The organism is Silvimonas sp., from assembly GCF_031291215.1.
Classification (GTDB): Bacteria; Pseudomonadota; Gammaproteobacteria; order Burkholderiales; family Chitinibacteraceae; genus Silvimonas; species Silvimonas soli.
In genome coordinates this window covers 57672-115342 of record NZ_JARLJK010000063.1, presented here as the reverse complement: position 1 = coordinate 115342, position 57671 = coordinate 57672, and the positions used below count along the sequence as shown (strand labels likewise).

51 protein-coding genes (2 of these 51 cut by a window edge) are annotated in these 57671 nt (G+C 56.8%); 26 read left to right on the top strand and 25 right to left on the bottom strand.

The window, feature by feature from the left end:
• Nucleotides 1-1593, top strand: the 3' portion of a protein-coding gene (locus P4L78_RS06105) for an AarF/UbiB family protein (RefSeq protein WP_309327284.1). The gene continues 93 nt to the left of window position 1, outside the view; the window shows 1593 of its 1686 coding nt (coding positions 94-1686); its start codon lies beyond the left edge, outside the window; the stop codon is at nt 1591-1593.
• Nucleotides 1594-1628: 35 nt separating this feature from the next.
• Here the strand turns inward: P4L78_RS06105 and P4L78_RS06100 are convergent, their stop codons facing one another.
• The 5 genes from P4L78_RS06100 to P4L78_RS06080 form a co-directional block, all read right to left on the bottom strand.
• Nucleotides 1629-2810, bottom strand: coding sequence for a DUF2863 family protein (locus P4L78_RS06100; protein WP_283149505.1), 1182 nt, complete (start codon nt 2808-2810; stop codon nt 1629-1631).
• Nucleotides 2811-2875: 65 nt separating this feature from the next.
• Nucleotides 2876-3259, bottom strand: a complete 384-nt coding sequence (rnk, locus tag P4L78_RS06095; RefSeq protein ID WP_283149504.1) for a nucleoside diphosphate kinase regulator — start codon at nt 3257-3259, stop codon at nt 2876-2878.
• A gap of 130 nt (nt 3260-3389) precedes the next feature.
• Nucleotides 3390-3905, bottom strand: a complete 516-nt coding sequence (locus P4L78_RS06090) for a GNAT family N-acetyltransferase (RefSeq protein WP_309327283.1) — start codon at nt 3903-3905, stop codon at nt 3390-3392.
• 231 nt (nt 3906-4136) lie between these two features.
• A complete protein-coding gene (locus P4L78_RS06085) occupies nt 4137-5885 on the bottom strand; it encodes a DEAD/DEAH box helicase (RefSeq protein ID WP_309327282.1) in 1749 nt (582 codons plus the stop codon).
• A gap of 262 nt (nt 5886-6147) precedes the next feature.
• Complete coding sequence (locus P4L78_RS06080) at nt 6148-7047, bottom strand: mechanosensitive ion channel domain-containing protein (protein ID WP_309327281.1); 900 nt, start codon at nt 7045-7047, stop codon at nt 6148-6150.
• Nucleotides 7048-7229: 182 nt separating this feature from the next.
• On the opposite strand from P4L78_RS06080, the gene P4L78_RS06075 reads away from it, so the two are divergent.
• From P4L78_RS06075 to P4L78_RS06065, 3 genes are all read left to right on the top strand, one after another.
• On the top strand, nt 7230-7559 hold the full coding sequence (locus tag P4L78_RS06075; protein WP_309327280.1) for a multidrug efflux SMR transporter: 330 nt from the start codon (nt 7230-7232) through the stop codon (nt 7557-7559).
• Between the two features lie 196 nt (nt 7560-7755).
• Complete coding sequence (locus P4L78_RS06070; RefSeq protein WP_309327279.1) at nt 7756-8742, top strand: FecR domain-containing protein; 987 nt, start codon at nt 7756-7758, stop codon at nt 8740-8742.
• A 93-nt stretch (nt 8743-8835) separates the two neighbouring features.
• Complete coding sequence (locus tag P4L78_RS06065) at nt 8836-9309, top strand: WbuC family cupin fold metalloprotein (protein ID WP_309327278.1); 474 nt, start codon at nt 8836-8838, stop codon at nt 9307-9309.
• Nucleotides 9310-9334: 25 nt separating this feature from the next.
• On the opposite strand, the gene P4L78_RS06060 is transcribed toward P4L78_RS06065, so the two are convergent.
• On the bottom strand, nt 9335-9706 hold the full coding sequence (locus P4L78_RS06060; protein WP_283149497.1) for a hypothetical protein: 372 nt from the start codon (nt 9704-9706) through the stop codon (nt 9335-9337).
• A gap of 185 nt (nt 9707-9891) precedes the next feature.
• Nucleotides 9892-10350, bottom strand: coding sequence for a VOC family protein (locus tag P4L78_RS06055; RefSeq protein ID WP_309327277.1), 459 nt, complete (start codon nt 10348-10350; stop codon nt 9892-9894).
• Nucleotides 10351-10875: 525 nt separating this feature from the next.
• Between P4L78_RS06055 and P4L78_RS06050 the strand changes: the two genes are divergently transcribed.
• The 6 genes from P4L78_RS06050 (at nt 10876) to uca (ending at nt 18902) form a co-directional block, all read left to right on the top strand.
• A complete protein-coding gene (locus P4L78_RS06050) occupies nt 10876-11865 on the top strand; it encodes an ABC transporter substrate-binding protein (RefSeq protein ID WP_309327276.1) in 990 nt (329 codons plus the stop codon).
• Between the two features lie 95 nt (nt 11866-11960).
• Complete coding sequence (locus tag P4L78_RS06045; protein WP_283149494.1) at nt 11961-12803, top strand: ABC transporter permease; 843 nt, start codon at nt 11961-11963, stop codon at nt 12801-12803.
• 6 nt (nt 12804-12809) lie between these two features.
• Entirely contained in the window at nt 12810-13643 is an 834-nt protein-coding gene (locus P4L78_RS06040; protein ID WP_309327275.1) for an ABC transporter ATP-binding protein, read from the top strand.
• A 46-nt stretch (nt 13644-13689) separates the two neighbouring features.
• Nucleotides 13690-14496 (top strand): urea amidolyase associated protein UAAP1, encoded by an 807-nt coding sequence (locus tag P4L78_RS06035; protein ID WP_309327274.1) that lies wholly within the window; start codon nt 13690-13692, stop codon nt 14494-14496.
• Nucleotides 14497-14511: 15 nt separating this feature from the next.
• Complete coding sequence (locus tag P4L78_RS06030; protein WP_283149491.1) at nt 14512-15165, top strand: urea amidolyase associated protein UAAP2; 654 nt, start codon at nt 14512-14514, stop codon at nt 15163-15165.
• Nucleotides 15166-15293: 128 nt separating this feature from the next.
• Entirely contained in the window at nt 15294-18902 is a 3609-nt protein-coding gene (gene uca, locus P4L78_RS06025; protein ID WP_309327273.1) for an urea carboxylase, read from the top strand.
• Between the two features lie 10 nt (nt 18903-18912).
• Here the strand turns inward: uca and maiA are convergent, their stop codons facing one another.
• The 4 genes from maiA to hppD form a co-directional block, all read right to left on the bottom strand.
• Nucleotides 18913-19578, bottom strand: a complete 666-nt coding sequence (gene maiA / locus P4L78_RS06020; protein ID WP_309327272.1) for a maleylacetoacetate isomerase — start codon at nt 19576-19578, stop codon at nt 18913-18915.
• A 49-nt stretch (nt 19579-19627) separates the two neighbouring features.
• On the bottom strand, nt 19628-20959 hold the full coding sequence (gene fahA, locus P4L78_RS06015) for a fumarylacetoacetase (protein ID WP_309327271.1): 1332 nt from the start codon (nt 20957-20959) through the stop codon (nt 19628-19630).
• A gap of 31 nt (nt 20960-20990) precedes the next feature.
• Entirely contained in the window at nt 20991-22292 is a 1302-nt protein-coding gene (gene hmgA, locus P4L78_RS06010; RefSeq protein ID WP_309327270.1) for a homogentisate 1,2-dioxygenase, read from the bottom strand.
• Between the two features lie 143 nt (nt 22293-22435).
• Nucleotides 22436-23491 (bottom strand): 4-hydroxyphenylpyruvate dioxygenase, encoded by a 1056-nt coding sequence (gene hppD / locus P4L78_RS06005; RefSeq protein WP_309327269.1) that lies wholly within the window; start codon nt 23489-23491, stop codon nt 22436-22438.
• Between the two features lie 168 nt (nt 23492-23659).
• Between hppD and P4L78_RS06000 the strand changes: the two genes are divergently transcribed.
• Complete coding sequence (locus P4L78_RS06000; RefSeq protein ID WP_309327268.1) at nt 23660-24547, top strand: LysR substrate-binding domain-containing protein; 888 nt, start codon at nt 23660-23662, stop codon at nt 24545-24547.
• Between the two features lie 120 nt (nt 24548-24667).
• The gene (locus P4L78_RS05995; RefSeq protein ID WP_309327267.1) at nt 24668-25894 is read left to right on the top strand and encodes a cellulase family glycosylhydrolase; all 1227 of its coding nucleotides are present in this window, start codon (nt 24668-24670) and stop codon (nt 25892-25894) included.
• Nucleotides 25895-25998: 104 nt separating this feature from the next.
• Here the strand turns inward: P4L78_RS05995 and P4L78_RS05990 are convergent, their stop codons facing one another.
• From P4L78_RS05990 to P4L78_RS05970, 6 genes are all read right to left on the bottom strand, one after another.
• A complete protein-coding gene (locus P4L78_RS05990; RefSeq protein ID WP_309327266.1) occupies nt 25999-27435 on the bottom strand; it encodes a glycoside hydrolase family 1 protein in 1437 nt (478 codons plus the stop codon).
• Nucleotides 27436-27539: 104 nt separating this feature from the next.
• Complete coding sequence (locus P4L78_RS05985) at nt 27540-28019, bottom strand: GFA family protein (RefSeq protein ID WP_309327265.1); 480 nt, start codon at nt 28017-28019, stop codon at nt 27540-27542.
• Nucleotides 28020-28242: 223 nt separating this feature from the next.
• Nucleotides 28243-31050: an aconitate hydratase AcnA gene (gene acnA, locus P4L78_RS05980; RefSeq protein ID WP_405051503.1), complete on the bottom strand. Its 2808-nt coding sequence runs from the start codon at nt 31048-31050 to the stop codon at nt 28243-28245.
• A 194-nt stretch (nt 31051-31244) separates the two neighbouring features.
• A complete protein-coding gene (locus P4L78_RS22890) occupies nt 31245-31547 on the bottom strand; it encodes an NAD(P)H-dependent oxidoreductase (protein WP_405051502.1) in 303 nt (100 codons plus the stop codon).
• A complete protein-coding gene (locus P4L78_RS22885; RefSeq protein WP_405051501.1) occupies nt 31525-31914 on the bottom strand; it encodes an NAD(P)H-dependent oxidoreductase in 390 nt (129 codons plus the stop codon). The genes P4L78_RS22890 and P4L78_RS22885 overlap by 23 nt, the downstream gene beginning before the upstream one ends.
• Before the next feature lie 29 nt (nt 31915-31943).
• Nucleotides 31944-32660, bottom strand: coding sequence for an SDR family oxidoreductase (locus P4L78_RS05970; protein ID WP_309327263.1), 717 nt, complete (start codon nt 32658-32660; stop codon nt 31944-31946).
• A gap of 109 nt (nt 32661-32769) precedes the next feature.
• Here P4L78_RS05970 and P4L78_RS05965 point away from each other — a divergent pair, with 109 nt between their 5' ends.
• Complete coding sequence (locus P4L78_RS05965) at nt 32770-33681, top strand: LysR family transcriptional regulator (RefSeq protein WP_309327262.1); 912 nt, start codon at nt 32770-32772, stop codon at nt 33679-33681.
• Nucleotides 33682-33715: 34 nt separating this feature from the next.
• Here P4L78_RS05965 and P4L78_RS05960 read toward each other — a convergent pair whose 3' ends face one another.
• Together P4L78_RS05960 and gcvA are read right to left on the bottom strand one after the other, a co-directional pair.
• The gene (locus P4L78_RS05960; RefSeq protein WP_309327261.1) at nt 33716-34531 is read right to left on the bottom strand and encodes an alpha/beta hydrolase; all 816 of its coding nucleotides are present in this window, start codon (nt 34529-34531) and stop codon (nt 33716-33718) included.
• A gap of 46 nt (nt 34532-34577) precedes the next feature.
• Complete coding sequence (gene gcvA, locus P4L78_RS05955; protein WP_283149476.1) at nt 34578-35456, bottom strand: transcriptional regulator GcvA; 879 nt, start codon at nt 35454-35456, stop codon at nt 34578-34580.
• Nucleotides 35457-35643: 187 nt separating this feature from the next.
• On the opposite strand from gcvA, the gene acnB reads away from it, so the two are divergent.
• A complete protein-coding gene (gene acnB / locus P4L78_RS05950) occupies nt 35644-38229 on the top strand; it encodes a bifunctional aconitate hydratase 2/2-methylisocitrate dehydratase (RefSeq protein WP_283149475.1) in 2586 nt (861 codons plus the stop codon).
• 83 nt (nt 38230-38312) lie between these two features.
• On the opposite strand, the gene P4L78_RS05945 is transcribed toward acnB, so the two are convergent.
• Entirely contained in the window at nt 38313-39107 is a 795-nt protein-coding gene (locus P4L78_RS05945) for a DUF2145 domain-containing protein (RefSeq protein WP_309327260.1), read from the bottom strand.
• Between the two features lie 47 nt (nt 39108-39154).
• A complete protein-coding gene (locus tag P4L78_RS05940; RefSeq protein WP_283149473.1) occupies nt 39155-39631 on the bottom strand; it encodes a hypothetical protein in 477 nt (158 codons plus the stop codon).
• Between the two features lie 242 nt (nt 39632-39873).
• On the opposite strand from P4L78_RS05940, the gene P4L78_RS05935 reads away from it, so the two are divergent.
• Nucleotides 39874-40821: a rhodanese-related sulfurtransferase gene (locus P4L78_RS05935; protein WP_309327259.1), complete on the top strand. Its 948-nt coding sequence runs from the start codon at nt 39874-39876 to the stop codon at nt 40819-40821.
• Nucleotides 40822-40937: 116 nt separating this feature from the next.
• Here the strand turns inward: P4L78_RS05935 and P4L78_RS05930 are convergent, their stop codons facing one another.
• The gene (locus tag P4L78_RS05930) at nt 40938-41405 is read right to left on the bottom strand and encodes a DUF1456 family protein (RefSeq protein ID WP_283149471.1); all 468 of its coding nucleotides are present in this window, start codon (nt 41403-41405) and stop codon (nt 40938-40940) included.
• Nucleotides 41406-41917: 512 nt separating this feature from the next.
• On the opposite strand from P4L78_RS05930, the gene P4L78_RS05925 reads away from it, so the two are divergent.
• The 4 genes from P4L78_RS05925 to P4L78_RS05910 all read left to right on the top strand — a co-directional run bounded on the left by P4L78_RS05925 (nt 41918) and on the right by P4L78_RS05910 (nt 48104).
• Nucleotides 41918-43021 (top strand): aromatic ring-hydroxylating dioxygenase subunit alpha, encoded by a 1104-nt coding sequence (locus P4L78_RS05925; RefSeq protein WP_283149470.1) that lies wholly within the window; start codon nt 41918-41920, stop codon nt 43019-43021.
• 213 nt (nt 43022-43234) lie between these two features.
• Nucleotides 43235-43510: a hypothetical protein gene (locus P4L78_RS05920; RefSeq protein WP_309327258.1), complete on the top strand. Its 276-nt coding sequence runs from the start codon at nt 43235-43237 to the stop codon at nt 43508-43510.
• Between the two features lie 379 nt (nt 43511-43889).
• Complete coding sequence (locus P4L78_RS05915) at nt 43890-46091, top strand: TonB-dependent receptor (protein WP_309327257.1); 2202 nt, start codon at nt 43890-43892, stop codon at nt 46089-46091.
• Nucleotides 46092-46298: 207 nt separating this feature from the next.
• Nucleotides 46299-48104 (top strand): ABC transporter ATP-binding protein/permease, encoded by a 1806-nt coding sequence (locus P4L78_RS05910; protein WP_309327256.1) that lies wholly within the window; start codon nt 46299-46301, stop codon nt 48102-48104.
• Nucleotides 48105-48119: 15 nt separating this feature from the next.
• Here the strand turns inward: P4L78_RS05910 and P4L78_RS05905 are convergent, their stop codons facing one another.
• Nucleotides 48120-49010: a helix-turn-helix transcriptional regulator gene (locus P4L78_RS05905; RefSeq protein WP_309327255.1), complete on the bottom strand. Its 891-nt coding sequence runs from the start codon at nt 49008-49010 to the stop codon at nt 48120-48122.
• Between the two features lie 137 nt (nt 49011-49147).
• Here P4L78_RS05905 and P4L78_RS05900 point away from each other — a divergent pair, with 137 nt between their 5' ends.
• Nucleotides 49148-50572 carry an MFS transporter gene (locus P4L78_RS05900; RefSeq protein WP_309327254.1) on the top strand — a complete coding sequence of 475 codons (1425 nt, stop codon included), beginning with the start codon at nt 49148-49150 and terminating at the stop codon, nt 50570-50572.
• 155 nt (nt 50573-50727) lie between these two features.
• Here the strand turns inward: P4L78_RS05900 and P4L78_RS05895 are convergent, their stop codons facing one another.
• Complete coding sequence (locus P4L78_RS05895) at nt 50728-50925, bottom strand: hypothetical protein (protein WP_309327253.1); 198 nt, start codon at nt 50923-50925, stop codon at nt 50728-50730.
• Nucleotides 50926-51071: 146 nt separating this feature from the next.
• Between P4L78_RS05895 and P4L78_RS05890 the strand changes: the two genes are divergently transcribed.
• From P4L78_RS05890 to P4L78_RS05875, 4 genes are all read left to right on the top strand, one after another.
• Nucleotides 51072-52049 (top strand): ABC transporter substrate-binding protein, encoded by a 978-nt coding sequence (locus P4L78_RS05890; RefSeq protein WP_309327252.1) that lies wholly within the window; start codon nt 51072-51074, stop codon nt 52047-52049.
• Between the two features lie 124 nt (nt 52050-52173).
• Nucleotides 52174-53133 (top strand): ABC transporter permease subunit, encoded by a 960-nt coding sequence (locus P4L78_RS05885; protein ID WP_283149462.1) that lies wholly within the window; start codon nt 52174-52176, stop codon nt 53131-53133.
• A complete protein-coding gene (locus P4L78_RS05880; protein ID WP_309327251.1) occupies nt 53133-53900 on the top strand; it encodes an ATP-binding cassette domain-containing protein in 768 nt (255 codons plus the stop codon). Before P4L78_RS05885 ends, P4L78_RS05880 begins: the two co-directional genes overlap by 1 nt.
• A gap of 156 nt (nt 53901-54056) precedes the next feature.
• A complete protein-coding gene (locus P4L78_RS05875) occupies nt 54057-54653 on the top strand; it encodes a TetR/AcrR family transcriptional regulator (protein WP_283151459.1) in 597 nt (198 codons plus the stop codon).
• An 83-nt stretch (nt 54654-54736) separates the two neighbouring features.
• Here P4L78_RS05875 and phbB read toward each other — a convergent pair whose 3' ends face one another.
• Entirely contained in the window at nt 54737-55471 is a 735-nt protein-coding gene (gene phbB, locus P4L78_RS05870; protein ID WP_283149460.1) for an acetoacetyl-CoA reductase, read from the bottom strand.
• 137 nt (nt 55472-55608) lie between these two features.
• Here phbB and P4L78_RS05865 point away from each other — a divergent pair, with 137 nt between their 5' ends.
• Both P4L78_RS05865 and P4L78_RS05860 read left to right on the top strand, forming a co-directional pair.
• On the top strand, nt 55609-56502 hold the full coding sequence (locus P4L78_RS05865; RefSeq protein ID WP_309327250.1) for an SDR family NAD(P)-dependent oxidoreductase: 894 nt from the start codon (nt 55609-55611) through the stop codon (nt 56500-56502).
• A 113-nt stretch (nt 56503-56615) separates the two neighbouring features.
• On the top strand, nt 56616-57671 hold the 5' portion of the coding sequence (locus tag P4L78_RS05860) for a CTP synthase (protein ID WP_283149458.1). 597 nt of this gene lie beyond the right edge of the window; 1056 of the gene's 1653 nt are visible here — the first part of the coding sequence; the start codon lies at nt 56616-56618; the stop codon falls past the right edge of the window.

Below are 57671 nucleotides of genomic sequence, written 5' to 3'. Positions count from 1 at the left end.
CAGCGGCTCGGCTTAGCCAAGGGGCTGGAGAGGGCTAGTGATTTGCTGCGCCTGCCGGGCGATCACGGCATTGAGCAACTCGATCCACCGGTACGGGTGCGGCGTGCGCTGGAAGAATTGGGGCCAACGTTTATCAAGCTCGGCCAGGTGCTGGCGACGCGGGTAGACGTATTTCCGCCGGAGTGGATTACCGAGTTTGAAAAGCTGCAGTCGCACGTGCCACCTGTGCCGTTCGAAGACTTGCTGCCTGAACTCACTTTGATTCTAGGGCGTGATCCGCACGAGGTGTTCCTTGAGCTTGATCCGATGCCTGTGGGTTCGGCATCGATTGCTCAGGTCCATCGCGCCAGGTTGGTGACGGGCGAAGAAGTGGTGCTGAAAATTCGCCGCCCCGGGATTGCGGCCAAAATTGACTCTGATCTGCGCATCTTGCGGCAGATTGGCGTGCTGATGGAGTTTGAGTTTCCGGAATCGCGCCGCTATCAGCCCGTCAAAATTGTTGAAGAATTTTCCAAATCATTGCGCCGCGAACTGAATTTATCGGCGGAAGCGCGCAACCTGGAACGTTTTACCCAGAACTTTGTTGATCACGCCGAAATTGAAATTCCGAAGATTCATTGGGAACACACCAACGAATTCATCAACGTGCAGAGCTGGGTTGGGGGCATTGCTGGCAATGATCTGAACGCGTTAAGTGAAGGCGGTTACGACCGGAAAATCCTGGCGGCGCGTGGTGCGGATGCAGTGCTGAAGATGGTGTTGATTGATGGCTATTTTCATGCAGACCCACATCCGGGCAACGTTAAATATCTGCCAGGTAACCGCATAGCCTTTCTCGACTTCGGCATGGTCGGCCGCCTGCCGCATCAGCGCCGTGACCAGATTGTGGATTTGCTGGCCGCGCTGGCTCGCCGTGATGAACACGGCATCATGGATGTGCTAATGGAGTGGACCGGCGAAACGGTAGTGGATGAAGAAGCGCTATCCAGTGACATTGCCGGATTCATCTTCAACTACGAAAACCTGCCGCTCAAAGACATTCAGTTCGGCACTTTGCTCAGCGAGGTGGCGGTGATCATGCGCGAGCACGAAATTACGCTACCTGCCGATCTGACCCTGCTATTCAAGGCATTGATCACACTGGAAGGCTTGGGGCGGCAGTTGAATCCGGATTTTCAGATGATCGAGCAGCTGACGCCGTTTGTGCGTGAGGTGCTGGTGCAGCGCTACAAGCCGCAGGCGGTGTTCAAGCGCGGCAAAGAAGGGCTGGCCGACGCGTTTGACCTGATCTCCGGCTTGCCGCGGGACATTGCCAAACTGGTGCGCCAGGCGCGGCGTGGCAATTTCCGGGTGGATCTGGATCTCAAGCGGCTGGATCGCTTTGGCACACAACTGGCCCGCAGCGCCAATCGGCTTACGATGGGCATCGTCACCGGCTGTTTGATTATTGGTTCGTCGATTGTGATGACCGTAAAGGCTGGACCGATGTTGTTCGGCTTACCGGCATTTGGTTTTCTGGGTTTTCTGATCGCGTTTTTCAACACTTTGTGGCTGATTTTCTCGATCTGGGTTTCGGGCAAAGAAGAGCAGTAAGCGGCACGACTCTGAGAGCGGTGCCGCGCCGCTGCTTAGTGCAGATGTCGTGGCACTTCAGCTTGGGTTTCTTCTTCGGGTGGCTCGGCGTGCAATAGCTCGCTATCTGGCGTTGGATAGAGCGGGGCGCCGCAGTCGTCACAGTAGTCGAGCGGGAAGTCATGCTCATGCACCAGGATGTCGACGATCCCGATATCTTTAAGCACGGCTTCCATTTCTGCCACGCTGTCGGCGTGCTCATCCTCGCCATCCAGTAGCGGCCAGACGACACCTTGAATGATTTTGTCGCCGCCGCGACGCAAAAAGCCAACCCGGTATTCTTCGAGTCGTTTGCCCTGGAAAGGGCCAATCACTGCTTGCAGGTCACGCGCGGTGATATTGAGGGTGAGGAGAAGGAAAGAGACAGTGGCTCGCAATGCGTAGGCGCGCGAGGCACGATCCGCCTCACGCCAAGTGGCGTGATATGCGCCAGGCAGCAGTGCCTCGGACGCAGCGCCTGGTAGCAGCGGATGCAATGCCGCGCCGCCTTGTCGTTGCCACTGCGTAGTCGCCTCTTCGCGATCGCCATCATCTTCTTGCCAGCGAAAGACGGCGTGTCCGGTCGGAATGGCAACCGCCCCAATGACGTAGCGTGTGTCGGATAAAAATGCGCGGGTTTCCGGCAAGGCTTGCGCATCCACTTTCAACACGCCGTTGCCGAAAGCTGCCTGGGTTAACTCTTGCAGCAATTCGAGTGTCGGCACAAAACCACGCGGCAACTGGTCCGGACTGAACAGAAAGTCAGCCAGGCCCATCTTGGCGTGCTTGGCAAAGACATGCGCTTTGAGTTGCGTTTGAGTGTTGCGCAAGGTTTCGGCCGGGATGTTGCCGGAGGCAATGTGCCAGCGTGACCATGTGAGTAGCGGCGCAATGAACAACAGGGTGTCCCAGCGCTTGCCATCCACTTCCAGGGTGAATGACTCACAGTTGCTCTCGATACTGTCGGCGAGAGCGTTGTAGGCTTCTACGTCGCTCTCGCTGAGCTGATCGAGTGCGCTATTGACGGTGTCTTCGTCGCGATCCTGCAACAGCTTTTCGACCAGCGTGAACAGCCGCTGCTGCCAGAACAGGTCTTCCAGCCGACTGGTAGATGCGGCCATGCCCTCAGCCAGACGTATCAGTTCAACTTCATCGGCCGGGCTGCGGCCACGGCGGGAGGGGCGATTGCGCTTCATCATTCAGAAAAGACTCCGGGAGGGCGTATCGGCCATTCTAGCGCTTTGTCTCAAACCCGGTGATGCCCTTACGCCAGGGGTTGCTGAATCACCTCAAGTACTCGCAGTCTTAATTGGCGACCACCTGGCCCGGGCCAGTCGATGGCTTGCCCGGGCGTTAACCCCAACAGCGCCGAGCCGACTGGCGCCAGGATCGAAACTTTACCGGCGCCAATGTCAGCATCCTGCGGATAAACCAGCGTGTACTGGTGCTCCGTGCCGCTGGCTTCGTCTACAAACCGCGCTGTGCTATTCATGGTGATCACATTGGCTGGCACCTGAGCGGCGTCAACTACGTCGGCGCGGGCCAGTTCGCCCTCTAGCGCGGACAGATCGGCATCGCTGCGTTCGATCAATTTTTCCAGGCGAGCCAGATCAAGATGAGACAAAACAATGTTCGGCGAATTGGACATGGTGAGCTCCGGGCAAAAGCAAAAGTAGCAAAGCCAGATTTGCACCTGGCTTTGCTTGAATATATGTGAAGTCGGTTGTTTGCTAACCGTCGCCTCAGTATAGGTGGCCGACATGAACCAGCCTTGGGCATTATTTGGCTGGAAAATTGTGCAAGACCATTATTGCTGCGCTATCGCCATAACCAGGCGCGGTGGCCACTGGATGAAAACCCCAGCGCTGCCAGAAGGGCGCGGCACCAGAGATCGCCACCAGTCGGCTGCACTTGAGTCCATGTCGACGACCCCAGTTCAGGGCGGTTTCGATGAGTCGGGGCGCTACACCTGCGCCGCGAGCTTGAGGGTGCACCGCCAGGTCATGCAAAAAGTGGGTATCTGCCACATCAGGGATCTGTTGCAATGGCTCGCCCAACGGTGGTGGTTCATCGCCTGCCCACGGATGCGTGAAGAAATAGCCGACCACCTCATTTTCATGCTCGGCCAGCCAGCTCGAGTCCGGTGAAAGGTGCAATTTGGCGGCAAAGGCTTCGAGTGACTCGTGCAAATCCGGCGCATAGCAAGCGCGCTGGATGCGATCAATTGCGGGCAAGTCGGAGTGCCGAATCGGGCGAATATGCAGCTGGGCCGCAGTCGTCGGATGCTTGAACATGGGTGATTGTTATTGGGTTGTTGAGTGCGGGTCTGGTGCGAGCGGTTTGATGCGAGGCCTGGTCTGGCGACAACGGGCGGCCATCCGGTCAATCAGGCTGACAGTTTGGCAGCAGGCAAACAAGCCGCAATATTGCCGCTTGCTCTAGCTGTTTGAATTGTTTGCCGAGGTTTACCCATAAAAAATGCCTCCCGAGGGAGGCATTTTTACGAGACGTAAACCAGTGTTGGTTTATTCGCCCGAACGATCACCACGCGGAGCGAAGTTGCTACGCGGACGACGTGGTTCGCTACCGAAACGGTCGTCACGACGTTGGCCACCGAAGCCGCCTTCCTTGCGAGCGCCATCACGTGGAGCAGCGCCAGCTGGGCGTGGTGCATTGTTGAACTCACGCTTTTCGCCAGAGAAACCGCCTTCACGTTTCTGACCAGCATAACCACCACGATTGTTGTCGCGGTTGTAGCCACCCTCACGCGGAGCGGAGTCACGGTTGAAACCGCCTTCGCGCGGTGCGGAATCACGGTTGAAACCACCTTCACGCGGGGCATTCGAGTTGCCACGATAGCCGCCTTCAGCACTGCGTGGACGACCTTCGTAACCGCCACGATCCGGGCGTGGAGCAAAGCTGTTGTCACGCGGAGCATGTTCGCGAGCATCACCGAAACGGGCGCCGGCTTCGCGTGGCTTGTTGCCAGCGTAACCTGGGCGATCACCGCCGCCGTGGCGTGGACGATCACCGTGCGGACGACCAGCACCACCACCAGCAGGACGACGCTCATCAGTGCGACGAGCGCCCGGCTGGAAGCGAGCTTCCAGGCCTTCCATGACCATGGTGCCGAAATCGATCTGATAACGCTTTTTGATGCGAGTCAGCAGAACGAAGTCGTTACGGGTAACCAGCGACACAGCGCGGCCACTACGACCGGCACGACCGGTACGGCCAATGCGGTGGATGTAGTCTTCCGAGAAACGTGGCAGATCAAAGTTGATCACCTGGCCGATACCGGCAACGTCAATACCGCGAGCGGCAACGTCGGTGGCAACCAGCAGGTCAATTTCGCCGCGGTGCAGACGATCCAGCACTTTACGACGGCTGCGTTGCGGCAGATCGCCGTGCATTGCATCAGCGCGCAGACCAGCAACGCGCAACCAGTCAGCGATGCCATCGGCGTCTGCTTTGGTAGCAGTAAAGACAATGGATTGCGAACCAGCCAGCGATTCAGCCAGTGCAGCGGTCAGCTTGAGCTTGTGCTCGTAGCCGTCAGCGTAATGCACGGATTGTTCGACGTTGGCAGTCGGCAGACCTTGCGGTGCCAGTTCAATCTTGCGTGGGTCACGCAGCATTGGACGAGCGAAGTCTTGCACTGTTTCCGACAAAGTAGCGGAGAACAGGGCGGTCTGACGTTCTGGAGGCAGTTCAGCAACGATGGTTTCGATATCGTCAATGAAGCCCATGTCCAGCATACGGTCGGCTTCGTCCAGTACCAGCATTTCCAGGCGACGGAAGTCGATACGACCACTGCGCATCAGATCCATCAGGCGACCTGGGGTGGCCACGACGATTTCAACCGGCTGAGCCAGTTGTTTGTGTTGCAGCGGGTAAGGAACACCACCCACCAGGCTAACCACTTTGCAACGCGGAATGCGGCGAGCAAAAGCGGTAGCAACTTTGGAAACTTGTTCTGCCAGTTCACGAGTAGGGGTCAGCACCAGAACGCGTGGGCCTTTACCGTGATGTTTTGGCGGACGTGCCAGACGATTCAATGCTGGCAGCAAGAAAGCTGCGGTCTTGCCGGTACCAGTCTGGGCGGATGCCATCAGATCGTGGCCTTCCAGCAAAACAGGAATGGCGGAAGCTTGAACTGGAGTCGGTGCGGTCAGGCCTTGAGCGGTCAGTTCCTGAACGATTTCAGTGGCGAGTCCGAGCGACGAGAAAGAGAGGTCCTGATCCTGAGCCGGATCATGGGCTGCGTGCGACATGATTATTTCCTGGTTACGGTTGGCCAGCTACAAAACTGTGCTGGCGGGCATCGACCTAACCAAAGAGACAACCGCAATCAAAATCGAACGCAGGGCGGCAAACAGGTCAGGGGGCGATGAAATATTTCAAAGGGCTGGCCGTGCCATCCCTGGGCGAAGGGCCGGAATATACCTATAAACGACTGATGATGCAAGGTAAATTGGGAAAAATCTTATAAATGGGTGAAATGTGCACCAGACATGTCAATACGCCCGTTGTTCTTCAGGCCTTGTTGACTCTGGGTTTGTCTGCGCTTTTGCGGGTTGGCAGACTTTCATCGGGAGTGATGGGTAAAGGCGACATATGCCGTAAAAAGTCTCGCAAAATTGCTTGTTCAATACGGGCGCGCTGCCCCAATGGCACCGGCAATTGCAATTGCAGGTTGATTGCCTCGCGGTCATCCAGCGACACGCGCACGCGTGGTTCAGTAGGCGGCGTGTCGACGGCGTAGTTGCGTTCCAGTTCGCGGACATGGTTAGCCAGATCGGGCGCGTAGTCGGCAATGGCGTGCGCGCCAGCTTGCAACAAGGCCGCCTCCGCCTGCGCCCAGTCTTGTTCGCGGTTGATGGCGACATGCACGGTTTGCAGCACATAGGCGCCCAGCATGGTTTCGTTGTAAACGGCCTGCGACAAAAACAGCGAATTGGGAATGACCACGCCACGACCAACTGTGCCTTTGTGCGGAACAGCGGCGCTAGACTCAATCACCGTGGTGTTCAGCAGATTCATATCTATTACCCGGCCGCGAATGCCGCCGATCTCGATGCGGTCACCCACTTCGAAGGCGCGGCTGGTGGTGCGGTAGATCGAGCCCAGGATACACATGATGATTTCTTTGGTGCCGATCACAATGGCTGCCGCAATGGCGACCAGCGAAACGGCAAAGGCTTCGATCTCGTGCCCCCAGATCACCACCGTACCCAACACAAACAGCACCAGCGCCGCATTGCGGGAGTAAACCATCAATCGGCGCTTGTCTTCGGGGCGCAGTTTGTCGCGGCCCAGAATGGCGCGGCGGATCATGGAGTGTGCCAGGAACAGCGCGGCAATCAATACTAGCGAGATGATCAAATCACGCAAGAAAGCGACGTCGGTGGTGGCGTTGAGTAAATCTTTGATCATATTCAGTCAGAGGCAAGGCAATCAGGCCATTGTAGCAGGCCATCCAGATGACCTTGTTGCGCACCTTGGCGGTGCTTGTATTTGATATACGTCAAGCCAAAAGCTGACAACCACAAAACTTGACGGACAGGAGCCGGCTTGCTGGAATGGCCGGTCGCACCGCATGACAAGGAAATAACGCGATGAATTGGGGCTGGCTTGCCATTGCCATTGCGGCCGAAGTGATTGCCACCTCCGCGCTGAAGGCGGCAGAGGGATTCACCCGGCTATGGCCGTCCATCATTGTGGTGATCGGCTACGTGATCGCGTTTTATTGCCTGTCGCTCACTTTGCGCAGTATTCCGGTCGGTCTGGTCTACGCCATCTGGTCAGGCGTGGGCATCGTGCTGATCTCGGTGGTTGGGTATTTCGCTTATCGGCAAAGTCTGGATTGGCCTGCAATATTGGGCCTGACTTTGATTATTGCGGGTGTGGTGGTCATTAACGTGTTTTCAAAATCGATCGCTCATTGACGCCTGGTTGATGATGTGCGGTACCGCAAGTAGTCGCCAAACCCGGTATTAGCGCCGATTTAGAGCACACCAACAACCCGCACGTTGCGCAGCGAACTGCAACGATACGCATTTGCTTGTTACATACGGCTGGCACGACCTCTGCCAGACTATCCAGAATAAGGAGTTCCGGTGCCCGCGCCGGAGGAGGCCATTTATGTCTATCGCTAAACTGTTATTCACCACCATTCTGCTCACCTGCCTGCCACTGGCTGCGTTTGCAGCATCGGGTCAAGTTGCCGCCATGGGCGGGCTGGTTACAGCCGCCGGCAGTAGCGGCCAGACCGTTGTTTTACACAAGGGGGACTCGGTCAATAAAGGGGATGTCATTACCACTGACGCCAACAGCTGGGTGGTCTTGAGTATGGAAGACGGCGCGAGCCTGACTTTGCGCCCCAAGGCCAAGCTGCGCATCGTTGATTATGTGTATGACCCGGACAATCCTCAAAACGGTCGCAGCTGGCTCACCTTGTTGCAAGGCGCATTGCGCTCAGTGACCGGGGCGATCGGCAAGCTCAATCACGCCAGCTACCAACTCACCACCCCTACGGCCACTATCGGAATACGGGGCACCGATTACGATGTTGACGTCGTTCCGGCCGGCAATAGCGAAGGCTTTGCGCCCGGCACCTATCACACGGTACATGCCGGCGGCACGGTGTTCAAAGGCCAGGATGGCCAGTCCATCAACGTCAAGCCGAGTCAGGATGTATTTACCGGTAGCGGCTCTCCCCACCCGCGCCGCATGCAGGCCCGCCAGCGCAGCGTCTGGACCGACATTGGCAACTTCGATTTTAAAGAGAAGATTTCCGGTGTGCTCGATGACCTGCATCAGCGCATCAACGGCGGCTACACGCTGAATCTGCAAAAACTCAATCGTGGTCGTGACCAGGTCCAACGTTATCTTGATCGCCATCCGGATGAGGCCGCGCGTCGTGGCCTGCTGCAATCCGCCGGGCGCCAGGCAGCGCCCGAGTCCGCCATGCAGTCACGGCTCCAGCATGGAAAATGGCATCCAGGCGAGCCGTATTTTGCGCCAGGCTCACCCGAAAGCGGCAACCCCAACAAGCATCACGGGACGAGCCAGCAGCAACACTATAAAGAGCCGCGTGAAAGCGGAAAGCACGGGTCCGGCAATAAGTAAACCAAACCATAAAGGCCAGAGCCTGGTGGAGATGCGCAGTCACGCTCCGCCAGCGGAAGGCCACAAAACAGCCAGAAGGGCAGCAGCCACAACATGAAGCAAATTGATCGGAAAAAACTCAGCGAACTGGCATCCACCGCCGCGGCCTCACCGCGCCTGCGTGCCAATTTCAATCTGCACCCAGAACTTGCTGATCCGATTCAGCGTCTGGCCATTGCCATGGAACCGGGCACCTACGTGCGCCCGCATCGCCATCCGCACACCTGGGAATTATTGTTTCCGCTGCAAGGGCGTTTTCTGGTGCTGCATTTTGATGAAGCGGGAAAGGTGATTGATCGCGCCATCCTGGGCGAAGGCGCTGCCATTCTGGAAACGCCAGCCGGGCAGTGGCATGCGGTGTTGTCGCTGGATGAGGGCGGGGTGATCTTTGAGGTCAAGCACGGCCCGTATCAAGCCATTGCTGAGCAGGACTATACGTCTTGGTCGCCAGCCGAAGGCGAGCCTGGCGTAGTGGCGCTGATGGCCTGGTATGCCACGGCCCAGATTGGCGACCGTTACGGCAACTAATCGCGCGCCTTAATCGGGCGGCGGATTAGCCAAGCTCGCGAAAGCCTTCGCTGTTGGCTGGCGTCGAGTGCGCCACTTGCCCGTAAACGCTGGACGGAGAGGCAACAGGTGAACCCTGTGCGCCACCGCCAGAACGATTGGCAATGCGGTTTTCCACCTTCATTTGCCGCAGCCAGTCTTGGGTGGAGCGCTCGGGCAGCGCCAGCAGCAAAGGTTCAGGCGCTGCTGCAGGCAGACCATTGGCTGGATCCTCTGCATTGGCCGCGTCACTACTGCGGGCATAGTTTGCTTTAGAGCCCGACGAATTCAGTCGCGCTTGCGGTGTGTTGGTTTTGGCGTGAACAGCTGCCGAGCCCACGATGGCAGCCGCGATACCGCTGCCACGTAGTTCGATCATGGGAGCGCTCCGGTTGTGTAACGTCAATTATCGGAGCTTTCTCCTTGATTTTTCTGTAAATTCTTGCGCGTCATCAATAGTAAATATTGATGATGTTGCGGGATTTCTGCACGCAACTCACCGCTCCCGACGCAGGGGGCACCAAAATAGCCTTCCACCCCAAAGTGTGCCGCCAGCCCTGCTAATCAGCACATCTCGGCGGAGCGGCGAGCCAGTTCTTCCGGCGAAACATCTTCCACATGCGTGGATATATGCCAGGAATAGCCATCCGGATCTTCCACCGAGCCAGAGCGGTCGCCGTAAAACTGGTTGGCCACCGCGCGCTGTAATTTGGCCCCGGCCTGCGTCGCCTGAGCCACCCTGGCATCCACATCCGTCACATACAGCACCATGCTCACCGGTGAGCCGCCGATGGTTTTCGGGCTGCGCGCATTCCATTGCGGGTTTTCACTGGTCAACATGAACACCGCACCGTCGATTTCTATTTCCGCATGCATGATCTTGCCGTCTTTGCCATGCACGCGCAGGCGTTCAACTGCGCCAAATGCATTTTTATAAAACTCGATTGCCGCAGAGGCATCACCGCTGATGAGGTAAGGCGTAATGGCTTGATAGCCATCGGGGATGGGTTTGACCGCAGACATATTGAATCTCCTGATTGGAAAGGACTGGAAAGATATCCGTCATTCGGGATTGGCACGTGCACCAATAAATGACATGGACATGATCTACCGCACCAAAATAACGCTAGTCAAATTTGTGGCTTGCATGAGGTTTTCTTCGTGAACGGCAGGTCGGATCATTAAAAAATAGAAACAAAAACAGCAGGTTGGATGGTTATTTTTAGAGTCCGACATCTGGCAGGCTCGGTCAGGCATGCCCTTTGCATAGATAACAGCACGAGAGGTGCGACACGTTCGCATCGTCTTACAGGAAAGCTAGGGTTCCGGTCCCGTTTACGGGATGAACAAGAATTGCCAACCCATACTGCGGCGCATATGTCGCAAGGCTGTTGGTAGTTCCAACTGGTCCGAGAGCGTTCCGGCTTCCATCGTTTGGGGGCTCCACGGCGGGACAAAAGCCCGGGAGGTCGCGACAGATACAGCTGTTCTGTTGAACGGTGTCTGCCCGCCTCTCGTGCGCAAAATTTGTCCACCAGGAGCCTTGCCATGTCAGTACGTCACGTATCTCGTCGCATCCTCTGTAGCATCGCTGCTGTTTCGTTCACGCTGTTTTCTGCGTGGTCACCGCTGGCACGCGCCGAAGTCAAAGTCGGTGTTTCCGACTGGCCGGGCTGGGTGGCATGGTATGTGGCCGAGCAAAACGGCTACTTCAAGAAATATGGCGCCGACGTCAAGCTAGTCTGGTTTGCCAACTACACCGATTCCATCTCTGCGTTGTCGAGCGGGCAGCTCGATGCCAACTCGCAAACCTGGTCCGACACCATGGCGCCACTAGCCAAGGGCGTGCCAGTCAAAGCCGTGCTGGTTAACGACAACTCGTTTGGCAACGACGCCTTGATGGTCAACGCCAAGATCAAGACGTTTGCTGATCTGAAGGGCAAAACCATCGCGCTGGAACAGTTCAGCATCTCGCACTTTGTGCTGGTGACTGCACTGGAAAAACACGGCATGTCGCTCAAAGATGTGAAGATCACCAACCTGGCTGCCGGTGATGCCGCCGCCGCCTTTATGGCAGGCCGCGTTGACGCCGCCGTGGTGTGGAATCCGTGGGTTAACAGCATCGAAACCTCCGGCACCGGCCATGCACTGTTCACTTCCAGAGACATGCCTGGTTTGATCCCCGATTTGCTGGTGGCGCAAGACAAAGCCATTGCCAGCAAGCGCAAAGACCTGGTGGGCATGATCAAGGCCTGGTACGACGCGCAGGCCTATATCGCGGCACATCCGGATGAGTCGGCCAAGATCATGTCCAAAGTCGTCAGCATGAAACCGGCTGAATACAAATCCTTCCTGCCTGGTACGCGTTTCTTTAACGCCAAAGACAATGCCGATGCGTTCAACCCGGCCAGCCCGACTTCCCTGATGGCCGTTGCACCAACCATCAACAAGTTCTTGCTGGAAAACAAGCTGGTTGATGGCAAGCCAGACTTTGCCAAAGGTCTGGATGGCTCGCTGGTGAAAGAGGCAACTCGCTAAGCCGGTGCCATCTTGTGCCGACTGGCTAAGGCTGGTCGGCGGTGACGCCCGAACCCGAGCGAGTCGAACTGCACTTCAGCAAACAAGGAAATTTCATGTCTGCCCCTGAAACCATACCGCCCGGCAAACTTGCCACACCATTGCGCCGCCGCAGTCGCTTCTGGGTCATTCGCGGCCAGCTAAACCGCCATGAATACGCCGCCATTGCCTTGATTGGCCTGCTGTTGCCGCTGCTGGTCTGGTGGGGAATGTCGGCCGCAGAGCTGGTCTCTCCCGTGTTTTTGCCGACGCCGCTCAAGGTATTGCAACGGCTGGTGCAATGGTGGACAGAAGACGATCTGGCCGCAGACATGAGCATCAGCGCGTGGCGGGTCATCGGCGGCTGGGCGCTGTCGCTGGTGTTTGCGCTGCCAATTGGCTTGCTGATTGGCACGTTCCGCCCGGTACAAGCCTTGCTGGAGCCGCTTACCGACTTTATCCGCTACATGCCTGCCGTGGCGTTTGTGCCGCTGGTGATGCTGTGGGTGGGGATTGATGAAGGCGCCAAAGTGGCGGTGATCTTTATCGGTACGTTTTTCCAGATGGTACTGATGGTGGCCGAAGACGTCCGCCGCGTGCCAGATACCCAGATCGAGGCCGCCCAAACCATGGGCGCCACTCGTGGCGAGATCATCAAACTGGTGATCGTGCCTTCGGCCAAACCGGCTTTGCTGGATACCCTGCGCATCACCATGGGCTGGGCGTGGACGTATCTGGTAGTGGCTGAACTGGTTGCGGCCAACTCCGGCGTGGGTTTCTCCATTCTGAAAGCGCAGCGCTTTTTGCAAACCGACAAGATTTTTGCCGGGATTTTGTTGATTGGCGCGATGGGGCTGGTGATTGACCAAGCCTTTCGCCTGTTACACCGCAAAGCCTTTCCGTGGCTGGCCAAGAGGTAATTTGCCATGACTGAAAAAATCGCAATTCGCGGAGTGAGCAAGGTGTTTGGCGAGGGCACCCACGCGGTGCAAGCCTTGCAAAATGCCAATCTGGATATCGCCAGTAACGAGTTCATCACCTTTGTGGGGGCGTCGGGCTGTGGCAAATCCACGCTATTGCGCATGCTGGGTGGACTGGAAACGCAAACCAGCGGTGACATCCTGGTCGATGGCGCCAGTATTGACGGCCCCGGAGCGGATCGGGCCATGGTGTTTCAGCACTACAGCCTGTATCCGTGGCTGAACGTGGTCGACAACATCAAGTTTAGCCGCCAGCTCAGCATCAACCACCGGGATCGCACCTCGGCGGATGTGGAACAAGCCAGTGGCCGCGCCGATGCCTTGTTGAGCCTGATGGGCCTGACCGCCGCTGCGAAGAAATATCCGGCGCAATTGTCCGGCGGCATGCAGCAACGTGTGGCCATCGCCCGCGCCTTGATGAGCAAACCACGCATTCTGCTGATGGATGAACCGTTTGGCGCGCTGGATGCACAGACCCGTGAAGTGATGCATGACCTGATCTGCCACGTCCGGCGACTGGAAGACGTCACCATCGTGTTTGTGACGCACGACGTGGAAGAAGCCATTTATCTGGGTGACCGCGTAGTGCTGATGGCGCCGCGCCCCGGCCGTATCGACACCGTTTACGACGTGCCGTTGCCCGCTGCGCGCAATCAGGACATGAAACTCGCGCCGGAATTCACGCAGCTCAAGCGCGAAATCCTCAACCGGATTCGTGATACCTCCGGCATGAAAACCGACCTGGAACAGCTGCAAAAGCTGTCGGGTCTGGTTGCCTGAGCTTCTGATTTTTGATGATTGATTTGCAGTAAGAAGGAGCGCCTGCATGGAACACTTTCTGGATACGCCAGCCAACCCGCCCGCGACTGATCCGGTCGATGCCCCTGCTTTCTGGGCGCGTTTCGCACCGGATTTGCCCGCCGATCAAGTGTTGTGGTCAGAGATCATGCCCGGTGGTGCGCATTGGTCTTGCATCATGCCGCGCGGCAGCAGCCTGCGCATTGTGGATCTGGAAGGCGGCGCCAATCTGTCGCTGGTGTTGTACAGCGCCCGCGAGAAACTGGAACGCTACAGCATGCCCGATTCGCTCAAAGCCCAGCACACCGCGCATTACAGTCGTGGCCATGTACTGATGAGCGATATGGGCCGTTCGCTGGCGTCTTTCACCGCAGATTCGGTCGGCTGGCATGACCCGATGGGTGCATTACTGGATGCCGCCACTTGCGCGCGCAAATATGGTCAGCGCAATTTTGAAGCGGCCCGCAACGCCATGTACCGCAACGGCAAAGACGGCTTGTTGATTGAGATTGGTAAATACGGCCTGACCAAACGCGACCTGATCGCGCCGGTCAATTTGTTCAGCAAAGTCGCCGTGGATGAAGAAGGGCGCTTTGCCTTCGCCGCTAACCATAGTGCTGCCGGGGATTTCGTCGAGTTGCGCTTTGATATGGACACGCTGATTGCGTACTCCAGCGCGCCGCATCCGCTAGACCCGAATCCCGAATATGCGCCCAGGAAAATTGGTCTGGCTGCATGGCGCTCCGGCGTCGCCGCCAAAGACGATTTCTGCCGCCAGTTCCGCCCGGAAAACGCCCGTGCGCTGCATAACGCCGACATGCAATACCTGGCTTGATCGAGGAAACCCAAGATGACCGCTGCCGCCATCCGCATTTTTGAAAGCTCGCTACAACCCGCTGCCGCCACGCTGGATCACTACCAGCCCGCTGGCGAGCCGTGGCTGCATGAAGTCAAAAAAGGCCAGACCCTGCGCATTGTTGATCTGGAAGGCAACCAGGCCGCCGATGTTATCTTCTACAACAGCCAGGATGTGAGCGAGCACTACAGCGCCAGCAACACTATGCTGCAACAGGGCGGCATCTACCTGACCACTGGCACGGTGCTGTACTCCAACGATGGCAATGCCATGCTGACCATCGTCGCCGATACCTGCGGTCGCCATGACACTTTGGGCGGTGCTTGCGCGGCGGAAAGCAACACCGTGCGTTATGCGCTGCAAAAGAAGTTCATGCACTCCTGCCGCGATAATTATTTGCTGGCCATTCAGCATGCCGATGTCGGCATCACCAAGCGTGATCTGGTGCCCAACATCAACTTCTTCATGAACGTGCCGGTCACCGCCGACGGCGGCCTGAGCTTTGCCGATGGCGTGTCCGCTCCGGGCAAATACGTAGAACTGCGCGCCGAAATGGATGTTTGGGTGCTGATCTCCAATTGCCCGCAACTGAACAATCCCTGCAACGCCTACAACCCGACGCCGGTGCGATTGCTGGTGTGGAACTGATCTGAACGCGTTCGCACGCGATGCGTGCAAACCCTACGCTCTGCAAAATTGTGCATAGCACGTCAGGACGACCTGACGCTGCCCAGAACAAAAGCGGGACGACCCGCACGCCGTAAAAGGCCACCCATATGTTCAAGAAAGTCTTGATCGCCAATCGCGGAGAAATCGCCTGCCGCGTAATCCGCACCCTAAAAAAACTCGGTATCGCCTCCGTCGCGGTGTATTCCGAAGCCGATCGCCATGCGCAACATGTGCAAATGGCCGACGAAGCGATTTGTGTCGGCCCGGCCCCGGCCGCGCAGAGTTATTTGCTGGTCGATACCATTCTGGCTGCCGCCAAACAATGCGGCGCCGAGGCCATCCATCCTGGCTATGGTTTCTTGTCTGAAAACGCCGCATTTGCTGAAGCCTGCGCCGTCGCTGGCATCGTCTTCATTGGCCCCAAGCCCGAACACATGCGCGCCTTCGGGCTGAAGCACACCGCCCGCGAACTGGCCGAACAAAATGGCGTGCCACTGCTACCGGGTACTGGCCTGTTGTCTGGTGCAGATGAAGCAATCCGGCGCGCGCTAGAGATTGGTTATCCAGTCATGCTCAAAAGTACAGCCGGTGGCGGCGGCATTGGCATGCAGTTGTGTCGCGACGAAACGCAACTGGCGGATGCCTGGCAAACGGTGGAACGGCTTTCTAAAAACAACTTCAAAGATGGCGGCATTTATCTGGAGAAGTTTGTTGAACATGCTCGCCATATTGAAGTGCAAATCTTTGGCGACAGCGCTGGCAATGTCATCCACTTGGGTGAGCGCGATTGCTCCACCCAGCGCCGCAATCAGAAAGTCATCGAAGAAACGCCCGCGCCGCATCTGAGCGATGCGCAACGGCAAAACCTGTGCGACACCGCCGTGCAACTGGTGGGTGCAGTGGGCTATCAATCTGCGGGAACAGTCGAGTTTGTTTACGACACGCAATCGGGCCAGTTTTATTTTCTGGAGGTCAACACCCGGCTGCAGGTAGAGCACGGCGTTACCGAACTGGTTACTGGCGTCGATCTGGTCGAGTGGATGCTGCTCGCCGCCGCTGGCGAAGGCCCGGATCTGGCCGCGTATCGCCATCAGCCACAAGGCGCGGCGATGCAGGTACGCGTGTACGCCGAGGATGCCAACAAGCAATTCCAGCCTTCATCCGGCTTGCTGACTGAGGTGGTTTTCCCCACCCAGGCCCGCGTTGACAGCTGGGTGGAGCGGGGCACAGATGTCCCGGCGTTTTATGATCCACTGGTCGCCAAGATACTCACCCACGGCGCGGATCGCGCTGCGGCTTTGGGCCAAATGCAAAGCGCGCTGGCCGCCACGCGGCTGGACGGCATTGAAACCAATCTGGATTATTTGCGGCAGATTCTGGCTGACGACGTTTTTGCCCAAGGTCGGCAAATCACCCGTTATCTGGCTAGCTTTGTTTACGCACCTGCCACGGTGGATGTGCTGGAAGCAGGCGTGCAAAGCAGCATTCAGGACTTCCCTGGCCGCACCGGCTACTGGGGCATCGGCGTACCGCCGTCTGGGCCGATGGATAGCCTGGCGATGCGTCTGGCCAATCAACTGGTCGGTAACGTAGCCTCTGCCGCTGCGCTGGAATTGACCATCGCCGGGCCGACGCTCAAGTTCAATTGCGCCACAACGATCGCGCTGACCGGCGCGGCCATGCGGGCGACGCTGGATGGTGAAAAGCTGCCACTGTGGCAAGCGGTGGAAGTAGCTGCAGGCAGCATCCTGCAAATCGGCGTGATTGATGGCGCGGGCTGCCGCAGTTATCTGGCCATCGCTGGCGGTTTCGATGTGCCCGATTACCTGGGCAGCAAAGCCACGTTTACCTTGGGCCAATTCGGCGGTCATGGCGGGCGTACCTTGCGGGCAGGCGATGTGCTGCATCTCGGGGCAACCCATGGCGCGCCCTTGCGGCTGGCAGCCGAAGCCATTCCCCAATATCCGCAGCAATGGGAAATCGCCGTGCTATACGGCCCGCACGGCGCACCTGATTTCTTTACCGACGCGGATGTCGAAATGTTCTTCGCCACCGATTGGGAGGTGCATTACAACTCCAGCCGCACCGGTGTGCGCTTGATCGGCCCCAAACCAGAGTGGGCCCGTACCGATGGCGGCGAGGCGGGCCTGCACCCATCCAACATCCACGACAACGCCTACGCCATTGGCGCGATTGATTTTACTGGCGACATGCCGGTGATTCTTGGCCCAGATGGTCCAAGTCTTGGCGGTTTCGTTTGCCCGGCGGTGATCGTCAATGCCGAGTTATGGAAAATGGGCCAGCTGCGCCCCGGCAATACCGTGCGCTTCAAACGCGTAAGCCAGGCCGATGCTGCTGCACTGGAAGTTGCCACCGAACAGTTGATCGCCACCATGGCCGCACCGTTGCCGGTAGCACTGTCGGGAACCTTTGATACATCGCCGGTGGTGCATCGCATTGCCGCTCGCGCCGATTGCCCGCCGATTGTGTGCCGCCAGGCTGGCGACAAATATCTGCTGGCCGAATACGGCCCGCTGGAACTGGATTTGAATCTGCGCTTCCGGGTGCAGGCGCTGTACAACTGGTTCGAAGCCGCGCAAGTGCCGGGGATGATTGATCTGACGCCGGGCATTCGCTCGCTACAGTTCCACTACGAAAGCCGCGTGTTGCCGCTGGCGCGGTTGCTGGCGCTACTGGAACAAGCCGAAACCGAATTGCCGCCGATTGACGAGATGGAAGTGCCATCACGCATCGTGCATTTGCCCTTGAGCTGGGACGATGCCGCCACGCGGCTGGCGATTGAAAAGTATATGCAGTCGGTACGACCGGATGCACCGTGGTGCCCAAGTAATATCGAATTCATCCGCCGTATCAATGGCTTGGAAGACATTGATGAAGTAAAACGTATCGTGTTCGACGCCAGCTATCTGGTCATGGGTCTGGGCGACGTTTACCTCGGTGCGCCGGTGGCGACGCCGCTGGACCCACGGCATCGGCTGGTGACCACTAAATACAACCCCGCCCGCACCTGGACACCGGAAAACGCCGTCGGCATCGGCGGCGCTTATATGTGCGTTTATGGCATGGAAGGTCCGGGCGGCTATCAATTTGTTGGCCGCACCATCCAGATGTGGAATCGCCACAAAACCACGCAGGATTTTGTCGCGGGCAGACCGTGGTTACTGCGCTTTTTCGACCAGATCCGTTTTTATCCGGTTGGCGAAGCCGAGCTGCTGCAAATGCGCGAAGACTTTTTGCAAGGGCGCTTTGCCCTCAAGGTGGAACACACCACATTCAAGCTCGGTGACTACAACCGCTTTTTGCAAGAACACGCTGAATCCATTGCGCAATTCAAGGGTGTCCAGCAAGCCGCGTTTGATGCAGAGCGGGCGCATTGGGAGGCAACCGGCGCCAATGTCTACAGCCTTGAGCAAAGCGCAGCGCATGACGCAGCCGACGAGCCAGCAGAACTGCCGGAAGGCGCGCGCCATGTTCCCAGCCAGGTGGCCGGGAACGTCTGGCAGGTGCCGGTGGCGGAGGGCGATCTGGTGCAAGCGGGCGATGTGATTGTGGTCGTCGAATCCATGAAAATGGAGATCAGCGTCACAGCCCCAGCCAGTGGCCGGATACTGAAGGTGCTATGCCAGTCCGGCACCGCAGTGGCGGCAGGGCAAAACCTGCTGGTGCTGCAGGCAGAAGAAGCGTTGGTGGTCTGATATCACCAGTTCAAGCCGCATCTGGCTGCGCTGCGGGCGCAGCCAGCCGGAAGGCTTCAAGTTCTGTGCAATGCTCGTAAATGGCCTGAATGCGCGGCAGATTGGCCAGTGAACCACCAAAACGCAGGGCGTTGAATACTTGCGGGATCAAAAAGCAGTCGGCCAGAGTTGGTGTTTCGCCATGACAAAACAGGTCACTGGATGAATCCGCCAACATGGCTTCGACGGCTGTTAATCCCGCGTCAACCCAATGCCGATACCACTCCTGCCGCGCTTGTTCGCTGAGCCCAAGTGGCCCGGTTAGATACTGCAATACGCGCAGATTGTTGAGTGGATGAATCTCACAGCCGATAGTCAGTGCCAGCGCCCTGATTTTGGCTCTATCCATCGCAGTGCCGGGCAGTAGCGTAGGTTTGGGGGCGGTTTCTTCCAGATATTCGATAATCGCCAGCGACTGGGTCAGCACCACATGGTCGGCCACCAGCGCCGGCACCAGTCCGGTCGGATTTACGGCCAGGTATCCGGGGGAATGCTGTTCACCACCGTTATTGACCAGGTGGATCGGAACTGTGCGGTAATCCAGCCCTTTCAAATTGAGCGCAATGCGCACGCGATACGCCGCCGAGCTGCGAAAGTAGCTGTAAAGCACCAAGGGCTGTGGTGTGGCTCGGGACATGGTTTTCTCCTTGTTGATCCTTGCTGGCTGGATCAGTACTAACCACACATCAGCCCAGAGGCAGCGCAGGCAGGATTTGTCCGCTGCATTCACCAAAGCCGATGCGAACCGTGCCGGGTTTGGCGCACCAGGCGCGCAGAATGATTTCATCGCCGTCTTGCAGAAAAGTACGCGTTTCGCCGTTAGCCAGCGTAATTGGCGCTTTGCCACCCTGGGTCATTTCCAGTAGCGATCCGGCTTCATGCGATGATGGCCCGGACTGCGTGCCCGTACCCAGCAAATCGCCCGACTGCAGATTGCAACCATTAACGGTGTGATGCGCAATCATCTGCGCCACGCTCCAGTAGGCATAGCCAAAGTTGCTCAGGCCCAGCCGCTCGGGTGATGAGCCCGCATCACGCATGGCAGGAGTACAAATCAACGCTTCCATGGCGATATCATATGCACCTTGAGCGCGGTGAGCGGGCGAATCAAGATAAGGCAGCGGCTGCGGATCATCCACCGGGCGCGACCAGGCTTGGCGATACGGCACCAGCGCTTGCGTGGTGATAACCCATGGCGAAATGGTGCTGGCAAAGTTCTTGGCCAGAAACGGCCCCAACGGCTGGTATTCCCACGCTTGCAGATCACGCGCGGACCAGTCGTTGAGCAGGCACAGGCCAAATGCCTGACTTTCGGCCTCATCCAGCGCAATGCGTTGGCCCAAACCGTTACCGGTACCAATAAAAACGCCTAATTCCAGTTCAAAATCCATGCGCTTCGCCGGGCCGAAATCCGGTGCGACCGCGCCCGGCGCCAGCGTCTGACCCGTTGGCCGGGCAAAGCGCTGCCCGGAAACGCCAATCGACGATGCCCGTCCGTGATAGCCAATGGGCACCCAGTTGTAATTGGGCATCAGTGGCTGATCTGGCCGGAATAACTTGCCGACGTTGGTGGCGTGATGAATCGACGTATAAAAGTCGGTGTAATCGCCAATGCGCGCGGGCAGGGCGAACTCAACCTGAAGTTGTGGGATGAGCATTGCCGCAAGTTGCTGCGCAACGGGCGATCCAACCCGCAGTGCACGCGACAATACCAGCCGCAACGCAGACCACGCCGTGTGATCGAGCGCCATCAACGCATTCAGATTGGTCGATTGGCAGGCAGAACGTAACGCCGTTGGAGCGTTTTTTTCTTCGGCAGGTAAAACCAGATCAAGCGCGGCGGATAAATCCAGTACTTGATCGCCAATCGCCACACCAATCCGCAGCACTTCGGCCGTCGCCGCACGCCGGAATACCGCAAACGGCAGATTCTGAATCGGGAAATCCGTTACGCCGTCGTTGGCGCTGGCAACCCAACTGCGCAGTGCCGGATCATGGGTTTCATTCAATACGTACATGGCAAAGCCTCAATCGTTTGGTCTGGCGGGTTCATGCTTGTGGTTTGAAACGCTTGGCAATGCTGGACCAGCAATCCGCGTAATCGCGCTGGCGTTCTGGGCTTTGCAGCGCCGCTACGCTGGGGCGCATGGGCAAACGGCTTTCAAACATGAACGCCATGGTGTTCTGTAGATAATCTGCTTTGTGCGTATCGGCCTGCAATGCGCGCTCCACCGTGGCGGCATCCGGTCCGTGGCCAGTCATGCTCGGGTGCAGGCTGGCGCCGCCAGGCAAAAAGCCATCGGCTTTGGCGTCATACGCGCCATGAATGAGACCCATGAATTCACTGGCGACATTGCGGTGAAACCACGGCGGGCGAAAAGTGTCTTGCATGACCAGTACGCGCGGCGGAAAAACCACGAAGTCCAGGTTGTCCACGCCCGGCGTTTCCGAGATCGACTGCAGCACCAGAAATATGGATGGATCCGGATGGTCAAAACTCACTGATCCCAGTGTGTTAAAGCGGCGTAAGTCGTATTTATACGGTGCGTAATTGCCATGCCACGCCACCACATCAAACGGCGAGTGATCCAGCACGCCAGCCCACAAGTGACCCAGATATTTGCTGACCAGCTGAGTGGGAACGTCCCGATCTTCAAACCACGCCTGCGGGTAGAGAAAGTCTCGTGCTGCAGCGAGCCCATTGGAGCCGATCACTCCGAGATCAGGCAGGCGAAATGGCGTGCCAAAGTTCTCGCACACATACCCACGTGCCGATTCATCCAGAAGTTGCACGCTAAAGCGCACACCACGCGCTATCACCACTATCTCTTGCGGTTCAACTTCCAGAATGCCCAATTCGGTGACCAGTTGCAGCCGTCCTGCTTGCGGCACGATCAGCATTTCGCCATCGGCATTGCAGAAAGTTCGATCAACCATGCTGCGGTTGGCCGCATAGAGATAGATGCCAAAACCAGCATGCAAAGCGGGGTCGCCGTTGCCTACGTAAAGCTGCAAACCGTCAATAAAGTCGGTGGGTGCATCCGGCACGCCGAGCGGGCTCCAGCGCAAGGGTTCAGGCGCGGGGGCGGATTCCAGTTGCGCCGGAAAACCAGGGTGCTCCAGTCGCTGGTTGGTGACTTGCCCGGCGGTGGGTCGCAGCCGATACAACCAGCTACGTCGATTACTGGCCCGCGGCGCGGTAAAAGCGGTGCCGGAAATTTGTTCGGCGTAGAGGTCGTATGGGCAATGCTGCGGCGAATTGCGCCCTTGCGGCAACGCGCCTGGAAGCGCCTCGGAGGCGAATTCATTGCCAAAGCCGGATTGATAAATCAATTTGCCAGCAGCATGCATGATGCGATCTCGTGTAGGGTTTGCACCCGGAAGGTGCGAACGCGTTCAAGCCATTTGCGGGCGCGCGCCAGTGCGCACCCTACGTCCGTGCCACGCAATGCAACCCCGGATTCTCACTACGTTTCATCCGGGCTACAGAGTAGTTACAGCACGCCGCGTCGGCGCTGGTCTTCTTCAATGGAATCAAATAGCGCCTTGAAATTACCTTCGCCAAAGCCCTCGTTACCTTTGCGCTGGATGATTTCAAAGAACAGCGGACCGATGACCGTATCCGTGAAGATTTGCAGCAGCAGGTCTTCTTTGCCGGTTTTATCTTGTGGCTCGCCATCGACCAGAATGCGGTTACGCTGCAGGCGCGCCATGTCCTGATGGTGATCGGGCAGGCGCTTTGGCAGTTGTTCGTAATAGGTGTCGGGCGTATCCAGAAAGTGGATCTCGTTGCGGCGCAAGGCCTCTACGGCACCGTAAATGTCCGCGGTAGCCAGCGCGATGTGCTGAATGCCTTCGCCGTGATGAATGCGCAGGTATTCGGCAATCTGGCTTTTGTCGTCGGCGGATTCATTGATGGGGATGCGGATTTTGCCACAGGGGCTAGTCATGGCCCGGGAGAACAAACGGGTAGATTTGCCCTTGATATCGAAGTAACGAATCTCGCGGAAATTGAAGAAATCCGTGTAGAAATTCGCCCACAAATCCATGTGGCCGCGCTCAACATTGTGGGTCAGGTGATCGATATAACTTAGTCCCACGCCCGCAGGGTGCTGATCCACGCCGGGAATAGGGCGGAAGTCCACATCGTAAATACTTTGCTGGCCGTAGCGATCTACCAGGTAAACCAAAGCGCCACCAATGCCTTCGATGGCCGGGATTTGCAATTCCATCGGGCCCGCGCCAGATTCGACCAGTTTGGCGCCTTTCTTTTTCAGCTCTTCGACGGCAAACGCGGCATCTTTCACGCGCAAGGCAAAGGCATTGGCGCTCGGGCCATGCGTGGCGGTGAACTGTGCGGCCTGGCTGTTGGGTTCGGCATTCAGAATGAAATTGATATCACCCTGGCGATACAACGTGACGTTTTTGCGGCGGTGGCGGGCAATCGCCACAAACCCCAGGCGCTCAAACAAGGCGGCCAGTTCGGCCGGATTGGCAGACGAATATTCAACAAACTCAAAACCATCGGTACCCAGCGGGTTGTCCCACATCGCAAACGCCTCCTTGGTGGTCTGTTCTCCGGCCGGGCGCGCGCCTGCAAGCTTGTGGCTCGCGGCGGCTGTCCTTATTTGATCGGCCAGCAGTGGATGCTTCGCATTTCAACCTTTTCGCGCCTATCATTCAAACGAATAATTTCAATTAATTATCAAGAAAAACTCATGAATATCACTTTGCGGCAATTGCGGGCGTTTCTGGCAGTGGCGCGGGGCGGCGGTTTTACTGAGGCCGCACGTGAACTCAACCTGACGCAATCGGCGCTGAGTTTGCTGGTCAAAGACCTGGAAGCCGAAATCGGCTTCAGATTGTTTGATCGCACCACCCGCCGGGTAGTTCTGTCGCAGCCAGGCGCGGAGTTTTTGCCTGCTGCGCGGCAGATTTTTGATGACCTGCAAAGCGCGGTGCGCAGCGCGTCAGACCTGGCGACATTGGAAAAAGGGCGCGTGCGCATCTGTGCGCCGCAAATGCTGGCTTGCACCCTGATTGCGCCAGCCATGGCGCGTTATCACGCCGACCACCCCAAAGTGGAACTCAAACTGGTGGATACGCTTCTGGGGAATATGCTCGATGCGGTAGTGGCGGGTGAGGTGGATTTTGCCGTCGGCCCCGATCGCAAAAATGACGCTCATCTCTTGCGCACGCCGTTATTCCAGAGTCCGTTTGCGCTGTGGTGCCGGTCGGATCACCCGCTGGCCAGTTGCGCAAGCGTGGCGTGGTCACAACTGGCTGCGCATTCAATCATCATCATGGAAAGCGATTTCAGCACACGGGTGTTGCCCGAGCTACAAACGCAAGACCCGACTTTGACGCTGACTCCGTCATATACGGTCGGTTTTGTCAGCACCGGACTCGGGATGGCTGGCGCTGGCTTGGGTGCGGTGATCGCGCCGGCTTATGTCGCGCCGATGGCGCAAGCGTTTAATTTGCGCTGCGTGCAACTCACCGGCCCGCAATTAAGCCGGGAAGTTTCGGTGTATCGCCGCCCGGACCGCTCACTGTCGCCAGCGGCGGCAAAGTTTCTGGAAGTACTGAAAGAAACTGCCGGATAGATATCCCAGTTGCTGTAAACAACACACCGGGGTTGCTGCGGACAAGCTGACCATGCCTAAAAGAGGGCGATCACTATAAGCTAGCGCGGTTGCTCACAAGCCATCGTTCAAGGATTCGCAATGCTGCGCCGATTTGTCCGTTTATTGCTTGCCACTACCGTGTATTTATCGGCCGCGCCACTCACCCATGCTGCGGATCTGATGAGCTTTTGGGAAACGCCACAATATGGAGGCAACAGCTTTAATCGCCTGCCGCCCACCAAGCCCTACTTCGACGCACTGCATGCCTATGGCGCCACGTGGGTGCGGCTAGCTTATGACAAATGGCAGGGCCAGCAGCATGACTTCCTGATCGGCAATGCTGGCGATTATCGCGGCCTGCAACCAACTGATCTGGCCACACTTAAAGCCACGCTGGATCGAGCCCAGTCTGCAGGTTTGAAAGTGGTGATTGCGCCGCTGTCTTTGCCGGGCGCTCGCTGGATACAAAACAATCGTGGCCAGCTGGATGACCGGCTTTGGCACGATCCCAAATATGCGCAACAAGCAGCGGCTTTCTGGCGCGATCTGGCGCGCGAATTGAAAGATCATCCCGCCGTGGCTGCCTACAACCTGCTGAACGAACCGGTTCCCGAACAAAACGGTAGCCTGACCGGGCATGCCGACATTGCCGCCCAACAAGCCTGGTATCAACAGCAACGCGGCGGCCCGCGTGATTTGCCCGCGTTTTATAACGCGGTCATCAAGGCCATTCGTGAGGTCGACCCGCTCACGCCAATCATGGTGGATTCAGGCTGGTATGGCGCCGCCGATATGTTTAGCTATTGGCCTGGTGCGCTGGCCGATTCACGCGTGCTGTACAGCTTTCACATGTATGAGCCGTATGAAGCCACCAGCCCGGACAATCTCACACGTCAGCCGCAATACACCTATCCTGGCGACGTGCCGGTGGCGGGCAAGACCCTGCATTGGGATGCACAGCAGGTTGCGCGCTGGATGCAGGTGCCGCTGGACTGGGCCAAAGCACACAATATTCCGCCGCAACGGATGGTGGCGGGTGAGTTTGGCTGCATGCGCATGTGGTCGGGTTGCATCGCGTATTTGCAGGATGTATTGAGCGCGCTGGATCAGGCAAAAATCCACTGGGCGTTTTACAGTTTCCGGGAAGATGTCTGGGATGGCATGGATTACGAGCTAGGTCATTTCAAAGTTCCTGACGTGTATTGGACCGCCATCAAACTGAACGCACCAGACCCGGTGATTCGCCGCAGCAACTCGATGTTTGAGCCGATTCATCAACGTCTGCAGCACTTCACTGCATCTGCCACTGCGGCGGCGAAGCAATAAAAAGTGGCTCGCCAAAGCGAGCCACTGGACACCCCAAAAACGTATTTCTCAGCAAAACAATGTTTGAATTTTGTTTATAAAAATCATGATGTTATTGGTTTTTATTAAAGCTTTTTGCCATTACTGGCAATGACATCGCGATACCAGTAAAAACTGTCTTTCGGAATTCGTCGTAAATTTTTTTCGTGCGTTTCATCGCGATCGACATACACAAAGCCATAGCGTTTTTGATAACCGTTCAGCCAGCTCAAGATGTCGGTAAACGACCAGGCGCAATACCCCAGCAGCTGCACGCCGTCGCTAATCGCTTGCTGGCAGGCCTCAAGGTGACCTTTCAGATAAGCAATGCGATAGGCATCGTGAATGGTGTCGTCTGCTTGTAGCGTATCGAACTCGCCCAGACCATTTTCGGTGATCATCATCGGCAACGCGTAACGACTGGAGATGCGGCGCAAAGCGATGCGCAAACCAGTCGGATCGATTGCCCAGTCCCAGTTGGATGTTTCCAGATTAGGATTGGCCGCGGTGCGATACAGGCCGGGCACGCCACTGGATGGCGTAGTGCCTTTCTGGCCGGTGGTGTTGATGCGTTTCATGCCCACGCCATCCAGCGGGTTTTCGGTAAAGGTGGTGGTGTAGTAGTAGTTCACGCCCACAAAATCAGGCAGGCCGCGCTGGAAGATTTCCAGATCGCCCGGCTCAATCTGCGGTGCTTCGCCGGTTTGCTGCAAATAATGCAGCGCCGCTTGCGGATAGCGACCAAAGCAATAGACGTCGAGCCACCAGTAATTGGTGAATTCATCGGCGTTTTCAAAGGCCAGGATGTCAGCAGGTGCGCTGGACGCCGGGTAGGCGGGTGAATAGGCAAAGCTCGGGCCAATCTGACCGGTGGGCACGTGCTCGCGGAATGCGGCAATGACCGTGGCATTAGCCAGAAAAGCCACGTGATTGGCGGCAAAGAAGCGTTTGCGCTCTTCTACGCCAGGTGGATGTGTGCCCAATTGAAAAGCGTTGGTGAAGTTGAAGTTCTGCTCGTTCAGCGAAACCCAATATTTGACCTTGCCGCCAAAGCGCTGAAACAAGGTGACGCAATAGCGTTCGAAATCCGCAATGATCTCGCGGCTTTCCCAGCCACCGTATTCGTCCTGCAAGGCTTGCGGCAAATCCCAGTGATACAGCGTCAGCACGGGTTCAATGCCGTGAGCGATCAACTCATCGATCAGGCGTTCGTAAAAGGCCAGGCCAGCCTCGTTAACCGCGCCGCGCCCTTGCGGATAAATGCGTGGCCAGCTCACCGAGAAGCGATACGCCTTCATGCCCATTTGCGCCATGAGCGCGACATCTTCAGCAAAGCGGTGATAGTGATCGACCGCCACATCGCCATTGCTACCCTGAAATGTCTTGCCAGGAATCTTGGTAAAAGAATCCCAAACCGACGGACCTTTGCCGTCAACATTCCAGGCGCCTTCTACCTGGTAAGCCGCCGAGGCAGCACCCCACAAGAAACCTTCGGGAAAGTCTTTCAACTTGCGATGAAACATGTTGCGCTCCTGTGTGTGAGTTGAATCCACCTTAGCGGCGATATCAATGGCAGGACAGAGGCATATTTACCTTGCTGGCTGAGCGGCTTGCTCGACCCGACATCTCAAGACGACCGCTCGGCAAAACAGGGTTGGGTAGAGCCATCCAGCCAGGGTTGATCTTGACTGGTCCAGATATGCCCAAGCGGGCGCAGACCTGGATCAGTATCGAGGGTGGCGACCCGCAAAATCACGTGGGTTTGCCCGTCTCTTGCGGAGAACAAATGCGATCCACACACGGAGCAAAAGTAACGGAGCTTGCCCGGAGACGATTCAAACGCCGTGAGCTTTTCTTCGCCGCACAACAGACGGAAATGACTGCGTTGCACACCGGCCGTAGCGACTTCACTGGCGGCATTAGCTTTGCGGCAAGTTTGGCAGTGGCAAATCCAGATGGGCATATCCAGTTGCGTTAGCTCATAAACAACGGCCTGGCACAGGCAGCTTCCTTTCAGTGTGCCTTTGGAATTTTCATTATTATTTTTCATAATATTCATGTGGTTAAAACTTGTTTTTGATGTTATTTGAGAGGGTTTTAGTCGCACTGCTGCGCGTTATGTTTTCGTGACACCACCCATTTTGTGACTAGTCGCGAAATATTCATCGCGGCTTCGTAACCCGGATGAAGCGAAGCGGGAATCCGGGATCGCAACATATCAATACGCCGCTTGCATTTGAACCGGCCAACACGGCATCCCGGATTCCCGCCCTGCGGGCTTCATCCAGGCTACAGATATTTCTCTCCCTTGGATATGCAATCCGAACCCGCTACTGCAGTAGTCCGCGCAATACAAACGGCAAGATGCCGCCATGCTTGAAGTAGTCCACCTCAATTGGCGTGTCGATCCGGCACAGCACTGTTACGTTCTGCTTGCTGCCGTCAGCGCGAGTAATCACCAGCGTTAAATCCTGCTGTGGTTTCAGGTTTTCATCTACGCCCAGCACATCAAATGTTTCGTCTCCCTTTAGCCCCAGGCTGACTACGCTGTCGCTACCTTTGAACTGCAGCGGCAACACGCCCATGCCCACCAGATTGCTGCGATGTATCCGCTCAAAGCTGCGGGCGACCACAGCTTTGGCGCCCAGCAATGCGGTGCCTTTGGCTGCCCAGTCCCGACTGGAGCCAGTGCCATACTCTTCACCCGCAAAGACAATCGTCGGAACGCCGCGCTGGATATACGCCTGCGCCGCGTCGTAGACGGTGGTTTGCTGGCCATCGAGCAAGGTAAATCCACCTTCAATGCGTGTGCCGTCGGCTTTGGCGGGCAGCATCAGATTCTTGACCCGCACATTGGCAAAGGTGCCGCGAATCATTACGTCATGATTGCCACGACGCGAGCCGTAGCTATTGAAGTTGTGTCGCTGCACGTTATGCGCCAGCAAATACTGGCCGGCGGGCGTTTTCTCGCCAAATGAACCGGCTGGGCTGATGTGATCGGTAGTGACCGAATCACCCATGATCAGCAGAGCCTTCGCGCCTTTGACCTCGCCAATACTGCCCGGCTGCATGGAGAAATCATCAAAAAACGGCGGCTTGGCGATATAGGTGGAGTCCGGCCAGCTATAGACCTGACCGACTGGCGCGGGAATGGCGTTCCACAAATCCAGATCTTTGGTCAGATCGCTGTACAGGCGGCGGAAGGTGTCCGGGTCCATGGCGTATTTGAGAAGGGCACTGATTTCTTCGCTGGCGGGCCAGATATCCTTGAGAAAAACCGGCTGGCCATGCCGGTCGTTACCCAGCGGCTCCTGGGTGAGGTCGATATTGGCGCGACCAGCAATGGCAAACGCGACCACCAGCGGTGGGCTGGCGAGGTAATTGGCGCGGATGTTCGGGTGTATGCGCGCCTCAAAGTTGCGGTTGCCCGAGAGTACGGCAGCGGCAATCAGATCATTTTTGGTGATGGCTTCGTTGAACTCGGGTGCCAGATCGCCCGCATTGCCGATACAGGTGGTGCAGCCGTAGCCCGCCAAAGCAAAGCCCAGTTGTGCCAGCGGTTCCAGCAGACCTGTTTTGGTCAGATATTCAGTTACCACGCGCGAGCCGGGTGCCAGACTGGTTTTGATATGCGGGCTCACCGACAAGCCTTTTTCGACCGCCTTTTTCGCCAGCAAGCCAGCGGCAAGCAGTACGCCCGGGTTGGATGTATTGGTACAACTGGTGATGGCGGCAATCAGAATGTCGCCGTTACCCAGGCTGGCATTGGCATGGCCGGGCGAAACCTGGTCGGGCGTCGGGCGGTTATCGACCATTTCCGCCTTGTTCAGCGCTGCGCCATGTTCCGCCTGCAGAATCTCGGTGGTCGGGCTACTGGCAACGAAGCTCACTACAACCCGACGCGCAAGGTCTGCCGCAGTTTTGGCGAAGCCATTTTCGGCTGCGGGCGCAACGAACAACGCCTCAAAATTCTTGCGCATGTCGGGCAAGGTGATGCGGTCTTGTGGGCGTTTGGGACCGGCCAGACTGGGTACGATGCTGCACAAATCCAGCTTTACCACGCGGGTGTAGTCGATCTCGCCCGCGCTGGGCACACCAAACAGCCCTTGCGCTTTGAAGTAAGCTTCAAACGCGGCGATTTCATCGGCTTGTCGGCCAGTACCCTTCAGATAAGCCACGGTTTTTTCGTCAACCGGGAAGAAGCCCATGGTGGCACCGTATTCCGGCGCCATATTGCCAATGGTGGCGCGATCTACCACCGAAAGGCTGGCCGCGCCTTCGCCAAAAAATTCAACAAACTTGCCGACTACTTTTTCTTTGCGCAGCAATTCGGTCACGGTGAGGACTAGATCAGTGGCCGTGATGCCTTCGTGCAATTTGCCGGAGAGCTCCACGCCAATGACATCCGGCGTGAGAAAGTACACTGGTTGACCCAGCATGCCCGCTTCGGCCTCGATACCGCCCACGCCCCAGCCAACCACACCAACGCCATTGATCATGGTGGTGTGACTATCCGTGCCAACTAGCGTATCGGGGAAAGCTACGCCGTCACGCACCTGTACGCCGCGGAACAGATATTCCAGATTCACCTGATGCACGATGCCCACGCCGGGCGGCACCACCTTGAAGGTATCAAACGCCTGCATGCCCCATTTCATGAACTGGTAGCGCTCGGTATTGCGCTTGAATTCCATTTCCATGTTTTTGCGCAGCGCGTCGGGCGTGCCGTAGTAATCAACCTGTACCGAGTGATCGACCACCAGATCAACCGGCACCAGTGGTTCGATCACTTTTGGGTTCTTGCCCAGTTTGTCGGCGACATTACGCATGGCGGCCAGATCGGCCAGCAGCGGCACACCGGTAAAATCCTGCAGTACCACCCGCGCCACCACAAACGGAATCTCATCTGTGCGCGACGCATTGGCGCCCCAGTTGGCCAGTTGTTTGACGTGCGCCTCGGTCACTTTTTTTCCGTCGCAATTGCGCAGGACCGATTCCAGCACAATGCGGATCGATACCGGCAAACGACTAATGCGGCCAATGCCGGCGCTTTCCAGAGCGGGCAGGCTGTAGTACTGCAGCTGGCGGCCATCTGCCGTCTTGAGTGTTTTGAGTGAATGATAAAGGTCGTGCGACATCATGAACTCCTTGGGGTGGCGGCAAGCGCTGGCGCAGGTATGAGTGCGACCGCATTGGCGGATGCTGGTTCGCGCCAGGTTGCAATGGCTACTCATCATCTTTGCCGATGCTCGCCAAAAACCCAAGGGCGGATTGGGTAACGGGCCGCCATTATTGGTCAGCCCGTCTGCTTGCATGTGAAGTACACCGTCGTTCAGTATTGTCCGGGGTCGATGGCAGTTTCGCTGTGGATGCCGGCCAGGCGAGCGGCCCATTCATCCAGCCAGCGACGGCGTTGGTCTTCATCGACGCGCGCTGCGCTGTAGTGGATTTCCGGTCGTAGCACTTCCATGCCGGTGAACTGCAGCATGCCGCGATGAATGGGGCGCAGGATGCCGTTCATATCGCCATTCAAACCCCCGGCGATGTAGTTGTCTTGCGGCCCGCCCGTAGTGAGCGACAGCAACGCCCGCTTGCCGCGCAGCAGGCCGGTTTCATAAACATGGCCATAACTCATAAATGCGACCCATGGCAAAAACCCGATCCACCCAGCCCTTGAGGATGGCGGGCAAGCCAAACCACCATAATGGGAACTGCCAGATCATCAGATCGCACCACAATATCTTCTGGATTTCTGCCTCCAGCTCGGGAGCGAAGCCGTCCTGTTCGGTGGCATAAACTTCTTCCGCTTGCGGCTTCAGGAACGCCGGGTTCTTCACGGTCTTGAAGTTGCGGCGATCAGAAACCGGATCGAACTGCATGGCGTAAAGATCGCTCACCCGGACTTCGTGCCCGGCGGCGAGCAGCGCCTGTACCGTTATGTCGCGCAGGGCGCCGTTAAAGCTGTTGGGTTCAGGGTGGGCGTAGACCAGTAATACTTTCATGATGGGTTCTCCTGTTGGCGAGCACCGCTTCAGCGCGCACCGCCATCAACGTCAATCAGCGCATTGGTGGTAAAGCCGTTGCCGATCACAAATTCAATGGCATCGACCACTTCATCAGAATGACCCGTGCGCCCAACCAGGAGGTTTTTTGCAATATCGGCAAACAACCCGGCTTTGGCATCGGCGGGTAAATCGTCGTAGGCCGGGGTGTCGATCAGCCCCGGCGAAATGACGTTGACGCGCAGCGGTGCCAGCTCATGCGACAGCGTTTGCGCCATCTGGGTGATTGCGCCATTAACCGCCGCCAACCCAGCCGTATTGGCAATGGCCGTGCGCGATGCGGCGCCACTTAGCAGGGTGATGGAGCCATCTTTGCGTAGCGTAGGCAGGGCGGCGCGAATCGAGCGCCAGTAACCGACGGCCTTTTGCTCAAATGCCTTCAGCAATGCGGCGCCATCGATATCGCGGATCGAACCCCAAGCGGCGCTGCTGGAGGCCGTTACCACCAGGTGATCGATATGACCCACTCGGGCAAACAGGTTTTGCAGCGATTCTTCGCTGGAAAAGTCCACGGTATAGGCACTGGCGATGCCTTTGATGGTGGCCAGTGCCGCATCAAGCTTGGCTTGCGAGCGCCCGGCAATGATGACTTCTGCGCCAGCCAGAGCCAGCCGTTGCGCAGTGGCCAGACCCATGCCGGTGTTGCCGCCAATAATCAGAACGCGTTGTTGCTGCAGGTTTTTCATGATGTGCTCCACGATTCGGGTTGTTGAAAACGTGAAGCCAGCTTAAGTTTTGCTGAGTTATTCGTGAAATGGATTATCCTTATTAAAGGTATTTAACCGTTGAATAGTCATGAATCTGAACCGGCTCGATTTGAATCTACTGAAGTCGCTGGACGTACTACTGGCCGAGCGCAACGTAACCCGCGCTGCGGCGCGGCTGAATCTGTCGCAGCCAGCGGTGTCCAGCCAGCTCAAGCAGTTGCGTGCCTTGTTTGATGATCCGCTGCTGATTCCGGGTGGCGCGCGCGGCATGCTACCAACGCCACGAGCGCAGGCGCTGCAAGAACCGTTGCGTGACTATCTGGCGCAGTTGCTGGCGCTGGTGGCGGAACAGCAGGGGTTTGATCCACTCAGCGCCCAGCGCACCTGGCGGATCAGCGCGTCGGATGCCATGCACTCAGTAGTGGTGCCGGGTTTGTTGCGCCGTTTGCGCGAGCGAGCGCCGGGCTGTCAGTTGTCTTTGTTGCAGCCGCCGCTGGCGGCTTTGCCGGAATTGACGAGTACCGGTGAAATCGATCTGGTTATCGCCTCGCATCCATCCATGCCGGAACAACTCAAAACCCGCGAGCTGTACCGGGAAAACTATGTCTGCGTATTGCGCCTGGATCACCCGGCTGCGCGTGAACCACTTGACCTGGATCGGTTCTGCAGTATGTTTCACTTGCTGACATCGCCGGTGGGCGGAGGCTTCTACGGCATTGTCGACGAGACGCTCGCGGCGCTAGGGCGCTCGCGCACGGTGCTGGTGTCCGTGCCCAGCTTTTTGTTGGTTCCGTCATTGGTGGCCGCGAGTGATTTGATCGCCACTGTGCCTGCACATATGGCAGCGACCTGGCAGGGGCGCGTGGCCATATTGGCGCCGCCCTGCGAAGTGCCCCGGTTTTCGATGGAGATGGGCTGGCACCCGCGGAATCAGGCCGACCCGGGTCTGCGTTGGTTGCGTGAGCAAATCATGGAAGTGATGGCGCAAGAGCTGCATTGAGTTTTGCGGCAGAGCGCCGTCATCACTTGTCGAGCTAGTGGGGACTGATCCAGCCTGCAATATCTTGCACAACTTTGGCTTCAATGCCGTTGAAACCGTGGTGCGCCAGCGCCTCGCAGGCATCGCCCTTATCCTGGCCGCCAGTTTCCATAATCAACATTTTGCGCGGCGAGTTGACGAGCTTGTCCATGAAGCCGGGCAAAGCGCTGGCCGGGCAATGCATGCAGCCGTCTTGCTGGTGATGCACAACCAGCACCGGAATGCGCAGACTGGTCAGGTCCATGGCCGGAACGGCTGTGCTGCGATCATCGGTCAGAATGGTTGAGGTGAGTACGATGCCGTCCGGCCCGCCACTGCCAGCCAGGCGAATGGCCACGGCGGCGACCGATTGCGTGCCTCTGCTGGTGGCGATCAGCCAGACCGAGGCCTGGGTGTGTTCGCGTATCCATGCAATCACTGCCGCGCTGTCAGTGGCGTGCTCGGCGCTTTGCCGGAAACCGTTCAGATAGGGCGGGTTTTGTCGGTCACTCGGGGCGTCAATCACGGCTACTGCAAATCCCGAGCTCGCAAATTGCTGGCGAGTACGCACCAGAAAATTATTGTTGCCTGAGCCAAGGTGTCCGCTGGTGTCTATGCGCAGACCGCCATTACCTCCGGCATAGAGCACAACCACGGCCTTGGGTGATGGCGGTTCGATATACAAGAAGCGCTGGGTCACGTCGGGGCGGGTTTTTACGTCAATCACTTGCTCGGGATAATCGGCATGGGCGACAGAGCTCTGGCATAACCCGCCAACCAGAACGATGGCTTTGATGGCCTGCAGGAGCAAAGCCCGACTAACTTTACCCATCGCATTTTTCCTTATGATTTGTGGCGGTTACCGGGTTCGGGCAGGTTCAGCCTGCGCTTTCCAGCCACTGGCAAAATGCCCCAATCGCCGGATCATCCATTAATAATCGCGGCACCACCCAGTAGTAGTCACGCACGGGAACCACAGGCGCTGGCAGGGCGATGACCAGACCGCCGCGATCCAGTTCACCTTGCATCATTGGCAGCGGCCCGAGCGTGACGCCAAGCCCGTCCATGGCTGCCTGCAAGGTGAAGTGGAAGTGGTCAAACTGCAGTGTGGCGGCTGGTTTTAGGTCGGGCACGCCAGCCAGGGTCAGCCAGCGCTGCCACGCCGTAGGGCGAGTATCGGCATACAGCAGCGTGTGCCGAGCCAGGTCGGCCGGTTTATCCAGTGCAATACGTTGCAGTAGCTCCGGGCTGCACAACAAAACTTCGCGCTCTTCCAGAAAAGGCTTGGCAACATGGCCGGGCCAGTCGCCCGGGCCACGGCGAATGGCGAGATCAAATGGCGTATCAATCCGGCTGATGTCGCGGTCTGACGTCATGATGCGCAGATCAATATCCGGGTGCTGCGTACGAAAACCGGCCAGTCGCGGCAGTAGCCAATGCAACGCCAAAGTGGGTGTGGAGTTGATCACCAGGCGGCGCTGACGATCTGGCTGCAGTAGTTGCGCCGTGGCGCTCGAGATCAAATCCAGCCCGTCTTGCACCTGCACCAGATAACGCCAGCCGGCGTCGGTCAGCTTGACCCGACCACCGGCGCGTTCAAACAGTTTGACGTTAAGCCATTCTTCTAACTGCTTGATCTGCTTACTCACAGCGCCATGCGTCACGAAAAGTTCGTGTGCGGCGGCAGAAAAGCTCTCCAGACGAGCGGCAGACTCGAATGCGCGCAATGCGTTCAGTGGTGGAAGTGACTGGCTCATTCTGTGAGTATACCTCACAGCTACTGTAGCAATTACTCGTTTGAAGACGCTGTGTAATCCGCGTATTCTGCGCTACAGAAAGGCAGGTCGTTGTGGTCGGCAAGTGCTGCCACAGGCCCGTTTCACCCCGTCAGGAACGATCAATCAGGTCGGTTTTGTTTTACAGCTTCCATACAGGACAATTCTCATGCTTGAAGCCTATCGCCAGCACGTCGCAGAACGCGCCGCTCTCGGCATTCCTCCGCTGCCTCTGACCGCCCAGCAAACTGCTGATCTGGTCGCATTGCTGCAAAACCCGCCCGCCGGCGAAGAGGCATTCCTGCTTGATCTGATCACCCATCGCGTACCGCCTGGCGTGGACGATGCCGCCAAGGTCAAAGCGGCGTTCCTCGCTGCCGTTGCGCAAGGCAAAGATACCTGTACGCTGATCTCCCGCGCCAAAGCGGTTGAGTTGCTGGGCACCATGCTGGGTGGCTTCAATATCAAGCCGATGATTGATCTGCTGGGCGATGCCGAAGTCGGCGCCGTGGCCGCTGCCGGCCTGAAGAAAACCCTGTTGATGTTTGATTACTTCCATGACGTCAAGGAGTTGTCTGACGCGGGCAATGCCAACGCCAAAGAAGTGATCCAGAGCTGGGCCGATGCTGAATGGTTCACCAGCCGTCCGGAAGTACCGCAATCCGTAACACTGACCGTATTCAAGGTGACTGGCGAAACCAATACCGATGACCTGTCGCCCGCGCCGGATGCCTGGTCGCGCCCGGACATCCCATTGCATGCATTGGCCATGCTCAAAAACGCTCGTCCTGGCATTACGCCGGAAGAAGACGGCAAGCGCGGCCCAATCCAGTTCATTCAGGATCTGGCCAAAAAAGGCAATCTGATTGCCTACGTTGGCGATGTGGTCGGCACCGGCTCCAGCCGCAAGTCCGCAACCAACTCCGTGCTGTGGTGGACTGGCGATGACATCCCGTTCGTGCCGAACAAGCGTTTTGGCGGCTACTGCCTCGGCGGCAAGATCGCTCCGATCTTCTTCAACACGCAAGAAGACTCCGGCGCGCTGCCAATTGAAGTGGACGTATCCAGTCTGAACATGGGCGACGTGATTGAATTGCGCCCGTACGAAGGCAAAGTATTGAAGAACGGCGAAGTCGTGACCGAGTTCGCTCTCAAGTCTGATGTGCTGTTTGATGAAGTGCGTGCCGGTGGTCGTATCAACCTGATTATTGGCCGTGGCCTGACTGCCAAGGCGCGTGAATCGCTGGGCTTGCCCGCATCCACACTGTTCCGCCTGCCGACCGCTCCAGTCGTTTCGACCAAGGGTTTCACCCAGGCACAGAAAATGGTTGGCCGCGCAGTTGGCCTGCCGGAAGGTCAGGGCGTGCGTCCGGGCACCTACTGCGAACCACGCATGACTTCGGTTGGCTCGCAAGATACCACCGGCCCGATGACTCGCGACGAACTGAAAGACCTGGCTTGCCTGGGTTTCTCGGCTGATCTGGTCATGCAATCGTTCTGCCACACTGCGGCCTATCCGAAGCCAGTGGACGTCAAAACCCACCACGAACTGCCAGAATTTATCCGCAACCGTGGCGGCGTGTCGCTGCAACCTGGCGATGGCGTGATCCACTCCTGGCTGAACCGTATGCTGCTGCCCGATACCGTTGGTACCGGCGGCGACAGCCACACCCGTTTCCCGATCGGTATTTCGTTCCCGGCTGGCTCTGGCTTGGTCGCGTTCGGTGCTGCCACCGGCGTAATGCCGCTGGACATGCCGGAATCCGTGCTGGTGCGCTTCAAGGGCGAACTGCAGCCTGGCATCACCCTGCGTGATCTGGTTAACGCCATTCCGCTGTACGCCATCAAGGCAGGTTTGCTGACCGTCGCCAAGGCTGGCAAGAAGAACATTTTCTCCGGTCGCATTCTGGAAATCGAAGGCCTGCCTAACCTGAAGGTTGAGCAAGCATTTGAACTGACTGATGCTTCGGCCGAGCGTTCGGCCGCCGGTTGTTCGGTGCGTCTGGATAAAGCCCCGATCATCGAATATCTCAATTCGAACATCGTGCTGTTGAAGTCCATGATCACCAACGGTTACGGCGATGCCAAGACCATCGCTCGTCGCGTGAAGGCCATGGAAGCTTGGTTGGCCAACCCGAACCTGATTGAACCGGATGCCGACGCAGAATACGCTGCCGTGATCGAGATTGATCTGGCTGACGTGAAAGAGCCGATCCTGGCTTGCCCGAACGATCCGGATGACGTGAAAGTGTTGAGCGAAGTTGCTGGCACCAAGATCGACGAAGTGTTCATCGGCTCATGCATGACCAACATCGGCCACTTCCGTGCCGCAGGCAAATTGCTGGAAGGCAAGCGCGATATCCCGGTCAAACTGTGGATTGCACCGCCGACCAAGATGGATGCACAGCAACTGACCGAAGAAGGCTACTACGGCACCTTTGGCACTGCTGGCGCTCGTACCGAAATGCCAGGTTGCTCATTGTGCATGGGTAACCAGGCGCAAGTACGTGAAGGCGCGACCGTGGTTTCGACTTCCACGCGTAACTTCCCGAACCGTCTGGGCAAGAACACCAACGTGTTCCTGAGCTCCGCCGAACTGGCCGCAATTGCTTCGCGCCTGGGTCGTATTCCGACAGTTGAGGAATATATGACCGATGTAGGCGTGCTGGCTTCCAAGAGCAAGGAAGTGTATCGCTACCTCAACTTTAATGAGATCGATACCTACCAGGCGCAAGCGGATAAAGCGACCGTCTGATTCCGGATGGAGATGCGGTAATAAAAAAGCCGACTGTGATCAGTCGGCTTTTTTCATTCCCTTTGCCTGCAAGGCACTGAAGATCAGCGGCCCTTTGTTGCTGGTGCAACGACAATACCCTTGGCAATTACCTCACGTTCGGATTGCTCGATCTCCAGCGACTTCATGAACTGGCGCATGGAATCCACCGTGACCACATCAATCAGGCCAGCAGCCCGCCGATTGCCGGGTTGCCCATCGAACACAACATTGGCCTTGAACATTCGCCCACCCAGGCGCTTGAACATGCCGATCTTAAGCGTGCTGGGCTGATACCCATTAGCCTTGAGCCAGGCTTGAGCACGCTCACGGCCATTGATGACCTTGCCGCCCTGTGCTTCAGCCAGCACTTCCAGCACCCATTGGTTTGAATTCTGGTGCAGCGTTGAAAACGGGTAGGCGACAACGCTATAGCTGGTCGAATGCATCTGCTCCAGCGCAACGGGACTGTGCAACAAGCCCCACAGTGCCTCCTGGGTTTTTGCATCAGGGATCATGATCAAGGAATCAAACGAGAACATGTCATCCATGAAGAAATTACCCAAACCTTCATGCCACAACTCTGACGTGGCCGAGCCACACTCATTGAGCAAATGGGTCATGCGCCAAGGCTGTCCCGGTGCTTCACGTGAGATGAACCCGAGGTGCGAATAACGCAGGCCGTACTCGGAAAGGTCCGAGCCAATGCGTGCAATCAAGGCCACTTTGGGTTGCAGCTCATCAAGAGCCCGGGAGGCCTGCAAGCCCGCTTCCAGGGCGTTGCGGACAACGGTGCCGTCAATGGGTGCGTCGCTGCAGGTCTGACCCGCCCACGCCGTACTGGATATACCAAGCACCATTGCACAAATCAGTGCGCAAATGCGGGGGAATTTGCGATTCGCCATCTTTAGTGACCTGCCGCGGCAGCGGGGGCGCTCGCATCGCTAACGCGGCTGTGTTCCAGCAAGGATTGGCCGGCGGCGTTGGGTACAAAAGCCAGAATCTGACCGGAATAGATCAAGGAATAACCGGTAGCCTCAGAAACTGCGGTCACGGTCTGGCCAACCGCAACCCCCAGTTTTTTGACGACGTCGGCAGAGACAGCCACGGTTGCTTTGCTGCCATCGGCAACTTTCTGCACCGATACTTCAATCACGTCGCCCGTGCCGATAACCAGACCGGCAACGATCATGGCACTGCCTCCGCCCGCAGCTGCTGAAGCTTCAAATGGATGTCCGGTTACAGATAGCACAGGCGCATAAGCGACCGACATGGCACCAGAGCCGATTACGGTAGAAGCAGCGTCGGCACTGAAAGCGGGAGCAGCTTGAATGGTGAAGGCGGCAGACAGAACCAAGGCGGACAACGAAATATGTTTTTTCATGATTGAAATACTCCCTGCGTTGCGAGAAACGCATCGTCGGGGAGTTTTCACGGGATACCAAGGTAAATGCGGTGAATAGACGAATCGTATTTGCCATTAGCCGCGCATCGCATTTCATGTTTGCTTTACGTGAAAGTTGGTTGAATCAATTTTGCGACGCGGGTACATTCCGGCTTCCGGCGCTGGCCGGCCTTTTTATCGGGTCCGTCCTTTACGTGGACGACCACCTGGAGATTTTCTGAATGACTCAAAATACCGCGCATCCCATCGTGGTGGCTGCGCTATACAAGTTCGTCACGCTGACTGATTACGTTGAACTGCGTGAGCCGCTGCAGCAATGCATGAAAGACCTGGGCGTGAAGGGCACGCTGTTGCTGGCCCAAGAGGGCATCAATGGCACCGTGTCCGGCACGCGTGAGGCGATTGATGGCTTGCTGAACTGGCTCAAGAACGACCCGCGCATGCTCGATATCGATCACAAAGAATCGTATTGCGACGAGCAGCCTTTCTATCGCACCAAGGTCAAACTCAAAAAAGAGATTGTCACCTTGGGCGTGCCCGGCGTGGACCCCAACAAAAAAGTTGGCACTTACGTTGAGCCGCAAGACTGGAATGCGCTGATTGCGGACCCGGAAGTGCTGGTGATCGATACCCGCAACGATTATGAAGTGGCGATTGGTACTTTCGAGCGCGCCGTTGACCCGCAAACCACCAGCTTCAGCGAGTTTCCCGAGTACATCAAAGAACATTTCGACCCGGCCAAACACAAGAAAGTCGCCATGTTCTGCACCGGCGGCATTCGTTGCGAGAAGGCTTCCAGTTATATGTTGGGCGAAGGTTTTGAAGAGGTCTTCCACCTGAAAGGCGGGATTCTGAAATACCTGGAAACCGTGCCGCAGGAAGAGTCACGCTGGAAGGGCGACTGTTTTGTGTTCGATAACCGCGTCACCGTGCGTCACGATTTGAGCGAAGGCGATTTTGAGTTATGCCACGCTTGCCGCGAGCCGGTGTCGGTAGAAGAACGCAAATCGCCACATTATGTGCCCGGCATTAGCTGCCCGCATTGCTGGAACAGTCTCAGCGAGAAAACCCGCGCCGGTGCGCGTGAGCGGCAAAAGCAGATTGAACTGGCCAAGGCCCGCAATCAGCCCAGTCCGCTGGGTCGCAATATGCGCGAGCAGGAAGACTGACAGCCATTGCACTGAATGCATGCAAAAAATAGCCCGCATCAATGTGCGGGCTATTTTTTTGCTGGTGCCAACACAACCATCAAGTTGGCACACAGTCATATGGCCTGCGGCCCGACTTAATTCGGACCACGCACCCGCAGTGTCAAACCCTTGAGAAAGTTGCGCAGCAACTGATCGCCACAGGCGCGGTAGTTTTTCTGACCCTCTTTGCGAAACAGTGCGCTCAATTCTGGCTTGGATACCTCGAATCCCGATGCCGCCAGAATGGTGTGCATGTCGTCTTCTTTCAGCTCAAAAGCCACACGCAGTTTTTTCAGAACTGTGTTGTTGGTGACTGGCCAGACGGTAGGCTGCGGCGCGCGGGTGTCGTCTTTGCCACGCTTGAAAATCACCAGACCATTCAGGAAGTGCGCCATGGTTTTGTCGTCGCACTCCGCGTAGCCTTCTTCTTCATCTTTCTTCAGCCATGCGGCTACATCTTCTTTTTGTGCCTCAAAGTCGGCCAGCTTGAGGATGTCGACAATGCGCTTGTCGCTCAGATCCAGCATGTAGCGCACGCTGCGCATTACGTCGTTATTGATCATGGTGTGTTCCTGTGTCGTTCTTGCCCGGCAAGGCATTGCGCGGCGTTGCCGGGAAAGGCCGTGACAAAACAAATAGATATATCCGTTCTGATCACGACCAAAGAATAGGGTGCTGCGGACTGTTTTGCCCTGGAAAACCGGGCGCGCAATGTGCAACTCAATAGAGCATTGTACAGTGCGGCGTCAGGCATTGCTTTTCTGACTGGAAATTGGGCCAACCGACCTGCAGTCAGCCTGCACTCTGAAGACTGAAAACGGCCACGCCAACCCCTGTTTTCGCAGGCGCGCAGACTCACTTCTGTTATCAAATTCCTGATTTTTAGAAGCTTTCCAATCCCATGACACTTGCGTAAAGCCCCCGTTGCGGGCAGAATTCGGCCTCTCGTGGCTCGGGGTTTTGCGCTCCGAATTTGATTAATGCTTGATGGCTTGCCCACCCATCCGCTGCGCACTTTGCGTCAGCAAAGTGGCAAGACGTCTTAGACCTTCTAGCCCAGGGGGTGTGGGATACTATGAATATTCTGGCTACGGCTGCGTCCATGCAGCTGGACATGTCCACCCAGTTGCCGATTTCGGCATACTTCGACGAAGCCCTGTATCAGCGTGAACTTGAACTCCTGTTCGAGCATGGCCCCAAATATATTGGTCATGAACTGATGGTGCCAGAGGTCGGTGATTACCACGTACTTGAAGCCACCAACGGCGCTCGCTACCTGAAACGTTCCGCCTCTGGCGTCAAAGCGCTTTCCAACGTCTGCCGGCATCGCCAGGCTTTGATGCTGGAAGGGCGCGGCAATGGCTCACACACCGTTTGCCCATTGCATCGCTGGACGTACAACAATGACGGTCATTTGCTCGGCGCACCGCATTTTGACGACAACCCGTGCCTGCATCTGCCAGAAACCCAACTGCAGAACTGGAACGGGTTGTTGTTTGAGAAAAATGGTCGCGACATCGAAGGTGACCTCAAAAATCTCGGCGTAGCCAAAGATCTCGATTTCTCCAACTACGTCTTTCATAGCGTTAGCGTGGATGAATACGAAGGCAACTGGAAAACCTTTATTGAGGTTTATCTGGAGGACTATCACGTCGAGCCATTCCACCCAGGCTTGGGCAAGTTTGTGACTTGCGACGATCTGAAGTGGGAGTTCGCCGACTGGTATTCGGTGCAGACGGTGGGCGTACACAACGCGCTTTCCAAGCCTGGTTCAAAGACCTATGAGCACTGGCACAAGCAGGTGCTTGAGTACAATCGCGGCGAGCAGCCGCCTTATGGCGCGATCTGGCTGACTTACTATCCCAACGTTATGGTGGAGTGGTATCCGCATACGCTGGTGATTTCCACACTGATTCCGACCGGGCCGCGCAGTTACAAAAACGTGGTCGAATTCTATTACCCGGAAGACATCGCTTATTTTGAGCCGGAATTCATCGCTGCCGAACAAGCGGCTTATATGGAAACCGCGGTAGAAGATGGCGAAATCATCCGACGCATGGAATTGGGTCGCGAGGCGCTACACGCGGCTGGCCGCAATGAAGTAGGGCCGTACCAGTCGCCGATGGAAGACGGCATGCAGCACTTTCACCAGTTTTTGCGGCGCGAACTACGTCTTTAACAGATGGCGGCCTACGTGCCCTGTAACATCAAAAACCCGCCTGCTGGCGGGTTTTTTTGTGGGAAGCCGCCCTCAGCGAAGACCGACAGCCCGGTAGTGCCCGACTGACGTCAATCCGCTTGCCTGACCGACATAGGCGCAAATCAGTCTTGGGTAGAGTGAAGGCATGACCTTCAGGGCCATATTCATGCTTAACCACTACAGGAGACTGTCATGAAAAAGGCACTCATCACACTTTGTACTGTTGCCACTACGCTTGTTGCCGGTTCGGCACTGGCATCTGCAGGTGCCACGGGTGAACGCGGGTATCGCAACGGGCTTTATAATAATACCCCACGGCTGAACACTTGGGACACCAGTCAGTCGGCGATGACACCGTACAACAAAGACAACAGCGATGACGTGATCATCCGCCAGGATCAATCCACCACACAGCCCCAGGTGGACGACGCTCAAAGCACCACACAGGCGCCTGCAAGCGTCAATTAGCCCGGCAGGTCCATTCGCCGATATGGCGACCTGAAAAGGCCCGCACCCAGACAACAAATCCGGGTGCGGGCCTTTTTGTTAACCATCCCAAATGGCGCTGACTGACTTTTTGGTCTTGTGTTGTGGTGTAAATACTTACGAATCAATAACGGATGGTGGTGAATTTTCTGAATGTTCCGGCAAATCAGGCGAATTTCAGTAAGAAATTCCCGGGTTTAGCCACAGTTTTCCGGCGTTTTTGATGAATCTTACGTTAAAGCAACTTTTTCTACATGTTAATGAGTATAATTCTTATTACCAATAAGAAAACGCTTTAGTGCTTGCCACCGCAGGTTGACGCGGTGGCAGATTTTTATCTGCCCGGAATTCAAATGAAAAAATGACCCCGATGGCCCTGGCAATCGCCATGGCTTGCTCCTTGCCGCTGGCCTATGCCGCCGAGCCCCCTCCCGTTGCCGCCTCCACACCATCCGCCGCAAATTCGCAAATTACCGATCTGGGCACCGTAACTGTTACTGCGAGTGCCGATGCATCCAAAGACGGTCTGCAGCCAGCCTATGCGGGCGGCCAGGTGGCGAAGGGCGGTCGCGCCGGCATTTTGGGCACCAAAAACAATATGGATACCCCGTTCAGCATCACCAGCTACACCAACGATTTGATCCAGGATCAGCAAGCCCATGGTGTGGGTGACGTATTGCAGAATGATTCCGGCGTGCGTGTAGCCAAGGGTTTCGGCAATTTTCAGGAATCGTACTTCATTCGCGGCTTTGTGCTGAGCTCGGACGATGTTGCCTACAACGGCTTGTATAGCTTGCTGCCACGCCAGTACATTGCAACCGAACTGTTCGAGCGCGTCGAAGTACTACAAGGTGCGACTGGCTTCTTGATGGGCGCGGCGCCTAACGGCGGCGGTATCGGTGGTTCGATCAATCTTGTGCCCAAGCGCGCCACCAACGAAGACCTGAACCGCGTCACCGTCGGAGTGGATAGCGGTGGCAGCGGCAACGCATCTGCCGACGTATCGCGCCGGTTTGGTCCGGACAAGAGTTTTGGCCTGCGTATGAATGCGGGTTATCGCGATGGCGGCACTGGTGTGGATGATGAAAAATCGCAGACCAGCGTGGGTTCGGTGGGACTGGACTGGCGCGGCGAAAACGCCCGCGTCTCGGCCGATATTGGCGCGCAAGACAACCGCCTCAATGCAACGCGCCCGGAAGTCACGCTCGGCGCAGGCGTAACACGCGTTCCAGATGCACCCGATGCCAGCAAAAACTTTGCGCAACCATGGTCGTATTCCAACGAACGCGATGTGTTTGGCACGCTGCGCGCTGAATATGACTTCACCCAGGACATCACAGGTTGGGCGGCCTACGGCTTGCGTCGCAGTCATGAATCCAACTCGCTGGCCAACCTGACGGTAACCAGTGACAACGGCGATGGCAATTTCTATCGCTTTGACAATACGCGTGACGACAAGGTGGATACCGGCGAAGTCGGCGTACGCGGCAAGCTGCAAACCGGCCCGGTTGGTCACGAGTGGGTCTTGGCGGGCGACTTCTTCGAACTGAAGAAGAGCAATGCTTATGCGATGGACTTCTTCAACACGTTTGATACCAACCTGTATCACCCGACGTCCTACGCCCAACCGGCGATTTCCGCCACAGCGTTTACTGGCAATGACCTGGATAACCCGGCCTTGAATGGCGTTATCCGCCTGACCAGCGTGGCGGTGGGCGATACGCTGTCGATGTTCGACAAGTCACTATTGCTGACGGTGGGTGCTCGCTACCAGCACTTTGACATTACCAACTACGCCTACGATACCGGCATCGCGAGCGCGGCCTACACCAAGGGTCGTACCAGTCCGGCGGTCGGCATTGTCTACAAGCCGGTGAAACAGGTTTCGGTTTACGCCAATTACATTGAAGGCCTGGCGCAGGGCGATACCGCGCCAGCCAACGTAACCAACCCTGGCGAAATGTTGGCCCCATATGTTTCCAGGCAAAAAGAAGTGGGCGTGAAGTATGACGGTGGCCGTCTGGGTGCGGGTCTGGCGCTGTTTAGTACCGACAAACCACGCGGCGTTGTGGATTCAGACAATCATTTCTCTGATTCCGGCGAAGACCAGCATCGTGGGGCGGAGCTGAATTTCTTTGGTCTGGCCGCACCCGGCCTGCGCGTATTGGGCGGCGTAACCTGGCTGGACGCCACACAGAAGAACACGGGCTCTGATTTGACCAATGGCAACCGCGTGATCGGTGTGCCGCGCTTTCAGGGCAACCTGGGCATGGAATGGGAAGTCCAGCAACTGGAAGGTCTGGCCCTGAATGCCCGCGTGGTTTACACCGGGTCCAGCTATGCCGATGATCTGAACACGCTGGAAGTGCCAAGCTGGACACGGCTGGACTTGGGCGTACGCTACCTGGTGGACATCAATAACCGTCCGGTCACGCTACGCGCCCGTGTTGATAACGTGTTTAACCGCGACTACTGGTCTTCTGTTGGCGGTTACCCTGGTTATGGCTACTTGACGGTCGGGATGCCACGCACGTTCTCAGTGAGCGCCAGCGTGGACTTCTAATTCTGGCTCTTGCGCATCCTTTGAAATAAAAACGACCCGGCAAATCGCGGGTCGTTTTTATTTGACCATGCCATTCGTCCATCAACCGGATTGCATGGGAACGACGTAGGCAAAGCGCAAAGCGCCTACAATCCAATGTTTGCTGCGGTTGCTTGTTATTTGCATCCGCGGCCTCATTATTGGCAAGTCCAGACAAGTGCCCAACTCATGAATCCCTCCGACTCAACGCCCGCCCGCCGCAACGACCTGCAAACGCTGCGCACCTTGCTGCCTTATCTGTGGCAGTACAAAAACCGCGTAATCCTGGCCATGGTACTGCTGATTGCGGCCAAGGTCGCCAACGTTGGCGTGCCATTGGTGCTCAAAGGCATTGTCGATCATCTGGATGGCAACAAAGGTGTGGTGGTATTGCCGCTGGCACTGGTTGCCGGGTATGGTTTGCTGCGACTGTGTGCGTCGGTATTTGGGGAAATGCGCGACGCCGTGTTTGCCAAAGTGACGCAAGGCGCAATTCGTCGCGTAGCGCTGCAAGTGTTTGATCATTTACACGCTTTGTCTTTGCGCTTTCATCTGGAGCGGCAAACCGGCGGGATGAGTCGAGATATTGATCGCGGCTCTAAAGGCATTGCGTTTCTACTTAATTTTACGCTGTTCAATATCCTGCCAACGCTGGTGGAAATCGTTCTGGTCGCCGGTATTTTGCTGAAGAAATACGACTGGTATTTCGCCGCCATTACCTTTGGCACGATTGTTATCTACATCAGCTTTACGCTGGGCATTACCGAATGGCGCATGGTGTTTCGCCGCACCATGAACAATATGGATTCGGAAGCCAGCACCCGCGCCGTGGACAGCTTGCTTAACTACGAGACGGTTAAATATTTTGGGAATGAGCGCTGGGAATCTGAGCGCTATGACAAAAGTCTGGTGAAATGGGAAGAAGCCTCGGTCAAAAACCAGGTTTCGTTGTCATTCCTGAATGCCGGGCAGGCAGGGATTATTGCACTGGGCGTCACGGCGCTGGTTGGACTGGCCGCGCAAGAAGTCGTCGACGGCAAAATGACCTTGGGCGATCTGGTGCTGGTGAACGCTTTTTTGCTGCAGTTGTATGCACCGCTTAACTTTCTGGGTTTTGTTTACCGCGAAATCAAGAACTCGCTGGCTGACATGGAAAAAATGTTCAAGCTCTTGGGTCAGAACGCGGAAATCAAAGACCAGCACGACGCTGTGCCGCTCATTACCCAGCGCGCAGATATCCGCTTTGAAGCTGTCGATTTCGGCTATGAAAGCAATCGGCAGATTTTGCACTCCGTGAGCTTTGCCGTGCCTGCGGGCCATACGGTGGCGGTAGTAGGCAGTTCGGGCGCGGGCAAATCGACCTTGTCGCGTTTGCTTTACCGGTTCTACGACGTGAACGCGGGCAAGATCACCATCAATGGCCAGGATTTGCGCGGAATCACCCAGGCTTCGCTACGCCAGCATATCGGCATCGTGCCGCAGGATACGGTGCTGTTTAACGACAGCATTTACTACAACATCGCCTACGGTCGACCGGAAGCCAGCCGCGAGGAAGTGATCGACGCCGCCCGGTCAGCGCACATTTACGATTTCGTCATGGGCTTGCCGGACGGCTTTGATACCAAAGTGGGCGAGCGCGGCCTGAAGTTGTCCGGCGGCGAGAAACAGCGCGTAGCCATCGCTCGCACCATTCTCAAGAACCCGCCCATTCTGATTTTTGACGAAGCCACCTCGGCGCTGGACTCCAGAACCGAACGCGGCATTCAGGCTGAATTGAAAGAAATTTCCGCCAACCGCACCACTTTGGTGATTGCTCACCGCTTGTCCACCATCGCCGATGCTGACGAGATTCTGGTAATGGAAGGCGGACGCATTATCGAGCGCGGCAATCATCGCAGCCTGCTGACCGCCAACGGTGCCTACGCGCGGCTGTGGGCCATACAGCAACACGAGGCAGAAAGCACCACTGGCGACAGCACGGTCGACGTGCACTAACCGTCGCAACGGGGTTTATTGCTCCGCCAGACGCAGCAACGCCTGTTTGGCGTGCTCGTCTGCTGGCGCGTACACCATCAAGCGGTCGCCATTTTTGGGCGCAGACCACCAGTTGGTCTGCTGTAAATCGATGGTTCCAACAAGTGGATTGCAAAAGCGCTTGATCTGGTTTTCGATGCCACGTACTTCGTAACGCTGCCATGCCTCGCGAAATTCGGGCGAAGCGGACAGAAACCGCTGCAGTTTTTGCTCCCACACCGGCTCATGCAAATGCTCGGCCATGGCGGCCCGGAACAATGCCACCATGCGCGGCAACGAATCCACGCTCTGCGCCAGACTGGCGCGCCATGCCGGGTTGGTAATGGCGAGATAAATGCAATTGCGGTCTTCCAGCGCAATCTGCTGCAGGTCTACGCCAACCAGGCGGCAGAATGACTGGTTAAAGCCAATGATGTCGAAGCGGGCGTTCTGGATAAGCGCGGGAATCGGGTCGAGTTGGTCCAGAATTAACTGGCTGGTGGCGGAAAGGGCTTCGCAATAGACAGCGGCAACAGTGTCCGCAGCAGGTTTGGCGATGCCAGCCAGGGCAAACAAGTGGCGTGTTTCCGCGTCGCTACATTGCAAGGCGACGGCAATCGCGCTCAATACCTTGGCGGACACGCGAATCGGTCGACCTTGCTCCAGCTTGGTGTACCAGGTAATGCCGATATCTGCCAGCATGGCGACGTCATCCCGCCGCAGGCCAGGCGTGCGGCGGCGACCGGTGCGAGGCAGGCCCAGACGAGTCGGATCAAGGCTTTCACGCCGAACGCGCAGAAAAGTGCCTAACGCGTGGGCGCTACTGCTTTCCGCAAACTCTTTACCGCTGGTTTCCTGATTCTGGCCGGTATTCGAACTGGTGGTCACGGCGCTTCTCCTTCATAGGCTGGCACATTTTATACCAGGCTAAACAGACGCTGGTACCAGTCTAAAAGTGTCAGCATACTCCCCTCCATTGCCTCCCGTTTGGCATATTTTATGTTTATTCATGGATAGGATTTGTCATGACAACGTCCGTTAATCATTCACGTCTGGGCAAGTTCGGGCTCTATGTGCTTCTGGCCGGGCAACTGTTGCCGCAGATCGATTTCTCTATCGTTAACGTCGCCCTGGATGCCATCGCACATTCACTGCATGCCACAGAAACCGAACTGGAATTATTGGTCGCGGTTTATGGTGTGGCGTTTGCGGTGTGCCTGGCGATGGGCGGACGTCTGGGCGACAATTTTGGCCGACTGAAGTTATTCAATTTTGGCGTGCTGTTGTTTGGTGTGGCTTCGTTGTTATGCGGATTGGCCACATCAATCTGGTTTTTGCTGGCCGCCCGCGCATTGCAAGGCATTGCGGCTGCGTTGCTGGTGCCGCAGATTCTGGCGACGATTCACGTCAGCCTGACCGGGCACGCCCATTCCCGCGCGCTGGGTTTCTACGGGGCGATTGGTGGGCTGGCCTTCATTGTCGGGCAAGTACTGGGCGGATTCCTGGTGTCGGCAGACATTGCGGGTACCGGCTGGCGTAGCGTGTTTCTGATCAATCTGCCGGTGTGTGCCGCCATCCTGGCTTGTTCTCGCCGTTGGGTGCCCGATACCCGTCGGGAGCATGCCGCGCATATCGACTGGCCCGGTACGTTACTGCTGACCGCCGTAGTGCTTTGCATCCTGCTGCCGATTTCGCTCGGACCATCCTTGCACTGGTCGTGGCCGTGCTTCGCCTTGCTGGCGGCAGCCGTGCCGTTGTTGCGAATGCTTTGGAATGCTGAATTGCGGCAAGAGCAGCGGGGTGCTTTTCCACTGTTGCCGCCGTCGCTGCTGCGTCTGCCCAGCGTGCGGTTTGGCTTGCTGATTGCCATTCTGTTTTTCTCTTGCTGGAGCGGTTTCATGTTTGTGGTGGCGCTGGCCCTGCAATCGGGCGCCGGCCTGTCGCCGGTGCATTCCGGCAACGCCTTTATCGTGTTGGGCGCTTCGTATTTCGCCGGTTCGTTACTGAGCACTCGCGTCGTGGCCAAACTGGGGCGTACTCCCACCTTGATTCTCGGTTGTCTGATCCAGATGAGTGGTTTGCTACTGGTTATGGCCACCTTTAACCGGGTCTGGCCACACCCCGGCATTCTCAATCTTGCCCCCGCCACGTTACTGATGGGTTTTGGCCAGGCTTTTATCGTGAGCTGTTTCTTCCGGATTGGTCTGGCCGATGTGCCAGCGGAACAGGCAGGCGCGGGCAGCGCCATGCTGGCGACTTTGCAACAGGCGTCCTTTGGCTTGGGTTCGGCGCTGCTGGGCGCGGTGTTTGCGCAAACACTGCATTATTCCGGGCACTATCTGGACGCAACGCTGGCCGGACTGGGTGCGGAGTTTTGCCTGATGCTGATTTTGTTACTCAGCGCTGTAGCCAGGCATTACCGCAGTCGATATCTGCCGGTAGCAGTGTAGGCTGGCGTGAAGTAACCGATGTAAGTTGCTGTGTAGTTGTTCGTTTCATTTACATCAACCAGAGACCGGCCGGAATCCTCGAGAATCCGGCCGGTTTTTGCTTTGCGCCGGGTTGTTATTAAGTGGCGGCAGTTTATTTTTATTTTCCCCGACGATTACAACGTGGCCGCAGGTAGCGCTGTTGCTGTCTTGCGCTGTTTTCCAAGGGCTGGCGATATTGCACTGCAGAATTGACCTGCCTGATTTAACTGCATATAGATAAGAACACGCCCGGCGAAATGCTTTGTTGCTTGAAGCGTTTTTGCCGGCATTGGATGCGCTTGAAAATAAAAGCCATCTTTATAAAAAGACACTGGAAATCCGGTGTACGACACTGCGCACAAATGGGCAATCCGCACTTATGGCTTGCTGTCAGCACGCGACTGCATTGTCGGTATTGATGCCGCTTTTCCATGCCTTGTTCGCTCACGGGTTAACCCATTTGTGGAGTGATATCGGTATGAATACGCGTAGAACTGTTCTGAAATTAACCTTGGCCGCGCTGTTTGGGGGCATGTTGTCAGCGCAAGCGTGGGCTGATGCCAATAAACCGGTGATTGCCTTGTTGCCTGGCGTGGTTGATCCGTTTTATTTCACCATGCACCGCGGAGCCGAGAAGGCCGCTAAAGAAGAGGGCGTGGAGTTGCTGTTTCAGGTGCCCAAAGCCTGGAATACCACCGAGCAAGTACCGATCCTGAAGGCCTTTATCGCCAAAAAACCCGATGTATTGTTGATTTCCCCAGTCGATAAACAGCAGTTGATCCAGCCACTGAAAGAGGCAGTTGCTGCCGGCATCAAAGTGATTACTGTCGATACCTATATCGGTGACGGCAAATATCAAACAGGCAAAGGCGATGCCGACTTCCCCCTGTCTTATATTGCCTCGGACAACACCGAAGGCGGCCGCATCGCTGCGCGGGCGCTGGCCAAAGCCATTGGTGACAAAGGCGAGGTTTATTGCGAAGACAACAAGCCGGGCATTTCCAGTACCGACGCGCGGGTAGAGGGTTTTCTGGATGAAATGAAAAAGCACCCCAACATCAAGGTGCTGGATACCCAATACAACGAGGACGATGCCAATAAAGCCGCAGCGCATATTGCCGCCATTCTGGCGCGTAACCCCGATCTGGCCGGCGTATTTGGCGCCAATACTTTCTCAGGCAAAGGCGCCGCAGAGGGCGTGAAAAAAGCGGGCAAGCAAGGCAAGGTGAAAGTAGTGGTGTTTGATGCCGTGCCGGGTATTGATCAAGACATCAAGAGTGGTCTGGTAGATATTGCAATCGCCCAGAAGCCAGCAGAAATGGGTTATTTCGGCGTGAAATACGGCGCTGATGCGGCACGTGGCAAGAAGATTCCGGCCATCAAAGGCACCGGGTTTGTGGTGCTGGACAAGAGCAATATCGATGGCGAGGGCAAGCAGTACATCTATTCCAACTAAGCCACCGCCCGCTGTTCTTCTGACGCAATTTGCCTGGTGCCGGTGCGGCAAACCACGGCGGATTGCGTCAGATCACCCGACTCACCTCTGATGGAATCGGTAAATGGATGAATCCGGCAAGCGAATGGATAGGTTGGCCCTGATCACCAAGGTCTGGCCGTGGTTGTTCCTGGGGGCGTTGCTGGTGTTTTTTGAGATATGGGCGCAAATCGTGGCCAAGCGCTCGTTCTTGTTCAATGCCTACAATCTGCAGTCGATTTCTCTGGCCGCCAGTGCGCCGTTGTTGCTGGCCATTGGCCAGACTTTTGTCATCATCACAGCGGGCATCGATCTCTCCGTGGGTTTTGTAATGGGTTTGTCCGCGGTGTGCGTGGCGCAATTCACCTTGCTCGGTGGCGGTTCTGTGGCCTCGCTGGTGGGGGCGTCGGCACTGTCGATGCTGGTGTGTCTTATTCCTGGATATGTAAATGGTGTGCTGATTGCGCGGATGGGCGTGCCTGCATTTATTGGCACGCTCGGCATGTACGGCGTGGCGCGAGGCGCCGGGTTTCTGGCGGCAGGCAGCGGCATGACCGTTTCGGTTAACCATGCCGGCCTGGTCTGGCTCGGCACAGGTTGGGTGCCGGTGATCATCACCGTGGTATTGCTGTTGGTCATGCACTTTGTACTGTCCAGCACTCGGTTTGGCCAATACACCTATGCCATCGGCGGTAACTTGCAGTCGGCAGCGCGAGCGGGGATCAACGTCAAACGCCATCTCACCGTGGTGTACATGCTGGCTTCGCTGTTTGCGGCGATTGGCGGAATCATCTATACCGCCCGTTTTGCTGCCGGTGCCGCCAACGCGGGCGAGTCCATGCTGCTCGATTCGATTGCGGCGGTAGTCATTGGCGGAGCGAGCCTGTTTGGCGGCACAGGCAATGTCATCGGTACGTTGATTGGCGCGCTGATCATCGCGGTCATCCAGTTTGGGCTGATTTTTATCGATGTGAACGCGTTCTGGCAGTTTATCGCGGTGGGCGTGGTCATCATTCTTTCGGTGCTGATCGACCAGTACAAAGAGCGGCTGGGGAGGGAGGGTTGATGACGTTGGTACCGATTCTGGAAGTACGCGATATCTCCATCCGCTTTGGCGGTGTGCAGGCACTTAAAAACATCTCGCTGGCCTTGTTCCCAGGCGAAGTGCTGGCCTTGGCGGGCGACAATGGCGCTGGTAAATCAACACTGATCAAAATCATTTCAGGCGTTTACCGGGCGCAAGAAGGCGAGCTGTTTTTTGATGGCAAGCCGTTGTCGATGCAAGACCCGCAAGATGCGCGCAGCAAAGGTATCGAAACCATTTATCAGGACCTGGCGCTGGCCGACAACCTTGATGTGGGCGGCAATATTTTTCTGGGCCGCGAACCCATGCGGCGCAAGCTGGGCTTGCCGGTAATCGATCGCGAACGCATGCGCAAAGTGGCGCGCGAGGTGCTGGATCGACTGGATATCGTGATTCCAGATCGCAAACTGGCGGGGCCAGTGCAGATGCTGTCGGGTGGACAACGCCAGGCCATCGCCATCGGCCGCGCCATTTACTGGAACGCCCGCGTCTTGATCATGGACGAACCCACCGCCGCGCTGGGCGTGCCGGAGCAACGCAAAGTCATGGAGTTGATCCAGACACTTAAAGCGCAGGGCGTAGCGGTATTGCTGATCTCGCATAATCTGCACGACATTTTTGCCGTGGCTGACCGCATTTTTGTCTTGCGCCGGGGCGAGGCGGCGGGTGAGCGACTGACTCGCGATACCCACGGTGAAGAAATCGTGCGCTTGATGGTGGGAAGTGAATACGCGGCGCAAACCGTTTGACGGGTAATCGGCCATGTTGCGGGGCGGTTTGTCGTGAATCTCGTAATTGATCAACCTGGTATATCAAAATAGGTGAAGCGGACAGATAAGCGGGCTAAAATGGACTGGATCGTCTAATCCACAAGCAATTATTTGTATCGAGCGCCCATCTTGTTCATGTCGTCAGAAACACCCACTCACGATTGCGCCGAGCGTGTGCTCGAGGCTGCCATGCAGGTCTTTTGCGAGTCGGGCTATCGCGCCAGTATTGATCTGGTAGCCAGCCGGGCGGGCGTGGCGCGGCAAACGGTGTACAACCGCTTTGGCAGCAAACAGACGCTATTTGAGTCGGCACTATCGGCCAAAGTGGCGGAGATGCTGTCGGTGCTGGAGGATGGCAATGCCAGCTTGCGTGATCGACTGGTTGCCTTCGGTACCGGGTTTCGCGCTCGCGTACTGACGCCAGAATCGGTGAGCCTGCATCGCGTATTGACCAGCGAAGCGCCGCGCTTTCCGGAGCTGGCCCGGCACTTTTATCAAAACTGCATCCAGCGCTGCGCCAGCCAGTTGGCGCAAGAACTGGAGCAAGCCATGCAACGTGGCGAGCTGCGTCGTGAAAACCCGCTGCGTACGGCCAGCATGTTGCTGGATTTACTGGCCAGTCAGGAGCGTCTGGGCATGATGTTTGGCGACGATGCGCCCGACCCCGCCAATGAGAGTGTGGCAGTAAGCGAAGTGGTGGATTTCTTCCTGCGAGCAATGCATCTGGCTTGAAACGGTTACTTTGATGACCCAATAAAAAACGGCGTGAGATCATCACGCCGTTTTTTACATTTGATGAACGACTCGGGCAGACCTCAGCCCGTGTGCTGCCCACCATTGATGGCGATGTTGGCGCCGGTGACGAATCCGGCCAAATCAGAAGCCAGATAAGTCACCAATCCTGCCACTTCTTCAGGCTTGCCCAGCCGCCCAACCGGAATCTGCGCCACGATCTTGCCGCGCACTTCTTCCGGCACCGCCATAACCATTTCGGTCGCGATATAACCGGGGCTGATGGTGTTAACGGTTACGCCTTTACGGGCCACTTCTTGCGCCAGAGCCATGGTAAAGCCGTGCATGCCGGCCTTGGCCGCAGAGTAGTTGGTCTGGCCAAATTGACCTTTCTGCCCGTTGATCGACGAGATATTGATGACTCGTCCCCAATTGCGTTCGCTCATGCCATCGACAAACTGTTTGGTGACATTGAAAACCGAGTCCAGATTGGTCGACATAACGGCATCCCAATCCACTTGAGTCAGCTTGCGAAAGCTGGCGTCGCGCGTGATGCCGGCGTTATTGACCAGCACATCAACCTCGCCGACGGTATCGCGAACTTGCGCCGCCAGCCGGACGCTGGCGTCAAAGCTGGTGACATCGCACTCAAAAGCGTGAAATTGATAGCCCGCCGCGCGCGTTTCTTCCAGCCATTGCTGTTCTTTTCCTGGGCGTGAGTAGGTAGTAACCACGGTAAAATCGGCGTCGGCGAGTGCCTTGCAAATGGCGGTGCCAATCCCGCCCATGCCGCCAGTTACCAGTGCGACTTTGGCCATAATGATGTTCTCCTCATTGTTTTAAGCTCGGAATCACCTCGCGGATTCCGGCACAATCCTGTTCCGGTCTGGTTGCTTCGTTTGTCGCGGGCAACCAATCTCATAATAAGACCCTCTTGGCGCAAAGGACATGTTGAATGATCCAAGGTAGTGAATTGTCTAAAAAAATTCGCACGATTCTGGTGAGTGGCTCCTCAACCGGCATTGGCTACACCGTGGCACACGGGCTGGCTCGCAAGGGTTGGCGGGTGTTTGCCACCGCACGCCAGGCCGACGACGTGGCCCGGCTGGAGCAAGAGGGGCTGGAAGCTTTGCAGCTGGATATAGCAGATGGCGAATCCATTCGTCACTGTGTGGCGGAGGTCTTGCTGCGCACGGGCGGCACGCTGGATGCGGTGTTCAATAATGCCGGTTTTGCGGTGCCGGGCGCAGTGGAGGATCTGAGTCGGGATGCGCTAAGACATCAGTTTGAAACCAATGTCTTTGGCACCATTGAACTGACCAATGCGGTTTTGCCCGCCATGCGCCGCCAAGGCAACGGGCGAATCGTTATTAACAGTTCGGTCCTGGGGTACGCTGCCATGCCGTATCGCGGCGCCTATAACGCGAGCAAATTTGCGCTCGAAGGTTTTGCCGATACCTTGCGCCAGGAATTACAAGGCAGTGGTGTGCAAGTGGTGCTGGTACAGCCGGGGCCAATCACCAGTCGTTTTCGCCCCAATGCCCAGCAGCAATTCACGCGCTGGATAGACGCAGCGGGCAGCTTTCATCGCCCGGCGTACGAGGCCATGCAAAAGCGTCTGGCCAAACCCGGCCCGGCGGCGCCGTTTACGCTGCCAGCTGAAGCGGTGCTGACAGTGGTCGAACAGGCGCTGGCTGCCGATTCCCCGTTGGCTCGCTATCAGGTAACTGTGCCGGCCAAGGTATTCTGGCATCTCAAACGCCTGCTGCCGACAGCCTTGCTGGACCGGATTCTATTGAAGGCCAGCGGAGACGAACCTGGGTATGCCTACGGTCGGAAAAATAAATAATTCCTGTGGTGGCAGGTATTTGGCGCTGAAATCACAAGTTGTTGTGCTTGTCCAGAATTGAGGGGAAGGGGGTGTTCGTATAGAATACGGAATTCCAATCTGTACCCACTGCCATGACCAAGTACATCTTCGTAACCGGTGGCGTTGTCTCCTCTTTGGGGAAGGGCATCGCCGCCGCGTCACTGGCCGCAATTCTTGAGTCTCGCGGCCTTAAAGTCACCATGATGAAGCTCGATCCATACATCAATGTGGATCCGGGCACCATGAGCCCCATGCAGCACGGCGAAGTTTTTGTTACCGAAGACGGTGCAGAAACCGACCTGGACCTGGGTCATTACGAGCGCTTCATCCATTCGAAGATGAACAAGCGCAATAACTTCACCACCGGTCAGATTTATGACTCGGTGATCAAAAAAGAACGCCGTGGCGACTACCTCGGCAAAACCGTTCAGGTTATTCCTCACATTACCGATGAAATCCGTCATTTCGTCGAACAAGGTGCGGGCGATGCTGAACTGGCCGTGATTGAAGTCGGTGGCACCGTCGGTGATATCGAGTCTTTGCCGTTCCTTGAAGCTATCCGCCAGATGGGCGTGACGCTGGGCAAAGAAAACACCTGCTTTGTGCACTTGTCTTACGTGCCATACATTGCCGCGGCCGGTGAAATCAAAACCAAGCCAACCCAGCACAGCGTGAAAGAATTGCGTGAAATCGGTATTCAGCCAGATGTGCTGATTTGCCGCGCTGATCGCGTCGTGCCGGAAGAAGAACGCAAAAAAATTGCCTTGTTCACCAATGTGTCGCTCAAGGCGGTTGTGTCGTGTCCGGACGTGCCGTCGATTTACCAGATTCCACGCGTGCTGTGTAATCAGGGCATCGACGACATTATCTGCAAGCAACTGGAATTGACTTTGCCACCAGCCAATCTGGCCGTGTGGGACAAAATCGTCAATGCAATCCAGAATCCGACGCAGACCGTCAATATCGCCATGGTTGGCAAATATGTCGATCTGACCGAATCGTACAAATCGCTGATTGAAGCGCTCAAGCACGCTGGTATTCATACCGGTAGTGAAGTGAAGATTCAGTTTATCGATTCCGAAAATCTGGAAACCGAATCGCTGGACGCGCTCAAGAACGTGGACGCAATTCTGGTACCGGGCGGCTTT

What these genes read in the sequence shown, in the direction of transcription:
- P4L78_RS05915 (WP_309327257.1), top strand. Translation starts at nt 43,890, where the DNA reads ATGACCCCGATGGCCCTGGCAATCGCCATGGCTTGCTCCTTGCCGCTG.
- P4L78_RS05965 (WP_309327262.1), top strand. Translation starts at nt 32,770, where the DNA reads ATGAATCTGAACCGGCTCGATTTGAATCTACTGAAGTCGCTGGACGTA.
- P4L78_RS05910 (WP_309327256.1), top strand. Translation starts at nt 46,299, where the DNA reads ATGAATCCCTCCGACTCAACGCCCGCCCGCCGCAACGACCTGCAAACG.
- P4L78_RS05960 (WP_309327261.1), bottom strand. Translation starts at nt 34,531, where the DNA reads ATGGGTAAAGTTAGTCGGGCTTTGCTCCTGCAGGCCATCAAAGCCATC.
- P4L78_RS22890 (WP_405051502.1), bottom strand. Translation starts at nt 31,547, where the DNA reads ATGAGTTATGGCCATGTTTATGAAACCGGCCTGCTGCGCGGCAAGCGG.
- P4L78_RS06075 (WP_309327280.1), top strand. Translation starts at nt 7,230, where the DNA reads ATGAATTGGGGCTGGCTTGCCATTGCCATTGCGGCCGAAGTGATTGCC.
- hmgA (WP_309327270.1), bottom strand. Translation starts at nt 22,292, where the DNA reads ATGCATGCTGCTGGCAAATTGATTTATCAATCCGGCTTTGGCAATGAA.
- P4L78_RS06055 (WP_309327277.1), bottom strand. Translation starts at nt 10,350, where the DNA reads ATGTCTGCGGTCAAACCCATCCCCGATGGCTATCAAGCCATTACGCCT.
- P4L78_RS05900 (WP_309327254.1), top strand. Translation starts at nt 49,148, where the DNA reads ATGACAACGTCCGTTAATCATTCACGTCTGGGCAAGTTCGGGCTCTAT.
- gcvA (WP_283149476.1), bottom strand. Translation starts at nt 35,456, where the DNA reads ATGAGCCAGTCACTTCCACCACTGAACGCATTGCGCGCATTCGAGTCT.
- P4L78_RS06070 (WP_309327279.1), top strand. Translation starts at nt 7,756, where the DNA reads ATGTCTATCGCTAAACTGTTATTCACCACCATTCTGCTCACCTGCCTG.
- P4L78_RS05885 (WP_283149462.1), top strand. Translation starts at nt 52,174, where the DNA reads ATGGATAGGTTGGCCCTGATCACCAAGGTCTGGCCGTGGTTGTTCCTG.
- P4L78_RS05940 (WP_283149473.1), bottom strand. Translation starts at nt 39,631, where the DNA reads ATGAAAAAACATATTTCGTTGTCCGCCTTGGTTCTGTCTGCCGCCTTC.
- fahA (WP_309327271.1), bottom strand. Translation starts at nt 20,959, where the DNA reads ATGTACGTATTGAATGAAACCCATGATCCGGCACTGCGCAGTTGGGTT.
- P4L78_RS05920 (WP_309327258.1), top strand. Translation starts at nt 43,235, where the DNA reads ATGAAAAAGGCACTCATCACACTTTGTACTGTTGCCACTACGCTTGTT.
- P4L78_RS05925 (WP_283149470.1), top strand. Translation starts at nt 41,918, where the DNA reads ATGAATATTCTGGCTACGGCTGCGTCCATGCAGCTGGACATGTCCACC.
- P4L78_RS06090 (WP_309327283.1), bottom strand. Translation starts at nt 3,905, where the DNA reads ATGTTCAAGCATCCGACGACTGCGGCCCAGCTGCATATTCGCCCGATT.
- P4L78_RS06100 (WP_283149505.1), bottom strand. Translation starts at nt 2,810, where the DNA reads ATGATGAAGCGCAATCGCCCCTCCCGCCGTGGCCGCAGCCCGGCCGAT.
- P4L78_RS05875 (WP_283151459.1), top strand. Translation starts at nt 54,057, where the DNA reads ATGTCGTCAGAAACACCCACTCACGATTGCGCCGAGCGTGTGCTCGAG.
- P4L78_RS06000 (WP_309327268.1), top strand. Translation starts at nt 23,660, where the DNA reads ATGAATATCACTTTGCGGCAATTGCGGGCGTTTCTGGCAGTGGCGCGG.
- phbB (WP_283149460.1), bottom strand. Translation starts at nt 55,471, where the DNA reads ATGGCCAAAGTCGCACTGGTAACTGGCGGCATGGGCGGGATTGGCACC.
- P4L78_RS05970 (WP_309327263.1), bottom strand. Translation starts at nt 32,660, where the DNA reads ATGAAAAACCTGCAGCAACAACGCGTTCTGATTATTGGCGGCAACACC.
- acnB (WP_283149475.1), top strand. Translation starts at nt 35,644, where the DNA reads ATGCTTGAAGCCTATCGCCAGCACGTCGCAGAACGCGCCGCTCTCGGC.
- rnk (WP_283149504.1), bottom strand. Translation starts at nt 3,259, where the DNA reads ATGTCCAATTCGCCGAACATTGTTTTGTCTCATCTTGATCTGGCTCGC.
- P4L78_RS06050 (WP_309327276.1), top strand. Translation starts at nt 10,876, where the DNA reads ATGTCAGTACGTCACGTATCTCGTCGCATCCTCTGTAGCATCGCTGCT.
- P4L78_RS05990 (WP_309327266.1), bottom strand. Translation starts at nt 27,435, where the DNA reads ATGTTTCATCGCAAGTTGAAAGACTTTCCCGAAGGTTTCTTGTGGGGT.
- P4L78_RS05930 (WP_283149471.1), bottom strand. Translation starts at nt 41,405, where the DNA reads ATGATCAATAACGACGTAATGCGCAGCGTGCGCTACATGCTGGATCTG.
- P4L78_RS06030 (WP_283149491.1), top strand. Translation starts at nt 14,512, where the DNA reads ATGACCGCTGCCGCCATCCGCATTTTTGAAAGCTCGCTACAACCCGCT.
- P4L78_RS05865 (WP_309327250.1), top strand. Translation starts at nt 55,609, where the DNA reads ATGATCCAAGGTAGTGAATTGTCTAAAAAAATTCGCACGATTCTGGTG.
- P4L78_RS06045 (WP_283149494.1), top strand. Translation starts at nt 11,961, where the DNA reads ATGTCTGCCCCTGAAACCATACCGCCCGGCAAACTTGCCACACCATTG.
- acnA (WP_405051503.1), bottom strand. Translation starts at nt 31,050, where the DNA reads ATGTCGCACGACCTTTATCATTCACTCAAAACACTCAAGACGGCAGAT.
- P4L78_RS06080 (WP_309327281.1), bottom strand. Translation starts at nt 7,047, where the DNA reads ATGATCAAAGATTTACTCAACGCCACCACCGACGTCGCTTTCTTGCGT.
- P4L78_RS05890 (WP_309327252.1), top strand. Translation starts at nt 51,072, where the DNA reads ATGAATACGCGTAGAACTGTTCTGAAATTAACCTTGGCCGCGCTGTTT.
- P4L78_RS22885 (WP_405051501.1), bottom strand. Translation starts at nt 31,914, where the DNA reads ATGAAAGTATTACTGGTCTACGCCCACCCTGAACCCAACAGCTTTAAC.
- P4L78_RS05995 (WP_309327267.1), top strand. Translation starts at nt 24,668, where the DNA reads ATGCTGCGCCGATTTGTCCGTTTATTGCTTGCCACTACCGTGTATTTA.
- P4L78_RS06085 (WP_309327282.1), bottom strand. Translation starts at nt 5,885, where the DNA reads ATGTCGCACGCAGCCCATGATCCGGCTCAGGATCAGGACCTCTCTTTC.
- P4L78_RS05935 (WP_309327259.1), top strand. Translation starts at nt 39,874, where the DNA reads ATGACTCAAAATACCGCGCATCCCATCGTGGTGGCTGCGCTATACAAG.
- P4L78_RS06040 (WP_309327275.1), top strand. Translation starts at nt 12,810, where the DNA reads ATGACTGAAAAAATCGCAATTCGCGGAGTGAGCAAGGTGTTTGGCGAG.
- maiA (WP_309327272.1), bottom strand. Translation starts at nt 19,578, where the DNA reads ATGTCCCGAGCCACACCACAGCCCTTGGTGCTTTACAGCTACTTTCGC.
- P4L78_RS06065 (WP_309327278.1), top strand. Translation starts at nt 8,836, where the DNA reads ATGAAGCAAATTGATCGGAAAAAACTCAGCGAACTGGCATCCACCGCC.
- P4L78_RS06035 (WP_309327274.1), top strand. Translation starts at nt 13,690, where the DNA reads ATGGAACACTTTCTGGATACGCCAGCCAACCCGCCCGCGACTGATCCG.
- P4L78_RS05945 (WP_309327260.1), bottom strand. Translation starts at nt 39,107, where the DNA reads ATGGTGCTTGGTATATCCAGTACGGCGTGGGCGGGTCAGACCTGCAGC.
- hppD (WP_309327269.1), bottom strand. Translation starts at nt 23,491, where the DNA reads ATGTGGGACAACCCGCTGGGTACCGATGGTTTTGAGTTTGTTGAATAT.
- P4L78_RS05880 (WP_309327251.1), top strand. Translation starts at nt 53,133, where the DNA reads ATGACGTTGGTACCGATTCTGGAAGTACGCGATATCTCCATCCGCTTT.
- P4L78_RS06060 (WP_283149497.1), bottom strand. Translation starts at nt 9,706, where the DNA reads ATGATCGAACTACGTGGCAGCGGTATCGCGGCTGCCATCGTGGGCTCG.
- uca (WP_309327273.1), top strand. Translation starts at nt 15,294, where the DNA reads ATGTTCAAGAAAGTCTTGATCGCCAATCGCGGAGAAATCGCCTGCCGC.